54 protein-coding genes and 3 tRNA genes (1 of these 57 only partly in view) are annotated in these 56,906 nt (G+C 72.2%); 20 read left to right on the top strand and 37 right to left on the bottom strand.

What is annotated here, in order from left to right; translation table 11 throughout:
• Positions 1-641: the beginning of an ATP-dependent DNA helicase RecG gene (gene recG, locus OG811_RS17335; protein ID WP_406067083.1), read on the bottom strand. 1,558 nt of this gene lie to the left of the window's left edge; 641 of the gene's 2,199 nt are visible here — the first part of the coding sequence; it begins with the start codon at positions 639-641; its stop codon lies off the left edge, out of view.
• The gene (locus OG811_RS17330) at positions 638-2,251 is read right to left on the bottom strand and encodes a DAK2 domain-containing protein (RefSeq protein ID WP_406067082.1); all 1,614 of its coding nucleotides are present in this window, start codon (positions 2,249-2,251) and stop codon (positions 638-640) included. Before OG811_RS17330 ends, recG begins: the two co-directional genes overlap by 4 nt.
• 286 nt (positions 2,252-2,537) lie before the next feature.
• Here OG811_RS17330 and rpmB point away from each other — a divergent pair, with 286 nt between their 5' ends.
• Positions 2,538-2,729 carry a 50S ribosomal protein L28 gene (rpmB, locus tag OG811_RS17325; protein ID WP_007456456.1) on the top strand — a complete coding sequence of 64 codons (192 nt, stop codon included), beginning with the start codon at positions 2,538-2,540 and terminating at the stop codon, positions 2,727-2,729.
• A 125-nt stretch (positions 2,730-2,854) separates the two neighbouring features.
• Here the strand turns inward: rpmB and OG811_RS17320 are convergent, their stop codons facing one another.
• Both OG811_RS17320 and OG811_RS17315 read right to left on the bottom strand, forming a co-directional pair.
• Positions 2,855-3,316 carry a GNAT family N-acetyltransferase gene (locus OG811_RS17320; RefSeq protein ID WP_406067081.1) on the bottom strand — a complete coding sequence of 154 codons (462 nt, stop codon included), beginning with the start codon at positions 3,314-3,316 and terminating at the stop codon, positions 2,855-2,857.
• Between the two features lie 30 nt (positions 3,317-3,346).
• Complete coding sequence (locus OG811_RS17315) at positions 3,347-4,279, bottom strand: thiamine-phosphate kinase (protein WP_406075773.1); 933 nt, start codon at positions 4,277-4,279, stop codon at positions 3,347-3,349.
• Positions 4,280-4,432: 153 nt separating this feature from the next.
• Here OG811_RS17315 and OG811_RS17310 point away from each other — a divergent pair, with 153 nt between their 5' ends.
• Together OG811_RS17310 and OG811_RS17305 are read left to right on the top strand one after the other, a co-directional pair.
• Positions 4,433-4,666, top strand: coding sequence for an Lrp/AsnC ligand binding domain-containing protein (locus OG811_RS17310; RefSeq protein WP_110562464.1), 234 nt, complete (start codon positions 4,433-4,435; stop codon positions 4,664-4,666).
• Between the two features lie 9 nt (positions 4,667-4,675).
• Positions 4,676-5,338, top strand: coding sequence for a DUF3515 family protein (locus tag OG811_RS17305; RefSeq protein WP_406067080.1), 663 nt, complete (start codon positions 4,676-4,678; stop codon positions 5,336-5,338).
• A 44-nt stretch (positions 5,339-5,382) separates the two neighbouring features.
• Here OG811_RS17305 and OG811_RS17300 read toward each other — a convergent pair whose 3' ends face one another.
• Together OG811_RS17300 and OG811_RS17295 are read right to left on the bottom strand one after the other, a co-directional pair.
• Positions 5,383-6,483 carry a D-alanine--D-alanine ligase family protein gene (locus OG811_RS17300; protein ID WP_406067079.1) on the bottom strand — a complete coding sequence of 367 codons (1,101 nt, stop codon included), beginning with the start codon at positions 6,481-6,483 and terminating at the stop codon, positions 5,383-5,385.
• A gap of 195 nt (positions 6,484-6,678) precedes the next feature.
• Positions 6,679-6,897: a hypothetical protein gene (locus tag OG811_RS17295; protein WP_406067078.1), complete on the bottom strand. Its 219-nt coding sequence runs from the start codon at positions 6,895-6,897 to the stop codon at positions 6,679-6,681.
• A gap of 279 nt (positions 6,898-7,176) precedes the next feature.
• Here OG811_RS17295 and OG811_RS17290 point away from each other — a divergent pair, with 279 nt between their 5' ends.
• Together OG811_RS17290 and OG811_RS17285 are read left to right on the top strand one after the other, a co-directional pair.
• On the top strand, positions 7,177-8,022 hold the full coding sequence (locus OG811_RS17290) for a helix-turn-helix domain-containing protein (protein ID WP_406067077.1): 846 nt from the start codon (positions 7,177-7,179) through the stop codon (positions 8,020-8,022).
• A 5-nt stretch (positions 8,023-8,027) separates the two neighbouring features.
• Positions 8,028-8,228: a DUF397 domain-containing protein gene (locus OG811_RS17285; protein WP_406067076.1), complete on the top strand. Its 201-nt coding sequence runs from the start codon at positions 8,028-8,030 to the stop codon at positions 8,226-8,228.
• A 98-nt stretch (positions 8,229-8,326) separates the two neighbouring features.
• On the opposite strand, the gene OG811_RS17280 is transcribed toward OG811_RS17285, so the two are convergent.
• The 5 genes from OG811_RS17280 to OG811_RS17260 form a co-directional block, all read right to left on the bottom strand.
• On the bottom strand, positions 8,327-9,376 hold the full coding sequence (locus tag OG811_RS17280) for an ROK family protein (protein ID WP_406067075.1): 1,050 nt from the start codon (positions 9,374-9,376) through the stop codon (positions 8,327-8,329).
• Positions 9,377-9,623: 247 nt separating this feature from the next.
• Positions 9,624-10,412 (bottom strand): putative protein N(5)-glutamine methyltransferase, encoded by a 789-nt coding sequence (locus tag OG811_RS17275; RefSeq protein WP_406067074.1) that lies wholly within the window; start codon positions 10,410-10,412, stop codon positions 9,624-9,626.
• 11 nt (positions 10,413-10,423) lie between these two features.
• Entirely contained in the window at positions 10,424-11,542 is a 1,119-nt protein-coding gene (locus tag OG811_RS17270) for a cystathionine gamma-lyase (protein WP_406067073.1), read from the bottom strand.
• Positions 11,543-11,549: 7 nt separating this feature from the next.
• Positions 11,550-12,557: an NAD(P)H-dependent glycerol-3-phosphate dehydrogenase gene (locus OG811_RS17265; protein WP_406067072.1), complete on the bottom strand. Its 1,008-nt coding sequence runs from the start codon at positions 12,555-12,557 to the stop codon at positions 11,550-11,552.
• A gap of 67 nt (positions 12,558-12,624) precedes the next feature.
• Entirely contained in the window at positions 12,625-13,362 is a 738-nt protein-coding gene (locus tag OG811_RS17260) for a lysophospholipid acyltransferase family protein (protein ID WP_406067071.1), read from the bottom strand.
• A gap of 126 nt (positions 13,363-13,488) precedes the next feature.
• Between OG811_RS17260 and cofC the strand changes: the two genes are divergently transcribed.
• The 5 genes from cofC to OG811_RS17235 are packed head-to-tail and all read left to right on the top strand — an operon-like array spanning position 13,489 to position 19,206.
• A complete protein-coding gene (cofC, locus tag OG811_RS17255; protein ID WP_406067070.1) occupies positions 13,489-14,136 on the top strand; it encodes a 2-phospho-L-lactate guanylyltransferase in 648 nt (215 codons plus the stop codon).
• Positions 14,137-14,185: 49 nt separating this feature from the next.
• The gene (locus OG811_RS17250; protein WP_406067069.1) at positions 14,186-14,383 is read left to right on the top strand and encodes a cold-shock protein; all 198 of its coding nucleotides are present in this window, start codon (positions 14,186-14,188) and stop codon (positions 14,381-14,383) included.
• Positions 14,384-14,437: 54 nt separating this feature from the next.
• Complete coding sequence (locus tag OG811_RS17245) at positions 14,438-16,795, top strand: RNA degradosome polyphosphate kinase (RefSeq protein WP_406067068.1); 2,358 nt, start codon at positions 14,438-14,440, stop codon at positions 16,793-16,795.
• Between the two features lie 24 nt (positions 16,796-16,819).
• Positions 16,820-18,340, top strand: coding sequence for a CHAD domain-containing protein (locus OG811_RS17240; RefSeq protein WP_406067067.1), 1,521 nt, complete (start codon positions 16,820-16,822; stop codon positions 18,338-18,340).
• On the top strand, positions 18,328-19,206 hold the full coding sequence (locus OG811_RS17235) for an NUDIX domain-containing protein (RefSeq protein ID WP_406067066.1): 879 nt from the start codon (positions 18,328-18,330) through the stop codon (positions 19,204-19,206). The genes OG811_RS17240 and OG811_RS17235 overlap by 13 nt, the downstream gene beginning before the upstream one ends.
• 5 nt (positions 19,207-19,211) lie before the next feature.
• Here the strand turns inward: OG811_RS17235 and OG811_RS17230 are convergent, their stop codons facing one another.
• The 4 genes from OG811_RS17230 to leuC all read right to left on the bottom strand — a co-directional run bounded on the left by OG811_RS17230 (position 19,212) and on the right by leuC (position 24,208).
• Positions 19,212-21,161 carry an endonuclease/exonuclease/phosphatase family protein gene (locus tag OG811_RS17230; RefSeq protein WP_406067065.1) on the bottom strand — a complete coding sequence of 650 codons (1,950 nt, stop codon included), beginning with the start codon at positions 21,159-21,161 and terminating at the stop codon, positions 19,212-19,214.
• A 137-nt stretch (positions 21,162-21,298) separates the two neighbouring features.
• Complete coding sequence (locus OG811_RS17225) at positions 21,299-21,988, bottom strand: HU family DNA-binding protein (RefSeq protein ID WP_406067064.1); 690 nt, start codon at positions 21,986-21,988, stop codon at positions 21,299-21,301.
• A 172-nt stretch (positions 21,989-22,160) separates the two neighbouring features.
• Complete coding sequence (gene leuD, locus OG811_RS17220; protein ID WP_406067063.1) at positions 22,161-22,748, bottom strand: 3-isopropylmalate dehydratase small subunit; 588 nt, start codon at positions 22,746-22,748, stop codon at positions 22,161-22,163.
• Between the two features lie 14 nt (positions 22,749-22,762).
• The gene (gene leuC / locus OG811_RS17215) at positions 22,763-24,208 is read right to left on the bottom strand and encodes a 3-isopropylmalate dehydratase large subunit (RefSeq protein WP_406067062.1); all 1,446 of its coding nucleotides are present in this window, start codon (positions 24,206-24,208) and stop codon (positions 22,763-22,765) included.
• A gap of 49 nt (positions 24,209-24,257) precedes the next feature.
• Here leuC and OG811_RS17210 point away from each other — a divergent pair, with 49 nt between their 5' ends.
• The gene (locus tag OG811_RS17210; RefSeq protein ID WP_091393133.1) at positions 24,258-24,944 is read left to right on the top strand and encodes an IclR family transcriptional regulator; all 687 of its coding nucleotides are present in this window, start codon (positions 24,258-24,260) and stop codon (positions 24,942-24,944) included.
• 243 nt (positions 24,945-25,187) lie between these two features.
• Here OG811_RS17210 and OG811_RS17205 read toward each other — a convergent pair.
• The 4 genes from OG811_RS17205 to OG811_RS17190 all read right to left on the bottom strand — a co-directional run bounded on the left by OG811_RS17205 (position 25,188) and on the right by OG811_RS17190 (position 26,614).
• Positions 25,188-25,260 (bottom strand) — tRNA-Glu (locus OG811_RS17205).
• 163 nt (positions 25,261-25,423) lie between these two features.
• Positions 25,424-25,496: transfer RNA gene (locus tag OG811_RS17200), tRNA-Glu, on the bottom strand.
• A gap of 134 nt (positions 25,497-25,630) precedes the next feature.
• Positions 25,631-25,702: transfer RNA gene (locus OG811_RS17195), tRNA-Gln, on the bottom strand.
• A 108-nt stretch (positions 25,703-25,810) separates the two neighbouring features.
• Positions 25,811-26,614 carry a fumarylacetoacetate hydrolase family protein gene (locus OG811_RS17190; RefSeq protein WP_406067061.1) on the bottom strand — a complete coding sequence of 268 codons (804 nt, stop codon included), beginning with the start codon at positions 26,612-26,614 and terminating at the stop codon, positions 25,811-25,813.
• 172 nt (positions 26,615-26,786) lie between these two features.
• On the opposite strand from OG811_RS17190, the gene OG811_RS17185 reads away from it, so the two are divergent.
• Positions 26,787-28,286, top strand: a complete 1,500-nt coding sequence (locus tag OG811_RS17185; protein ID WP_406067060.1) for a hypothetical protein — start codon at positions 26,787-26,789, stop codon at positions 28,284-28,286.
• A gap of 35 nt (positions 28,287-28,321) precedes the next feature.
• Positions 28,322-29,188: a 3-methyladenine DNA glycosylase gene (locus OG811_RS17180; protein WP_406067059.1), complete on the top strand. Its 867-nt coding sequence runs from the start codon at positions 28,322-28,324 to the stop codon at positions 29,186-29,188.
• Positions 29,189-29,258: 70 nt separating this feature from the next.
• On the opposite strand, the gene arfB is transcribed toward OG811_RS17180, so the two are convergent.
• The 7 genes from arfB to OG811_RS17145 form a co-directional block, all read right to left on the bottom strand.
• Entirely contained in the window at positions 29,259-29,684 is a 426-nt protein-coding gene (gene arfB / locus OG811_RS17175; protein ID WP_406067058.1) for an alternative ribosome rescue aminoacyl-tRNA hydrolase ArfB, read from the bottom strand.
• 34 nt (positions 29,685-29,718) lie between these two features.
• The gene (locus OG811_RS17170; RefSeq protein WP_406067057.1) at positions 29,719-30,015 is read right to left on the bottom strand and encodes a hypothetical protein; all 297 of its coding nucleotides are present in this window, start codon (positions 30,013-30,015) and stop codon (positions 29,719-29,721) included.
• A 110-nt stretch (positions 30,016-30,125) separates the two neighbouring features.
• On the bottom strand, positions 30,126-30,980 hold the full coding sequence (locus OG811_RS17165; protein ID WP_406067056.1) for a S1C family serine protease: 855 nt from the start codon (positions 30,978-30,980) through the stop codon (positions 30,126-30,128).
• A 38-nt stretch (positions 30,981-31,018) separates the two neighbouring features.
• A complete protein-coding gene (locus tag OG811_RS17160; RefSeq protein ID WP_406067055.1) occupies positions 31,019-31,978 on the bottom strand; it encodes a VWA domain-containing protein in 960 nt (319 codons plus the stop codon).
• Positions 31,975-33,000 carry a DUF58 domain-containing protein gene (locus OG811_RS17155; RefSeq protein ID WP_406067054.1) on the bottom strand — a complete coding sequence of 342 codons (1,026 nt, stop codon included), beginning with the start codon at positions 32,998-33,000 and terminating at the stop codon, positions 31,975-31,977. Before OG811_RS17155 ends, OG811_RS17160 begins: the two co-directional genes overlap by 4 nt.
• Positions 32,997-34,046, bottom strand: a complete 1,050-nt coding sequence (locus tag OG811_RS17150; RefSeq protein ID WP_406067053.1) for an AAA family ATPase — start codon at positions 34,044-34,046, stop codon at positions 32,997-32,999. The genes OG811_RS17155 and OG811_RS17150 overlap by 4 nt, the downstream gene beginning before the upstream one ends.
• Positions 34,047-34,412: 366 nt before the next feature.
• Positions 34,413-34,916: a hypothetical protein gene (locus tag OG811_RS17145; RefSeq protein WP_406067052.1), complete on the bottom strand. Its 504-nt coding sequence runs from the start codon at positions 34,914-34,916 to the stop codon at positions 34,413-34,415.
• Between the two features lie 341 nt (positions 34,917-35,257).
• Here OG811_RS17145 and OG811_RS17140 point away from each other — a divergent pair, with 341 nt between their 5' ends.
• Positions 35,258-36,265 (top strand): endonuclease/exonuclease/phosphatase family protein, encoded by a 1,008-nt coding sequence (locus OG811_RS17140; RefSeq protein WP_406075772.1) that lies wholly within the window; start codon positions 35,258-35,260, stop codon positions 36,263-36,265.
• A 201-nt stretch (positions 36,266-36,466) separates the two neighbouring features.
• Here the strand turns inward: OG811_RS17140 and cimA are convergent, their stop codons facing one another.
• On the bottom strand, positions 36,467-38,050 hold the full coding sequence (gene cimA / locus OG811_RS17135; RefSeq protein WP_406067051.1) for a citramalate synthase: 1,584 nt from the start codon (positions 38,048-38,050) through the stop codon (positions 36,467-36,469).
• A gap of 190 nt (positions 38,051-38,240) precedes the next feature.
• Between cimA and OG811_RS17130 the strand changes: the two genes are divergently transcribed.
• From OG811_RS17130 to OG811_RS17120, 3 genes are all read left to right on the top strand, one after another.
• Entirely contained in the window at positions 38,241-38,408 is a 168-nt protein-coding gene (locus tag OG811_RS17130; RefSeq protein WP_406067050.1) for a hypothetical protein, read from the top strand.
• 143 nt (positions 38,409-38,551) lie between these two features.
• The gene (locus OG811_RS17125) at positions 38,552-39,010 is read left to right on the top strand and encodes a PRC-barrel domain containing protein (RefSeq protein WP_406067049.1); all 459 of its coding nucleotides are present in this window, start codon (positions 38,552-38,554) and stop codon (positions 39,008-39,010) included.
• A 55-nt stretch (positions 39,011-39,065) separates the two neighbouring features.
• Positions 39,066-39,806, top strand: coding sequence for a tyrosine-protein phosphatase (locus OG811_RS17120; protein ID WP_406067048.1), 741 nt, complete (start codon positions 39,066-39,068; stop codon positions 39,804-39,806).
• A 134-nt stretch (positions 39,807-39,940) separates the two neighbouring features.
• Here OG811_RS17120 and OG811_RS17115 read toward each other — a convergent pair whose 3' ends face one another.
• Both OG811_RS17115 and OG811_RS17110 read right to left on the bottom strand, forming a co-directional pair.
• Positions 39,941-41,038, bottom strand: a complete 1,098-nt coding sequence (locus OG811_RS17115; protein WP_406067047.1) for a branched-chain amino acid aminotransferase — start codon at positions 41,036-41,038, stop codon at positions 39,941-39,943.
• A gap of 164 nt (positions 41,039-41,202) precedes the next feature.
• Complete coding sequence (locus OG811_RS17110; RefSeq protein ID WP_406067046.1) at positions 41,203-42,234, bottom strand: 3-isopropylmalate dehydrogenase; 1,032 nt, start codon at positions 42,232-42,234, stop codon at positions 41,203-41,205.
• 224 nt (positions 42,235-42,458) lie between these two features.
• Between OG811_RS17110 and OG811_RS17105 the strand changes: the two genes are divergently transcribed.
• Both OG811_RS17105 and OG811_RS17100 read left to right on the top strand, forming a co-directional pair.
• The gene (locus tag OG811_RS17105; RefSeq protein WP_406067045.1) at positions 42,459-43,301 is read left to right on the top strand and encodes an FAD:protein FMN transferase; all 843 of its coding nucleotides are present in this window, start codon (positions 42,459-42,461) and stop codon (positions 43,299-43,301) included.
• Positions 43,302-43,676: 375 nt separating this feature from the next.
• Positions 43,677-44,033 (top strand): hypothetical protein, encoded by a 357-nt coding sequence (locus OG811_RS17100; protein ID WP_406067044.1) that lies wholly within the window; start codon positions 43,677-43,679, stop codon positions 44,031-44,033.
• Between the two features lie 86 nt (positions 44,034-44,119).
• On the opposite strand, the gene serA is transcribed toward OG811_RS17100, so the two are convergent.
• The 5 genes from serA to OG811_RS17075 form a co-directional block, all read right to left on the bottom strand.
• Positions 44,120-45,718 carry a phosphoglycerate dehydrogenase gene (gene serA, locus OG811_RS17095; RefSeq protein WP_406067043.1) on the bottom strand — a complete coding sequence of 533 codons (1,599 nt, stop codon included), beginning with the start codon at positions 45,716-45,718 and terminating at the stop codon, positions 44,120-44,122.
• Between the two features lie 339 nt (positions 45,719-46,057).
• Positions 46,058-47,071 (bottom strand): ketol-acid reductoisomerase, encoded by a 1,014-nt coding sequence (gene ilvC, locus OG811_RS17090; RefSeq protein ID WP_406067042.1) that lies wholly within the window; start codon positions 47,069-47,071, stop codon positions 46,058-46,060.
• A 92-nt stretch (positions 47,072-47,163) separates the two neighbouring features.
• Positions 47,164-47,679 carry an acetolactate synthase small subunit gene (gene ilvN / locus OG811_RS17085; RefSeq protein WP_406067041.1) on the bottom strand — a complete coding sequence of 172 codons (516 nt, stop codon included), beginning with the start codon at positions 47,677-47,679 and terminating at the stop codon, positions 47,164-47,166.
• Between the two features lie 58 nt (positions 47,680-47,737).
• Positions 47,738-49,627: an acetolactate synthase large subunit gene (locus tag OG811_RS17080; RefSeq protein ID WP_406067040.1), complete on the bottom strand. Its 1,890-nt coding sequence runs from the start codon at positions 49,625-49,627 to the stop codon at positions 47,738-47,740.
• Positions 49,628-49,814: 187 nt separating this feature from the next.
• Positions 49,815-52,169: a putative bifunctional diguanylate cyclase/phosphodiesterase gene (locus OG811_RS17075; RefSeq protein ID WP_406075770.1), complete on the bottom strand. Its 2,355-nt coding sequence runs from the start codon at positions 52,167-52,169 to the stop codon at positions 49,815-49,817.
• Positions 52,170-52,298: 129 nt separating this feature from the next.
• On the opposite strand from OG811_RS17075, the gene ilvD reads away from it, so the two are divergent.
• A complete protein-coding gene (gene ilvD / locus OG811_RS17070) occupies positions 52,299-54,146 on the top strand; it encodes a dihydroxy-acid dehydratase (RefSeq protein WP_406067039.1) in 1,848 nt (615 codons plus the stop codon).
• Between the two features lie 27 nt (positions 54,147-54,173).
• On the opposite strand, the gene OG811_RS17065 is transcribed toward ilvD, so the two are convergent.
• The 3 genes from OG811_RS17065 to OG811_RS17055 are packed head-to-tail and all read right to left on the bottom strand — an operon-like array spanning position 54,174 to position 56,739.
• Positions 54,174-56,156, bottom strand: coding sequence for a hypothetical protein (locus tag OG811_RS17065; protein ID WP_406067038.1), 1,983 nt, complete (start codon positions 56,154-56,156; stop codon positions 54,174-54,176).
• Between the two features lie 41 nt (positions 56,157-56,197).
• The gene (locus OG811_RS17060; RefSeq protein ID WP_406067037.1) at positions 56,198-56,449 is read right to left on the bottom strand and encodes a hypothetical protein; all 252 of its coding nucleotides are present in this window, start codon (positions 56,447-56,449) and stop codon (positions 56,198-56,200) included.
• Entirely contained in the window at positions 56,446-56,739 is a 294-nt protein-coding gene (locus OG811_RS17055) for a DivIVA domain-containing protein (protein WP_406075768.1), read from the bottom strand. The genes OG811_RS17060 and OG811_RS17055 overlap by 4 nt, the downstream gene beginning before the upstream one ends.
• Between the last annotated feature and the right edge of the window lie 167 nt (positions 56,740-56,906).

Genomic DNA, 56,906 nt, shown 5'->3' with positions numbered 1-56,906 from the left:
TGGATCTCCTTCAGGGCAGTGCCCAGCCCGACAAGTTTGCGGCTGGCCCGCACGCTGCTCGGCAGCGGATCGTCCGGCGGGGTGAACGTGTCCAGGACGACCCGCACGCAGCGCGCGATCACCCACGTCGGCACGGCCGCGGCGGCCGGGTAGACGGGGATCAGCGCCCCGGCGAACTCCTCGATCTCGTCGCTGACCGCCGCCTCGCCGTCACCGCCCTCGCCGAGCAGGACGTACTCCGGGCCGTTGAGCTGCCGTTTGCCCCGAAACTCGGTGACCTTGCCGGCGAACAGGCCCCACCGACCGGGACGCAGCTCCCGCTCGCGCCATGCCTGGTTGCCGAAGAAGGTCAACGTCAACATCCCGCCGGAGCTGTCGCCGACGGTCACCTCCAGCAGGTTGCCCCGCCGCTGGCGCATCGGGCGCACCGCAGTGCGCTGCACCTGGGCCAGCACGGTGACCTGCTCGCCGACGTCCAGCGAGCGGATGTCGGTGTGTTCGCCACGCTCGTCGTAGCGACGCGGGAAGTGGTAGACCAGGTCACCCGCGGTGTGCAGATCGAGGTGCGCGGCCAACGCCTTGGCCGTCTTGTCCCCGACCAGCTTCTTCAGCGGAGTGTCCACCGTGGCTGGTTCGCTCATTCGATCCCTACCAGGAGCGGATAAAACGGCTGACCGCCCGGGTACGCGTGCACCTCGACGAACGGCCAGCGCCTCACGACGTGCGCGCGGACGGCATCGGTGAGCCCGGCCGGAGCGTCCGCGCCGGCCAGCAGGGTGACCATCTCGCCACCGCCGCCGAGCATCCGGTCGACCACGGCGGCGCAGGTGTCGGTGAGGTCGGTGCCGATCAGGTGCACCTCGCCCTCGACCAGTGCCAGCACGTCGCCGGGACGACACGGGCCGGCCACGGTCAGCGCCTCCCGGCTGGCATGGCAGACCTCGGCGTAACGGCAGGCGCCAGCCGCCTCGGCCATCGCGATCACGTCGTCCTCGAAGCGGCGGTCGCCGTCGCGGACCGCGAGGGCGGCCAGCGCCTGCACGGGCGAGCGGGTGGGCACCACGCTCACCTTGATGCCGTGCCGATGGGCCTCGCGGGCCGCCGCGCTCGCCACCGCCTCGGTGTTGGCGTCGTTGGGCAGCACCACCACCCGGGCCGCACCGGTGCTGCGGACAGCGTCCAGCAGCTCACCGGTGGACGGGTTGCCCGGCACCACGGTGGCCCCTTCCGCGGCGAACAGCTCGGCGATGCCGCCGCCGGTGGCCACCACCACCGCGGCGCGGCCGTCCGCCACCGGGACGGGGAGCGGCTCCGGCTGGTCGGCGAAGCGGGTCACCGAGATCCGGTACGGGCGACCGGCGGCGACACCCGCCTCGACCGCCGCCCCGACGTCATTGACGTGCACGTGCACGTTCCAGGTGCCCTCCGGCTCACGCCCGTCGCCGACGACGACCAGCGAGTCCCCCAGTGCGTCCAGCGCCCGCCGCATCCCGGCCACCGCCTCGGCCTGGGCGTCGAGCAGGAACTGCACCTCGTACGCGTACTCGTCGGAGCCGGTCTCCCGTGCGACGCTGGCCGCCGGGCGGGCGGAGCGCGGCGTCGGCGCGGGCCGGGCGACGCTCTCCCCGGTAAGCACCTCGACCAGGGCGTCGAGCAGCACGCAGAGCCCTCGGCCGCCCGCGTCGACCACGCCCGCGCGGGCCAGCGCCGGCAGTTGCTCCGGGGTGCGGGCGAGCGCCTCGGCCGCGGCCCGGGCCGCGACGCGGGCCACCGCCGGCAGGTCGCCGCTGTCCGCCCGTTCGGCCGCGGCGGCGGCCGCCGCGACCACGGTGAGCAGGGTGCCCTCGACCGGTCGGGCAACCGCGGTGTACGCGGCTGCGGTGCCGGACCGCAGCGCGGCGGCGAACTCCCGGCCGTGCACCGCTGGCACCACGGCGACTTCGTCGGCGAAACCACGCAGGATCTGCGACAGGATCACCCCGGAGTTGCCCCGCGCGCCGAGCAGCGCGCCCTGGGCCATCAGCCGCAGCGCGTGCCCGTGCGCGGTCGGCCCACTGTCGGGGAGGGTGTCCAGATCCATCGCGAGGGCCTGCTGGGCCGAGGTGAGGGTGAGCACCAGGTTGGTGCCGGTGTCGCCGTCGGGCACCGGATAGACGTTGAGCTGGTCGATCTCGCCCTGGTGCCGCTTCAGCGCAGCCAACCCGCTCGCGCACCAGCGGCGGACCGCGGCGGCGTCGAGGGTGTCCAGCACGGCTGAAGCCTACTGGCGCGCACCGACGCCCGTTCGACTCGTCCGGCGTGTCCTTCCCGCCCCGGTCCGACGGTGCTCGTAGCGGGGACGGGCGCCTCCGGTAGCCTTGCCGCCGGGCCGGTCCACCGTCGGGCGGACAGGCCCACGACCAGGCGCGAGCCGGGGCACGGGCGACCGTCGGACCAGGCCGGTTGGCCGGGTCGGCGAGTCATCGGGTAACCTGACCAGGTTGCCCGGGCAGCACCTGCCGGCGACCCCATGAACGTATCAATCCCAGGAGTATCCCGTGGCTAGCGTGTGCGACGTCTGTGGCAAGGGACCGGGCTTCGGCCACAACGTGTCCCACTCGCACCGGCGGACCAACCGCCGCTGGAACCCGAACATCCAGTCGGTGCGTACCCCGGCCGGTGGCGGCAACACCAAGAAGTTGCAGGTCTGCACCTCGTGCATCAAGGCCGGCAAGGTCACCCGCGCCTGACGCGGTAGCACCGACCTTCTCGTACGGCTCAGCCGGCGGACCCTGAGGTTCGCCGGCTCTGTCGTGTCTGCGCGCCGAACGCCGCTGCCGCTTGATCGACACAAACCCCGGCGGAGACCCGCAGGTCAAAGGGTGCGGCCGAAGGAGACGCAGCCCTCCGCGTCCTTGTAGAAGCCGAAGTTCGGAATCCGCTCGTAACCGGCGGAGCTGTACATGGCGATCGCCTCGGGCTGCTTGTCGCCGCACTCCAGGACCATCCGCTTGCGGCCGTGCTCGCGGGCCGAGCGCTCGACGGCCGCCAGCACCGTGCGGGCCACGCCCCGACCACGTGCCGCCGGGGCCGTGTACATCCGCTTCAGCTCCGCGGTGTCGGCGCCATGGCTGCGCCAGCCACCGCAGCCGACCGGCTCGCCGGCCAGATAGGCGACGAGGAACGCGCCGTCGGGTGCCTCGAACTCGGTCGCGTCCACCGGGGTGTCGTCGCCGGAGCCGCCGTAACGGACGCCGAGGTCGGCCAGTGCGGCACGGATCAGCTGCTGCGCCACCGGTGCGTCGAACCGCACCATCCGGATCTCGATCTCACTCATCGGTATCCAGAATACGGCGGGCCCCGGACGTCACCGGAAGTGGTCCCAGCCGGTCGCGCCGTCGTAGGGCGCGCCGTCGACCGTCACGCCCACACCGTCCGTGACCAGGCCGATCGGCCGCCAGTCCGGTGGCAACACCACCGCCGGGGGGAAGGTCGCGGCCAGCGCGTGGTCGTCGCCACCGACCAGGATCCAGGTGTACGGGTCGACGCCGAGTGCCTGCGCCGCGTCGGCCATCTGCCGGGCCACCTCGAACGCGTTCCGGCGTACGTCGATCGCCACCCCGCTGGCCGCCGACACGTGCCCGAGGTCGGCGAGCAGCCCGTCCGACACGTCGATCATCGAGGTGGCGCCGAGCCGAGCGGCCTGCGGGCCGGCCTGGTACGGCACCTGCGGCCGCCGGTACGCCTCGACCAGCAGCCGAGGGGTGCGGAAGCCCCGGGTGAGCACCGTCAGCCCGGCTGCCGCGTACCCGGTGCGCCCGGCCAGGGCGAGCACGTCCCCGGGACGGGCACCCGAGCGCAGCACGGGCGGGCGGCCCTCCAGGTCGCCCAGCGCGGTGACCGCGACGGTCAGGGTGGGGCTGGCCGACATGTCCCCGCCGACGACGCTCGCGCCGACCGTCGCCGCCTCGGCGGAGAGCCCCTCGGCCAACTCCTCCGCCCAACCGGTGTCCAGGTCGGCCGGCATGCAGAGAGCGACAAGCAGGGCGGTCGGCGTGGCACCCATCGCCGCGATGTCCGCCAGGTTGGCCGCCGCCGCCCGGTGCCCAACGTCACGGGCCGAGGACCAGTCCCGCCGGAAGTGCCGCCCGTCGACCAGCACGTCGGTGGAGGCCGCCACCCGGCCGTCCGGCGCGGCCACCACCGCCGCGTCGTCGCCTGGGCCGAGCAGGGTCATCGGTCCGTACGACAGTCGGGCGGTGATCCTCCCGATCAGCCCGAACTCCCCGATCTCGGACACACTGGCGCCGCCGCCGGCGTTCCGCCCGTGCTGCCCGGCTCCGCCGTGCTCGCTCACTGCTGCTCCTTGACCACCGATAGGGATCCGACCTGCTCCGTAAGGTAGTTTCACCCTTCGGGCCGCTCCCGAGCGGCGACGGACGGAGGTCGATTCGTGGTACAGGCGTACATCCTCATCCAGACCGAGGTTGGCCGCGCGCGTGACGTGGCGGGTCTCATCGCGGACATCACCGGCGTGGTGCGCGTCGACGCCGTCACCGGGCCGTACGACGTGGTCGTCCTCACCGAGGCGAACACCGTCGACGAGCTGGGCAAACTCATCGTCAGCAAGGTGCAGATGGTGCCCGGCATCACTCGCACCCTCACGTGTTCGGTGGTGCGGTTGTAAGTGGACGAGATGACGACCTCCTCCGCTGCTCTGGACGACGACGGGACGCGCGAGCCGGCTGACGGTATCCGCGAACCGGCCGACCCAGCCGCCGCCGCGCCGGTCGGCCGGGACCGGACCATTCGCGGCGCCGCCCTGCTGGCCACGTTGATCGCGCTGCCGATCACGCTGCTGGTGGCCGTGCTGGCCTTCACCAAGCTCACCCCGGACGCACCGGCCGCCGTGCCGACACCCTCCGCGACCACCGCCCGCGTGCAGTCCACCGCCCCGGTGGAGATGGCCGCCCCGGCCCTGGCCGCCCGTCCGGCCACGGTCTGCCGGGCCCTGCTCTCCCAGCTGCCGGCGAGCATCCGCGACCTGGCCCAGCGGCCGGTCACCGCCGGCCCGGAGCAGAACGCCGCGTATGGCGACCCGGCGCTCACCGTGGCCTGCGGCGGCACCGAGCCGACCTTCCCCGCCACCGACGAGGTCTGGACGGTCAACCGGGTCTGCTGGCATCTGGCCGAGCAGGCCGACGGGGCCGTGCTCAGCACGGTCGACCGGGAGACGCTGATCACGGTGCGGGTTCCGCGCGCGTACGAGCAGGCGTTGCAGTGGGTGTCGACGATTTCCAGCACGATCGTGGCGACCGTGCCCTCCGGCGGCGCCATCCCGTCCGGCTGCCAGCGCTGAGCCGGCCCCGCGCCGACTGAGGTAGGCGGGCGGGGCCGGATGGCTCAGTGCAGGCCGACGCCGCGCCGCTGGGCGGTGCGGATCAGCCGGTTGACCAGCTTCGGATACTCCAGGCCGGAGGCCGCCCACATCCGCGGGAACATCGACGTCGGGGTGAACCCGGGCATCGTGTTGATCTCGTTGAGGTAGATGTCCAGCTCGGGGGTGACGAAGAAGTCGGCCCGGGCCAGGCCGGCGCAGTCCAGCGCGGTGAACGCGCGGATGGCGTACTCCTGCACCTGGCGGGTCACCTTCTCTGGCAGGTTGGCCGGAATGTCGTACTCGCAGGAGTCGTCGAGGTACTTCGCCTCGAAGTCGTAGAAGTCGTGGTCGGCGACGACCCGCACCTCGGCCAGCACGGACGCTTCGGGCGCGCCACCGGCTTCGCCCTCCAGCACGCCGCACTCGACCTCGCGGCCGATGATCGCGGACTCGATGATGACCTTCGGGTCGAACTGCCGGGCGGCAGCGACCGCGGCGTCCAGCTGCGCCCAGTCGCTGACCCTGCTGATGCCGAACGAGGATCCGGCCCGGGACGGCTTGACGAAGACCGGCAGGCCGAGCCGCTCCTTGTCCTGCTCGCTGAGCGTCATCCCGTTGCGCAGCACGGCGTACGAGCCGACCGGGATGCCCTCGATGGCACACAGCTTCTTGGTGAACTCCTTGTCCATGGCGGCGGCGGAGGCGAACACGTTCGCCCCGACGTAGGGGATGCCGGCCATCTCCAGCATTCCCTGGATGGTGCCGTCCTCGCCGTACGTGCCGTGCAGGACCGGGAAGACCACGTCCACGTCGGCCAGCACCCGGGGACCCTCGGTCGGGTCGAGCACCATCAGCCCGTTGCCGGTGGGGTCGGCGCGCAGCACGATGTCGTCGCCGGAGTCGGCGGTGATTTCCGGCAGCTCCCGGGCGTTGATCGCGAGCTGGGCGGGATCTCCACTGGTCAGCACCCACTGGCCGGCCCGGGTGATGCCGACGGGCACCACCTCGAACTCGTCCGGGTCGAGCGCGCCGAACACGCTGCCGGCGCTGACGCAGGAGATGCCGTGCTCCGGGCTGCGGCCGCCGAAGACGATTGCCACGCGGGTCTTGCCTGGGGTGGTCACTCCGGTCACCTCTTCGTACGCGACTGCGGCTGGTCGTGCTCGCCGGTGGCGCTCACCCGGTTGACCTTACTGTGCGTGGCGGTAGGGCGCGGCGATACCCGGCGAGCCACAGCGCGACACGGCAATCGGTCAACAGAGGATATACGGTGTGTGATCGGACTGTCGCCGTGCCATAGACCGGCGACCTGGGCCTGCTCAGTCGCGGGCGTGCCGTCGGCCGACCGCGATCACCTTCACCCGCTGTCGACCGGCCCGCACCATGCCCAGCGCCATGAACGCTCCGGCGATCCGGTCGGCGGCCTCCCGACTGCTGGCGCCGACCACCTGCCGGCGCCGCTCCGGCGCGGTCCGCTCGTTGCGGTCGATGCCCTCGACGGGACGCACGTCGGTGAGCACCACGAGGAAGCGGGTCATCGACGGCCGTCCGGGTGCACGGCGGCGGGGGGCTCCGGACCGGTTCGCACGTCGTCTCCTTCCGGCGGGCCGGGATGGCGGCGGCACGCGACGATCGGGTACGGGGGAGAAACCCGATCGCCGCGCGCCCCATCCCCTCCGGTCGCTCACCACCACCGTCGCCACGACAACCGGCGGTGAGGACGTGATGACAGATTGACACGTGTACAGCCGTGAATGCAACTCTCATCGACGTTCTCTCATGCAGACGTTCCCACGAATGTGTGCGACCATCGATGTATGGCCCCGAAGACCGCCCGTGCCCGCCGGCTCGGCATCGCCCTGCGCCAACACCGGGAAGCCGCCGGGCTGACGCTGGAGACCGCGGCGGATGAGATCAACAGCACCCGCAGCACCCTCTCCCGGTACGAGAACGCCCAGACCCTGATCACCCCGGCAACCGTGCGCGCCCTGCTCACGTCGTACGGGGTGGGTGCCGAGGAGGTGGCTGCGGCGGTGCAGCTCGCAAAGGACGCCCGCAAGCCGGGCTGGTGGGTGTCGTACTCCTACCTGCTGGATCCGCGCACCATCGACTTCATTGCCCTGGAGGCCGAGGCGACCGCAATCGCCAACTTCGAGCCCTCGGTGGTGCCCGGCCTGCTACAGACCGCCGACTACGTCCGTGGCGTGATGCGCGGCGGGCCGCACACCCTCGGGGACGACCTGGTGGAGCAACGGGTCAAGATCCGGCTCGACCGCCAACAGCGGCTCACCGGTGACCAGCCGCCCATCTTCGACGCGATCATCGACGAGGGCGCGCTGCTGCGCCCGGTCGGTGACAAATCGGTGATGGACGGGCAACTACGCCACCTGGTCAAGATGGCCGAACTGCCGAACATCGGCGTCCAGGTGATCCCGCTCTCCGCCGGCTACCACCGGGGCACCCGGGGTTCGCTGCACATCCTGGAGTTCGCCGACCCGGAGGACCCGATCATCGCCTCGGTGGAGACCGTCGCAGGTCAGATGATCCTCGACCGGGCCGGGGAAACGCGTACCTGCACCAAGATCATGGAGCATCTCCGAAGCGTGGCGCTCAGCCCGGCGGACAGCCGCGAGATGCTCCTGTCAGTCCTGAAGGGACGGTAGGACCGATGACACCGACGATCACAGCGGCCTTGGCCGCGGCGGCGTGGCGCAAGAGCAGCCGCAGCGGCGACGAGGGCGCCTGCGTGGAGGTGGCCGCGATCCCGCGGCTGGTGGCCGTCCGCGATTCCAAGGACCCGACCGGCCCGGCCCTGCTGTTCGCAACGGCCGCCTGGGCCGCTTTCGCCCAGGCACCACCCCGCCCCTGACCTGGCCGTCACACCGCTGGCCAGGCCGGGTTGCCGCCCGGCCGCACCGGCCCGCCGCGCCGCTGAACAGGGCGCGGCGGGCCGGGGCGGTATCAGGCTCAGGCGACCAGCGGGCGGGGCTCCGGGGCGGCGCGCAGCGCCTCCAGCGCGGCGATAGCCACGCCCCGGGCACCGGCCATGTCCCGTTCCGGCACCAGCGCGAAGGTGGCCACCGCCGCCTGCTCCTCCCGGAGCACGGTGTGCTCGCGGACCGTCGCCAGGAACCAGTCACGGAACTCCGGTGCCGCCTCCACCACCCCACCGCCGACGAAGTACGCGTGCGGGTCGGTGAAGTTCGCCGCCACGGTGAACAGCCGCCCCAGCGCCATCGCCTGCTGGGCGAAGAGGTCCCGCGCGAGGGCGTCCCCCCGTTCGCCGTACCCGCGAACCAGCTTGGCCGCCCGGGCAACCGGCTCGGCGGCGAGCGGGTGGTCGGGGAAACGGGTCAGCCAGTACGGCAGCAGGTTGCGTTCGATGCCGGTCAACGAGGCGACGCTCTCGACATCCCCGATGAAGCCGCAGGCGCAGGTGGGCTCCGGCTGCCCCGGGCCGAGCAGCCCGTTCAGCGGAATGTGCACGTGACCCAGCTCCCCGGCCATGCCGGCCGCGCCGGCAAGCACCCGGCCGCTCTCGACCACACCGCCACCGAGGCCGGTGCCGACGATCGCGGAGACCGACGATCGCTTCATCGCGTCGGTGCCGAAGTACGCGTGGTGGGCGTAGAGCGCGGCCGCGTTGCCGTCGTTGTGGTAGACCACCGGCAGGCCGAGCCGTCGCTCCAGCGCGCCCCGCACGTCGAAGCCCCGCCAGGCCGGCTGGGAGAAGTTGGTGGAGCCCCGCGACGAGATGACGCCGTCGGCGCTGGCCGGGCCGGGAGTGTCCAGCCCAACCGCCCGGACCAGGTCGCGCGGCACACCGGTCTGCGCCAGGGCCCCGTCCAGCGCCCGGGCCAGTGCCTCGATCGCCGCCTCCGGCCCGGACCGCACCTCGCTGGGGATCTCGAGCAGCCCGTCCACCAGGAACCGGCCGTCCACCGTCAGCACGGTGGCGTTGTTGCTGGTGCCGCCATTGTCCAACCCGACGACCACCGGCACCCCTGCGCTGCCCACCGAAAACCGCCTCCCGCCATCATGAGTGTGAGCCGAGGCTACGGCCAAGCCCTCTCCCCCCGCCATGCCCGGGAGGACCGGAACTCCAGGACCGCTGGGCCGACCTGACCCGGCGGCAGCGCCGTCAGGTCTCGTCCTTTGCTGCCAGCCCCATGGCCTCAGATGAAGGGCTGGCCGATGCGACGGGATGCGCAGCGTGGCTTTCCCGGGAACGCGGCGGCGGGCAGCGGGCCCGTGGCGAGCGGGCTCAGTCGGGGCGGCGGGCGACCACCGCGGTGCCGTCCAGGTCGTCGTCGTGCCGCACGCTCGGCACCAGCCCAGCCGCACTGAGCGCCGCGCAGAGCGCCTCTGCCTGCCCGACGCTGACCTCCACCACCAGGTGCCCGCCCGGTGCCAGCCAGTCGCCTGCGGTGGCGGCCACCCGACGCAGCACGGTAAGCCCGTCCGGCCCGCCGTCGAGCGCCACCGGGGCCTCGTGCAGCCGCGCCTCGGGGGGCATCAGCGCCACCGCGTCGGTCGGCACGTACGGGGCGTTGGCCATCACCAGGTCCAGCCGACCCCGCCACTGCCGGGGCAGCGGCGTGAAGAGGTCCCCCTCGTACACCTCGGCGTTCAACCCGGCGAGGTTGCGGCGCGCGCAGGCCACAGCCGCCGGGTCGATGTCGGCGGCCGCCAGCCAGCGCGGCGCGAGCCGGTGCGCCAGCGCGACCGTGGTGGCCCCGGAGCCGCAGCAGAGGTCGACCACGGCCGGCGCCGGGCCGGTCACCTCGGCCGCCGCCTCGACCAGCAGGGCGGTCCGGCCACGCGGCACGAAGACGCCGGCGTCGACGGCGATCCGCAGGCCGCAGAACTCCGCCCAGCCGAGCAGGTACTCCAGCGGTTCGCCGGCCACCCGGCGGTCGGTGAGGTCGGCCAACCTGTCCAGCGAGTCCGCAGCGGCCAACAGCAACTCGGCCTCGTCCTCGGCGTAGACGCAGCCGGCGGCACGCAGCCGACCCACGAGGGCGGCTCGGTCGGTGGGGAACGGTGATGCCATGGGTCTCCTCATCAGACCGGCCCGGCCGCGTCCAGGGCGGCGGCGATGTCGGCCAGCAGGTCGGCCGTGTCCTCTGCCCCGCACGAGAACCGGACGAAGCCGGGCGAGGTGTCGTCGCCCCACTGCGCCCGCCGGTCGGCGGTGGTGTGCAGGCCACCGAAGGAGGTGGCCGCCGCCACCAGTCGGGCGGCGTCGATGAAGCGGGCCACCCGGTCGGCGTCGCCCAGGTCGAACGAGAGCACCCCGGGCATCCGACGCATCTGCGCCGAGGCCACCGGGTACGCGGGGTCGTCCGGCCGCCCCGGCCAGCGCAGGCCGGTCACGTCCCGTCGACCGGCGAGCAGATCGGCGACGGCGGCGGCGTTCGCGCTCTGCCGGGCCAGCCGCAGGTCGAGGGTGGCCAGCGACCGGTGGGCCAGCCAGGCGTCGAACGCGCCCGGGACCGCCCCGGTGGTGGTACGCCAGGCCGTCACCGCCTCGATCAGCTCGGCGGACCGGCTGGCCAGGTAGCCCAGCAGCAGGTCGGAGTGGCCGGTGAGCGCCTTCGTGCCGGAGGCGACCACCAGATCGGCACCGAGGTCCAGCGGGCGCTGACCAAGCGGGGTGGCCGTGGTGTTGTCCACCGCGAGCAGTGTGCCGGCGGCGTGCGCCCTCTCGGCCAGGGCCGCCACGTCGACCACGTCCAGGCCCGGGTTGGCCGGCGTTTCCACCAGCACCAGCCGGACACCCGCAAGCGACGGGTACGGCCCGACGGTCGGCACGAAGAGCACCCGGACGCCGATGGCCTCCAGCACGTCGGTGGCGAACGCCCGAACCGGGAAGTATCCGTCGGCGGGCAGCACCACGGTGTCCCCCGGGCGCAGCAGGGTGAGCAGCAGGCCGGTGATGGCCGCCTGACCGGTGGCGAAGACCCGACAGTCACCGCCTTCCAACTCGCCCACGGCCGCCTCCAGCAGCCGCCGGGTCGGGTTGTCGGGGCGGCCGTAGCCGTTCGGCGAGCCAGCGGGGCCCTGCCACGGGTCGAGGTGGTACGGCGCGGCGAAGACCGGCCCGGGCAGGAACGGGTCCCCCGGTGCCGGCTCGGGCAGACCGGCGCGTACGCAGCGGGTGCCGTCTCCCAACTCGCTCATCGGAGCCTCACTCGTACGACTCGGGTTTGGCGGTGCGGCTCATCAGGGTTTCCACGGCGAGGCGCGGGTCCATCCCCTCGTGGCAGATCCGTTCGACGTGCTCGGTGATCGGCATCTCCACGCCGTGCGCCCGGGCCAGGTCGCGGATCGCCAGGCAGCTCTTCACGCCCTCGGCGGTCTGCCGGGTGGCGGCCTGGGCCTGCTCCAGCGTCTCACCCCGGCCCAGATGCTCCCCGAAGGTGCGGTTGCGGGCCAGCGGGGACGAGCAGGAGGCGACCAGGTCGCCCATGCCGGCGAGGCCGGCGAAGGTGATCGGGTCCGCGCCGAGCGCCACACCCAGCCGGGCCGTCTCGGCCAGCCCTCGGGTCATCAGCATGGCCCGGGTGTTGTCGCCGAAGCCCATCGCGGTGGCGATGCCGTACGACAGGGCGATCACGTTCTTGACGGCCCCGCCCAGCTCGCAGCCGATCACGTCGTCGTTGGTGTAGGGGCGCAGGTAGGGCGTCCGGATCGAGGACTGCACGAGCACGGTGCGGTGGCTGTCGGTCCCGGCGACCACGGTCGCGGCGGGCTGCTCGGCGGCGATCTCCGGGGCCAGGTTCGGACCGGACACGACGACCACCCGGTTCGCGGCGACCCCGGCGGTCTCCACGATGACCTCGCTCATCCGCTTGGTGGTGCCGAGCTCGATGCCCTTCATCAGCGACACCAGGGTGGAGTCCGGGTGCAGGTGCCCGGCCCATTCGGCGAGGTTGCCACGCAGGGTCTGCGACGGCACGGCCAGCACCACCACCTCGGCGCCGGTGATCGCCTCGGCGGCGTCGGCGGTGGCGGTGACACGGGCCGGCAGCAGCAGGTCGGGCAGGTACTCCGGGTTACGGCGCTCGACCCGGATGCTCTCGGCGACCGGCGCACGACGGGCCCACACCGTCACGTCCCGCCCCGCATCGGCGAGGATCTTGGCGAACGCGGTGCCCCAGGAACCGGCACCGAGCACCGCGACGTGCCCGCTCATGCCACCGCTCCGCTTCGCTTCGCGGCGGCCTGAGCGGCGCCGCTGCTGAGCCTGATGATTCGCTCGCTCATGCCAGGTCACCCTGCTGCTCGGGCCCGGCGGAGGACCGGTCCGGTCGCTCCCACAGCGGCGGCGGGGTGCCGCCACGGATCTCGGCGAGCATGTCCCGCAGCCGCAACATGATGGTGTCCGTCATCTCTTCGAGGGTGGCCCGGGTCGGCTGGGCGTCCGCCCACCGGCTCAGGTCGATCGGTTCCCCGGCGACAACGGTCACCGGAATCCGGGGGCGCAGGTTGACGCGGCTGGTCCGTGGGTCGAAGATCCGCTCCGGCCCCCACATCACCACCGGTACGACGGGGACGCCGGTGGCCAGGGCCAGCCGGGCGGCGCCGGTCTTGGCCTTCATCGGCCACAGCTCCGGTTGTCGGGTGATGGTGCCCTCCGGGTAGATCACCACGGCGCCACCCTGATCGAGCGCGGCGACCAGGGCGTCCAGTGAGCGGACCGCGTCGACGCTGCCCCGCTCGACCGGGATCTGTCGGCACCGGTGCAGGATCCAGCCGACCACCGGCACCCGGAACACGCTGGCCTTGCCCAGGTACTGCGGCCAGCGCCCGGAATCGTAGATGAAATGCGCGGAGACCAACGGATCGGCGTGCGACAGATGGTTCGCCACGATGATCACGCCGTCGTCGCGGCGGAGGTGCTCCTGGCCACGCCAGGTACGCCGGGTCCACACGGTCATCACGGGCTTGACCAGCCCCACGGCGAACCGTTGCCAGAACCCCAGCCTCCGCCGTGCCACTGTGCCTCCTCGTCGCGCCCACCCCGCCGCGAAACCCCGCCCGCGACACCCGCAGCGGAAATCATGCCTGCTCGCCCCCGGTACGGCCAGTGAGGGTCCCGGCGTCCGGCTGGCAGGATTGCCGACGTGAGTCAGCCGAGGTGGGCCGTGGTGGTGCCCGTGAAGCATCTGACCGCGGCCAAGAGCCGGCTGCGGGGCGCGCTGCCCGGCGTACCGCACGAGGAGCTGGCGCTGGCGCTGGCCGCCGACACGCTCCGCGCGGTGCTGGCCTGCCCCGCGGTCGCCGAGGCCCTGGTGGTCACCGACGACGCCCGGGTGGCGGCGGCGGCCCGGATCGCCGGCGCGCGGGTGCTCCCCGACGCGCCGGACGCCGGCCTGAACGCCGCGTTCCGGCACGGCGCGGCCGGGGCCATCGCCGCCTGGGTGGCCGGGCTCACCGCGGATCTGCCGGCGCTGCGCCCGGCCGAGCTGGCGGGCGCACTGCTCGCGGCGCAGAACGGCCGACCGGCGGTACGCCGGTTCGTGCCGGACGCGCCCGGCGGCGGCACGGTGCTGCTCACCGCCCCGCCGGGCGTACCGCTGGATCCCCGCTTCGGGGTGGGCTCGGCGGCCGCGCACGCGGCGAGTGGGGCACTGCCGCTCAGCGGCGACTGGCCCAGCCTGCGCCGGGACGTGGACACCGCCGCGGACCTGACCGCCGCGGCCCGGCTCGGGCTGGGGCCGCGCACCGCCGCGCTGGTCGCGGCCGGCCGCCCGGCCCGCTCCGCGGGCTGACCCCTCCCGCCCGCGTCGCAGGCAGACCCCCCGGGTGTACGTTGCCAACATGCAGGGCACGGTGGCCAGTTACGACGCGGCGACGCGCAGCGGTGTCCTGCTGCTCGACGACGGCACCGAGATGCGCTTCCCCGCCCGGGCCTTCGACGCCTCCGGGCTGCGGCTGCTCCGGCTCGGCCAGCGGGTTCGCATCGACACCGACCCCGACGGCGAGGTCGTCCGAGTGGCATTGCCGACGATGATCTGAGCCGGCGAACCCAAGTTCATTTTGCGTTTACCGGAATCGGGTGATTATGAGCAGGTGAGCACCCCTCGCGAACAACCCGCCCGCCCGCCGGCCACCGACCTCCGCAACGGCTCCCGCGTACGCGGCGCCGACGGCCGCTTTCGGCCCTCCCGCGCCGAGCGGGCCAGCGCCGCCCGCGCCGACACCCTCGCCGACGACCCGGGCACCGCCTCCTCCGGGCTGGACGAGGTCCTCGACTCCGAGCCGACCACCGACCCGGACGGCCCGGCCGCCGGTGACGTCCATCCGGTCCTGCCGAGCAACCTGCCCACCGACGCCCGGGACGAGGACGAGAAACCGCCGGCGCCTCCGCTGCCGGAGGACCGGTTCCTCAACCGGGAGCTCTCCTGGCTCGACTTCAACGCCCGGGTGCTCACCCTGGCCGAGGACCAGCGCACCCCCCTGCTGGAACGGGCCAAGTTCCTGGCGATCTTCGCCAGCAACCTCGACGAGTTCTACATGGTGCGGATCGCCGGGCTGAAGCGGCGACTTTCCGCCGGCCTGCCGGTACGCGGCGGGGACCGACTGCCTCTGCGTACCCAGCTGGCGCTGATCGCCGAGCGCACCACCGAACTGGGTGCGCGGCAAGCCGCCTGCTTCGTCGACGATGTGCTGCCCAAGCTGGCCGACGAGGGCATCCGCATACTGCGCTGGGGCGATCTGGGCGACCCCGAGCGGGAGCGGCTGCGCACCTATTTCCGGGAGCACATCTTTCCGGTGCTGACCCCGCTCGCGGTGGACCCGGCGCACCCGTTCCCGTACATCTCCGGGCGGTCGCTGAACCTGGCGGTGGCGGTTCGCGACCCCGACGGCGGTTCTGAGCTGTTCGCCCGGGTGAAGGTGCCCAACAACGTCCCCCGCTTCGTCCGGGTGGACCGGGACCAGCCGGGCGTGCGGATGCTGCCGGTGGAGGACCTGATCTCGGTGCACCTGGGCCAGTTGTTCAGCGGCATGCAGGTGGTCGAGTGCCACCTGTTCCGGGTCACCCGCAACGCCGAGGTGGAGGTCGACGAGGACCGCGACGAGGACCTGCTCCAGGCTCTGGAGCGGGAGCTGGCCCGGCGGCGGTTCGGCCCGCCGGTCCGCCTGGAGGTGGCCGCGTCCATCTCTGACCACATGCTGGAGCTGCTCGTCCGCGAGCTGGACATGAGCGACCAGGACGTGCAGCGGGTGCCCGGGCTGCTGGACCTCTCCGCTTTGTGGCAGGTCTACGGCGAGGCCGACCGGCCGGACCTCAAGGACCCGCCGTTCGTGCCGTCCACCCATCCCCGGCTCGCCGAGGGCGAGGTGCCGCGCAGCGTCTTCGCCACCCTGCGCGACGGGGACATCCTCGTGCACCATCCGTACCACTCGTTCGCCACCAGCGTGCAGCGCTTCATCGAGCAGGCCGCCGCCGATGAGAACGTGCTGGCCATCAAGCAGACCCTCTACCGCACCAGCGGCGACTCCCCGATCGTCGACGCGCTGGTCGACGCGGCCGCCGCCGGCAAGCAGGTGGTGGTGCTGGTGGAGGTGAAAGCCCGTTTCGACGAGGTGGCCAACATCGGCTGGGCCCGCACGCTGGAACGCGCCGGCTGCCACGTGGTGTACGGCCTGGTCGGCCTGAAGACGCACTGCAAGACCGCGCTGGTGGTCCGCCAGGAGGGCAACCAGATCCGCCGGTACTGCCACATCGGCACCGGCAACTACCACCCGAAGACCGCCCGGATGTACGAGGACTTCGGCATGCTCACCGCCGACCCGGAAATCGGCGCCGACCTCACCGACCTGTTCAACGTGCTCACCGGCTACAGCCGACAGACCGCGTTCCGGCGGTTGCTGGTCGCCCCGCAGGGCATCCGCAGCGGCCTCATCGAGCGGATCGAACGGGAGATCTCCCACGTCCGGCTGGGCATGCCCGGCCTGGTCCAGTTCAAAGTCAACTCACTTGTCGACGAGGGGGTGACCGACGCGCTGTACCGAGCCTCCCAGGCCGGTGTGCATGTCGACCTGCTCATCCGGGGCATGTGCACGCTGCGCCCCGGGGTGCCAGGGTTGTCGGAAAACATCCGGGTCCGCTCGATCCTCGGCCGTTTCCTGGAGCACTCCCGGGTCTTCCGGTTCGGCAACAACGGCGAGGCCGAGTTCTGGATGGGCTCGGCCGACCTGATGCACCGCAACCTCGACCGTCGGGTGGAGGCGCTGGTGCGGGTGAGCGACCCGGTCGCCCGCGCCGAGCTGGACCACATGCTGACCGCCGCGATGAGCCCCGACGTGGACGCGTTCGACCTGGCCGGTGACGGCAGCTGGACCCGGCGTACCGGCGGGGACGACACCGCCCGGACGCATCTGCAGGAACTGCTGCTGCACCGCGTCGGTGGCACGGCCAGCTGACCGATCAGCGCATAGGCTGAGCTGATGGTCGAGGAGGAGCAGAAGTACGAGGTGGACGACGCGTACGTGCTGCCGGACCTGACCGCCACCGCCCCGGCCGGAGGTCGGATCCGGGCGTTGCCACCGGCGACGCTGGTCGCCCGCTACCTCGACACCGTGGACCTGCGGCTGGCCCGCGCCGGTGCCTCGCTGCGCCACCGCCGGGGCGACGAGTTGCCCTGGACGGTGAAGCTGCCGACCGGGACGCCGGGCGTCCGGCACGAGATCTCCCGCCCTGGGCCGAAGGGGCAGCCTCCGCCGGAGCTGGTGGAGTTGGTCACCGTCCTGCACCGGGGGGCGCCGCTGGCCCCGGTGACGGTGATCCGGACGGTCCGGCACGCGTACGAGGTGTGCGACAAGGCCGGCTCGGTGCTCGCCGAGGTGGTGGACGACCGGGTGACCGTGCTCGACGACTCCGGCGCCACCACTGGCACGTTCCGCGAGCTGGAGGTGGAGCTCAAGGCCGGCGACCGGAAGCTGCTCGACCGGGTCGGCGCGGTGCTGCGCGAAGCGGGCGCCCAGGGCGGGTCGTTCACCCCGAAGCACGTACGGGCGCTGGGCGCGACGGCGCAGGCCGATCCGGACCTGGTTGCGCCCGCCGGGCTGACCGTCGAGCCGAGCGCCGGCGACGTGGTGACCGAGGCGGTCCGCAAGGAGATCCGCCGGCTACTGGCGCACGATCCGCTGGTCCGGCTGCGCGCCCCGGCCGCCGGTGGCCACACCGCCGTGCACCAGATGCGGGTGGCCTGCCGACGCCTCCGCAGCGATCTGCGCACTTTCAAGCCGCTGATCCGCAAGACCTGGTCCCGTCCGCTGCGCACCGAGCTGCGCTGGCTCGCCGGTGTCCTCGGCGCGGCCCGCGACGCCGAAGTGCTGCGCGAACGGCTGCGCCGCACCGCGAGCGCCGATCCGCTCAGCCCCCTCGACCAGGGCGCGGTGGACCGGCTGGACGAGGTGCTCGCCGAACGGCAACAGCTGGCGCTCACCGCCATCGACGAGGCGCTACGCTCCGCGCGCTACCTGGCCCTGGTGGACACTCTGGTGCTGGCCGCCCGCGCGCCCCGGCTCACCAGGGCGTCGGCTGCCCCCGCGGCGGAGGCGCTGCCCGCGCTGGTGGCCCGGCCCTGGGGGCGGCTGACCGGGCCGGACGGCGTCGACGGGCTCGACGCACAGGCGCCGGACGAACGCTGGCACGCCGTTCGTAACGAAGGCAAGCAGGCCCGGTACGCGGTCAACGCGGTGGCACCGACGGTCGGCGAGGGCGCACGCCGACTGTCCCGCGCCCTTGCCCGTGTGCAGGACGTGCTCGGCGAGCACCAGGACGCGGCCGTGGCAGCGGAAAGCTGGCTGGAAATCGCCGCCGAGCGGCCGGACGACCACGAGCTGGCGGTCACCGCCGGGCGGCTGGCCGAGCGGGACCGGGAGTCGGTACGCCGGATGCGGGAACTCTTCCCGGCCGCCTGGCACCGGGCCACCCGGCGGCGGCGGACCAGTTGGCTGCCGTGACCGGCATCCGGGCGGCGGGCGGGGTGGCCTGGCGGCCGTCCCCCGATGGCGTACGCGTCTGCCTGGTCCACCGCCCCCGCTACGGCGACTGGACGCTGCCGAAGGGCAAGCTGGAACCGGGCGAGCATGCGCTGGCCGCGGCGGTCCGCGAGGTGGCCGAGGAGGCCGACGTGCGGGGCGTGCCGCAGGTCCGGCTGCCGTCGGTGCGGTACCGCAGCGAGGGGCAGGCCAAACTGGTCGACTACTGGTCGATGCTCGCGGTGGCCAGCGGCGGTTTCCAACCGGACACCGAGGTGGACGACCTGCGCTGGCTCGCGGTGGACGACGCGATCCAGTTGGTCAGCTATCCCCACGACGCCGAGGTGCTGGCGGCGTTCGCCGCGCTGCCGTCGGTGACCGCGACGGTCGCGCTGGTCCGGCACGCGCACGCCGGCAAGCGGGCCACCTGGTCCGGCCCCGACGTCGGGCGACCCCTGGACGCCGAGGGGTGGGCCCAGGCGAGCACGCTGGCCGAACTGGTCGCCCTGATCCGGCCGGCCCGGCTGGTGTCGGCGTCACCGCGACGGTGCGTGCAGACCCTGGACCCGACCGCCGCGCTGCTCGACCTGCCGATCGAGATCTGCGGCGACCTGGACGAGCCGCAGCCCGGCCAGCAGAGCGACGAGCGGATCCTGGCCACCGCCGCCCGGCTGCTGGAGCTGGCCAACGCCGGTGGACAGGCGGCGGTGTGCGGCCAGGGCAAGGTGCTGCCGGGTGCCCTGGAGCGGCTGACCGGCCGCACCGACGCGGACTTCACCACCCCCAAGGGCGGCGGTTGGTTGCTCGCCTTCGCCGCCGACCGACTACTGGCCGCCGACCGCCTGTAGCGCTGTCAGCGGGGCGGAAGGGTCAGGGTCACCGCGACCGGCAGGTGGTCACTGGCCGTGCTGCGCGGCGCGACCGGGTCGCCGGGGGTCAGACCGGGCGAGACGAAGATGTGGTCGATCTGCTCGCGCGGGTCGTCGGCCGGGCTGGTCGCCAACGGCCGGGCCGCCGCCAACGCGTCGACCAGACCCGCGTTGATGAACTGCCCGAACGCCTCGTCGCCCGGCTCCGTGTTCAGATCACCGGCCACCACCAGGGGCCGGCCGGCCGCGTACCGCGTAGCGAAATCGGCGACCGCGCGGGCCTGGACCACCGGGCCCCGCCCCGGCGGAGGTTGCAGGTGGGTGCTGACCACGGCGGCACGGACGCCGGCACCGAGGTCCAGCGTGACGGCGAGCGCCTGCGCACCGGTGGGCGCACCGACGGCCGGCAGGGGGAGGGTCCGCGGATCGCTCACCGGCCAACGGCTGAGCACCGCGTCACCCCAGACGGGGTCGGCGGCCGGCCCGAAGACGTACGGCATACCGAGCCGGTCGGCCAGCAGGTCCAGAGTGTCGTGCCCACCGTTGAGCAGCCAGGCCCGGTCCACCTCGCTGAGCAGCACCACGTCGGGCCGTTGCCGGTCGACGGCCTCGGTGAGCCCGGGCAGGTCGAACCGACCGTCCAGCCCGAAGCCCATCCGGATGTTGTACGCCACCACGGTCAGCCGTTCCGGTGGGCCGTCCCGGTTGCTGGCCACCGGCACCTCGTCGGCGAGCACCGGTGCCAGCAGGGCCAGCGCGGTGACCGCGGCGGCGGCCCGTAGCGGCGGGAACGGCCCGGGGGCCCGGTCTACGACGGGACGGGCGACGAACGCCACGACGGCGACCAGCCCGGCCACCACCACGGGCACCGCCGCGTTGGGGTAGCCGAGGTCGTAGGCGGAGTAGTACCCGACCGCCCCCAGCGCGAAGACGAGCATGCCGGCGGCGACGGCGTACCCCCGGCGGGCCGCCAACCGCCGACCACCCGCCAGGTCGCCGGTGTCGCTGGCCGCGTCGGCGGCGTTCGCGGTGTCGCTGGCCGTGAGGCTGGCGTCGTCGGTCAGGGCGAGGCAGGCGCCGAGACCGACGGCGGCGAGCAGGATGGCCGGGAGGAGCAGGTCGCCCCGGTTGAGGGCGAACAGCACCGCGCCGGCCAGCAGTGCCACCGGCCCGTACGCTCGGCCCCACCGCCGGGGCGGGCGGGTCAACGCGGTGAACAGGAACGCGGCAACCGCCACCGGCACCGGCGCCAGGCCGAACAACGGCGAACGCGCCACCCCGTCGCCGGCGACCAGGTACGACATCCCGGTCCGGGCCAGCGCCGGGGAGAGCGCCACCAAACCGGTGAGCAGCAGCGCCGGCCCGGCCAGTAGCCAGGCTCGCGTGCCAGCGGGACCGGTAGGGGTGCCACCGGCGCCCGCCCGCCGGACGGACCGCGCCGTGCCGAGCAGGAACAGCGCCACCGCAACGGAGCTGAGCAGCCAGGCCACCCGGTCGCCCCGCCAGACCAGGTCGAAGGTGTCCAGCACCGCGTGCAAGGCCGCGTTGACCGCGAACCCCAACGCCAGCCCCGGGACCGGTCGGTCGGTGTCGGCGGCGACACCGACCAGCCAGACCAGCCCGGCGAGCAGCCCGGCGGTGGCCAGCCAGAGCTGCGCACGCCCGCCGGGCGCGGCGGTCAGCATGAGCCGGGCGACCGCGAGCGCAACAGCGGCGGCGACCGTGACCGGGCGGGCGCCGACCCGGCGGACCACTGCGGGTGCGCCCAGCGCGAGCACGAACCAGCCGAGGGCGAACGCGCCCATCAGCTCGGCCGGCGTGGACGCCGCCTGGCCGAAGATGGTGATGATGCCGGGCAGCCAGACCCGCAGCACGTCGATGAGGAGAATGACGCCCAGCGCGAGCGTCCCGGTGGTGAGCTGGCGGTAGCGCACCGGCGCCCCATTCCCGTCGGCGGGCCGGCGGAGGGGGCCGGCACGGCGATTCTGCGCGAGCGGGCCGACCGGGTCAACGGTTCCGTACGCCGAGAGGGCGCCCACCAACGGGTGGACGCCCTTCCGTAGAGGGTCGGTCAGCGCTTGCTGGCCGCCTTCTTGGCCGGAGCCTTCTTCGCCGGCGCCTTCTTGGCCGCCGTGCTCTTGCTCGCCGCCGCGGTGGTCTTCTTCGCCGCGGACGACTTGGTCGCCGCGGTGGTCTTCTTCGCCGCCGCGGTGCTCTTCTTGCTGGCGGCCGTCTTGGTCGCCGTGGTGCTCTTGCTCGCCTTGGCCGGGGCGGTCTTCTTGCTGGCGGCGGTCTTGGTCGCCTTGGCGGTCTTGGTCGCTGTGGCGGTCTTGGTCGCCTTGGCCGGGGCGGTCTTCTTGCCGGCCGCCTTGGCCGCCGCGGTTGCCTTGGCGCCCGCCGCCTTGGTGCCCGCCGCCTTGGTGCCCGCCGCCTTGGCCGTGGCGGTGGTGGCGGTCTTCTTCGACGCCACCGTGGCCTTCGGCACCTTGCCGCTGGCCACCATCTCCTTGAATCCGGCGCCGGGGCGGAAGGTCGGGACAGATGTCTTCTTGACCTTCACCGCCTCGCCGGTACGCGGGTTGCGCGCTGTTCGCGCGCCACGCACACGCTTTTCGAATGCTCCGAATCCGGTGATCGCCACCTTCTCGCCCTTGGTGACCGCCGCCTGGACCTCGGTGAGGACCGCCTCGAGGGCGGTCGTCGCCGTCTTCCGGTCCCCCAGGCGAACGGCGAGCGCCTCGATGAGCTCGGCCTTGTTCACGACTTCCTCCCGATTGTGCAACTGACTCGTCGCGAGCCATTCTGCGCGCACGTTATGCCCTGTGCTGCCGGGACACAAACATTCGGTAGAAAAAACCCCTTGTGTCGTAACGGATTCACCCCCACCGGTTGGACCGATGGGGGTGAAATCCGCTGCGCGGTGGGGCGTGCCGCTATGCCACGGAGGGCAGGAACGGCAGTCGGCGCGCCTCGTAGGAGTCGATGTCGGCGGCGTGCCGGAGGGTGAGTCCAATGTCGTCGAGGCCTTCCAGCAGGCGCCAACGGCTGAAGTCGTCCAGCGGGAACGACCAGCTGGCGTCCCCGGCCCGGAGCTGGCGGGCGGTCAGGTCGACGGTCACCGGGGTGGTCGGATCCGCCTCGACGAGGTCCCACAACTCTTCGACGGCTTTCAATTCCAACTCGACCGGCAGCAGACCTTCCTTGAGGGCATTGCCGCGGAAGATGTCACCGAAGCGCGGAGCCACCACCGCGCGGAAGCCCCAGTCCCGCAGTGCCCAGACAGCGTGCTCCCGGGAGGAGCCGGTGCCGAACTCCGGGCCGGCGATGAGGATCGACGCACCGGAATAGGTTTCATCGTTGAGCACGAATGTCGGATCTTCCCGCCAGGCACTGAACAGCCCGTCGGCGAAACCCGTCCGGGTCACCCGCTTGAGGTACACGGCCGGGATGATCTGATCGGTGTCCACGTTGGACCGCCGAAGCGGCACGGCGGTGCCGGTGTGGGTGGTGAACTTGTCCATCTCCTCGGTCCCTTCTACAGGTCGGCGGGGGCGGCCAACCGGCCGACCACGGCGGTGGCGGCGGCGACCGGCGGGGAAACCAGGTGGGTACGCCCACCCCGGCCCTGACGGCCCTCGAAGTTGCGGTTCGAGGTGGAGGCGGATCGCTGGCCCGGCTTCAGCGTGTCGGGGTTCATCCCCAGACACATGGAGCAGCCGGCGAACCGCCATTCGGCCCCGGCGTCCGCGAAAACCTTGTCCAGCCCCTCGGCCTCGGCGGCTTCCCGCACGGCGGCGGAACCGGGAACCACGAGCATCCGGACGCCGTCGGCCACCTGGTGGCCACGCAGCACGTCGGCGGCAGCCCGCAGGTCCTCCAGTCGGCCGTTGGTGCAGGAGCCCACGAAGACCACGTCGATGGGCAGCTCCCGCAGCGGGGTGCCGGGGCGCAGATCCATGTACTCCAGAGCGCGGCGGGCGGCGGCGCGCTCCGAGTCGGTGGTGAACTCCTCCGGGTCCGGCACCGGCGCGCTCAGCGGCGCTCCCTGGCCGGGGTTGGTGCCCCAGGTGACGAACGGGGTGATCCGGCTGGCGTCCAGGGTCACCTCGGCGTCGAAACGCGCGCCCTCGTCGGTGGGCAGCGTCCGCCACCACGCCAGCGCCGCGTCCCAGTCCGCGCCCTGCGGCGCGTTCGGTCGACCCTTGAGGTACGCGAAGGTGGTCTCGTCCGGCGCGATCATGCCGGCTTTGGCACCCCACTCGATGGACATGTTGGCGATGGTCATCCGCCCCTCCATGGAGAGGGCCTGGATCGCCTCGCCGCGGTACTCGACGATGTGCCCGCGACCCCCGCCGGTGCCGACCTGGGTGATCAGAGCGAGCACCAGGTCCTTGGCGGTGACGCCGGGAGCGAGGCGGCCGGTGACGTTCACGGCCATCGTCTTCGGCCGGCTCTGCGGCAGCGTCTGGGTGGCGAGTACGTGTTCCACCTCACTGGTGCCGATGCCGAAGGCGAGCGCACCGAACGCGCCGTGGGTGGCGGTGTGCGAGTCGCCGCAGACGATCGTCATGCCCGGCTGGGTGAGGCCGAGCTGCGGGCCGATCACGTGCACGATGCCCTGGTTGTCGTCGCCGAGTGGGTGCAGCCGCACCCCGAACTCGGCGCAGTTGCGGCGCAGCGTCTCGATCTGCGTACGCGACGTGGGGTCCGCGATGGTGAGCAGGTCACCACGGCGGAGACGGAACGCCGGGTCGGCGTACCCGGTCGGGGTGTTGTGGTCCTCGGTCGCGAGGGTCAGGTCGGTACGACGCACCGGGCGCCCGGCGAGCCGCAGCCCGTCGAATGCCTGCGGGCTGGTCACCTCGTGCAGCAGGTGCAGGTCGATGAAGAGCAGATCCGGCTCACCAGGGGCGGACCGTACGACGTGCGCGTCCCAGACCTTCTCGGCCAGGGTCCTCGGCTCAGGAGTGACTCCCACCATCTGGACATCCTAAATTCTGGGAGGTAAGTTTCGGCTTGTGGGACACAGTATGAGCGGTGTCGGCGTTCTCGACAAGGCGGTGGTCATCCTGGCCGCCTGCGTCGACGGCGCCAGCCTGGCCGAACTCGTTGAACGCACCAAGCTGCCCCGAGCCACCGCGCATCGGCTGGCACAGGCTCTGGAGATCCACCGGATGCTGGTACGGGACACCCAGGGCAGATGGCGCCCCGGCCCCCGCCTGGGCGAGCTGGCCAACGCCGCACCGGACGTTCTGCTGACCGCCGCCGAGCCGCTGCTGGCCGCGCTGCGCGATGCCACCGGTGAGAGCGCACAGCTCTACCTGCGCCGCGCCGACGAGCGGATCTGCGTGGCGGCGGCAGAGCGCGCCAGCGGCCTACGGGACACCGTTCCGGTCGGCTCGGTGCTGCCGATGACCGCCGGCTCCTCGGCCCAGATCCTGCTCGCCTGGGAGCCGCCGGAGGCGGTGATGCCGCTGCTGCCGCGCAGCAAGTTCACCGGCCGCACCCTGGCCGAGGTGCGCCGCCGTGGGTGGGCGCAGAGCGTCGCCGAGCGGGAGGCCGGTGTGGCGAGCGTCTCCGCCCCGATCCGCGACCGCACCGGCCGTGTGATCGCCTCGGTCAGCATCTCCGGCCCGATCGAGCGCCTGGGCCGCCGCCCCGGCGAACGCCACGCCATGGCCGTAGTAAGAGCCGGCCAACGCCTCTCCGGCCTCTAACTACCCCCCCCCCCCCCCGGCCCCCTCCCCCTCCCCTCCCCCGCCCCTCCGCCGCGTCGATCTAGGGCAGATGGTCGTTAGATGATCTCCGATCGCTGCAATCTGCCCTAGATCGACGCGGCATTTGCACCGCGCGAGCCCGGCAGGAGGGGCGCGCAGGCGGGCGGGAGGGGCGCGCGGGAGGGCGGAGGGGAGGGGACGGATAAAGGCTCGTCTCGCGGAGCGAGACGAGCCTTTGGTTTGTAGCCCCGACCGGATTCGAACCGGCGCTACCGCCTTGAGAGGGCGGCGTCCTGGGCCACTAGACGACGGGGCCAGAACTATTTCCGTTCACCGCCCTCGCGGGTGGTGCGGCTGTAGTCTAGCGGCACGGTCGGTTGGGGTGAGCGCGGGGTACGGGGCCGCGGCAGCGCGGCGGTAGGGAAGAAACAGACAACGAAACAGCCCGCCTCACCAGGTGAGACGGGCTGTGCACAATGTAGCCCCGACCGGATTCGAACCGGCGCTACCGCCTTGAGAGGGCGGCGTCCTGGGCCACTAGACGACGGGGCCAGAACTACTTCTTGCTCCCCCACCCTGGCGGGCGGAGGAGCTGCACTCTACCAGAGACCACCCTCCGCCCCCGAGGGGGCGGAGTCGAACTCCGTCAGAATCCAGCGTCTGGAATTCTCGCGAATCCAGCAGCGCTGGGGTACCAGGACTCGAACCTAGACTAACTGAACCAGAATCAGTCGGGCTGCCAATTACCCCATACCCCATTGGCCCCTTGCGGTGCCGGGAGTGAACTTTACCCTCCCGGTGCCGACAGGCCAAATCCGATCCCCCCGAACCGCCGGTGAGCTGCGGAAACAGGGGCATCAGAGGGATCAGGCGACGGGAACCACCGGGTTGGTGAGCTCGCCGATGCCCTCGATCCGCACGGTGACCGTATCCCCCTCGACGAGCGGGCTAACCCCTGCGGGAGTGCCGGTGAGAACGACGTCGCCGGGCAGCAGTGTCATCACGTGCGAGATGTACGACACCAGGCCCACCACGTCGAAGACCATGTCCTTCGTCCGGCCGAGTTGGCGTACCTCCATCTCCTCTGGATTGCGACCCACCTCACATCGGATCTCCAGGTCGGAGACGTCCAGACCGGTGGTGATCCACGGGCCGATCGGGCAGAACGAATCGAAGCCCTTGGCCCGGGCCCACTGCCCGTCCGACCGCTGGAGGTCCCGAGCGGTGACGTCGTTGGCGCAGGTGTAGCCGAAGATGGCGCGTTCGGCGGCGGCGCGGTCGGCGCGGCGCGCGCCCGGCGCCCCGATCACGACCGCCAGCTCCGCCTCGTGCTCGACCTGCTTGGAGAAGATCGGCAGTCGGATGGCGTCGCGGGGGCCGATCACCGAGGTGGACGGCTTGAGGAAGAGCAGCGGCTCCTTGGGCACCTCGTTGCCGAGCTCGGCGGCGTGGTCGGCGTAGTTGCGACCGACGCAGACGACCTTGCTGGGCAGGATCGGCGAGAGCAGGCGAACGTCGGAGAGGGCCCAACGGGCCCCGCTGAAGGACAGTTTGCCGAACGGGTGACCCTCGATCTCGGCGATGGTCAGGCCCTGCGGCCCGGCCTCCGGTTCGCCTTCGACGGCACCGAACGACATTCCCTTGGCATGGGCAAAACGAGCGATACGCACCCGGCCAATCTAGTCCCGCCGACACCCCCACCGGTCAGGACCGGCCGTCTGGTGTGCTCAACCCGTCAGCGCGGCACCCTATCGGGGCTGGGGGTGACCGGGGCAAGCTTCCCGACTTCGTACCCGCACGGAGGCAGGTCGCACCTAGCGTCGGCTCCGGAGGTTCGTTCGTATGCCTGCATCGACACGACACCACAGAGCCCTCGCAGTGTTTGTGCACTGCCTCGGTATCCTCGCCGCCGTGCCGGCCCTGCCGGCGGCGGCCCCGGAGGCGGCGGCCGCGCCACGAACACCGGCCGCCACAAGACCATCGGTCGCCACACGACCACCACCGGCGGTCACGCCACCACCGGGCGCGACTCCACCAACGGCTGCCACGCCACCAACGGTTGCGGCGACACAATCGGCCGCCGCGATGCCCGGGGTCCCGATGGCCCCGCTGGTCAAGGCCACGCAGCCACCGGTTGCGGTGGTCGCGCGGGTGGCCCAGCCCACCCCGCCCTCGGCGCCACCGGCGGTGGCACCACCGTCGCGGCCACCGGCGTCGGCACCCCCGCAACAGGTCACGGTGGCGGTCGCCCCGGAAAGCAGCCCGGCACCGAAGTACCGGATCCAGGTGCGCAACGTGGGCAACGCACCGGTCGACACCACCGTGCGCCAGGAGCTGCCACCCGGCTCGTCGCCGACCGCGATCAGCGCCGGCGGCCGGTCCACTCGGGCCGGCGGGTCCACCACCGAGGTGACCTGGCGACTGCGGCTGCCGGCACACAGCACCACCACGCTGGGCACCGCGCTCGCCGCGACCGCGCCCGGCCAACCGCTGACCGCGCCCGCGTGCGCGTTCACCAGTGACGGCACCCGGCCGTACGACTGCGCCACGGCCACCTGGAAGGCCGCGCCGGCACCGACACCGGCGGCCAAGGTCACCGAGGCGCCGCCCTGGCGCCGGTACCCGGTGCTGCTCGCCGGCCTGGGGGGCCTGCTGCTCATCAGCGCCGCCCTGGTGTGGGTGTGGCGTCGTCGGCGCGGTCGTCGGGTGACGGCTGCCGCACTGGCCAGCAGCGGCGGCGGGACGATCTATCCACGCCCGGCAGCCCCGCGCCCGGCGAGGCGTCGGCGTACCCCGCCGGTCTGGTTGTTGGTGGGTGCGGCCGTGGTGGTGCTGGCCGGCGTCGTCGGCACCGCGGGATGGACGGCGACCCGGCGGGTCTCGGCGATCGACACGCAGAAGCAGCCCACCAGCGGCGCGTGGATGGGCACCGCGGTCACCGGGCCGGTGGGCGTGCCGCTGCGTGAGTCGGCGTTCGAGTTCACCGTCTACCGGATGTCCTGCGGCGCGCCCGGCACCGCCGGGAGCGCTGATGGCGGTGCCGCATTCGCGAACGGCCGACGCTGTCAGGCCACCGTGGGTGTGCGCAACGTCACCGGCGACCATCAGCCCTGGCACGGCCAGATGCAACGCGCGTACCTGCCCGGCGGGCGCTGGGTGAGCACCGACGAGCCGGCCACGCGAGCGGCCAACCTGGGTCGGGACGTCTTCGCCGACCCGATGGCAGCGGGCACCCGGATGGTGCTCCCGCTGGTCTTCACCGTCGACGGACGGGACCCGCCCCAGCAGCTGGAGCTGCGCAGCGGTGTGTTCTCGGCCGGTGTTCGGGTGCACATGCCCTGACCGGCGGGGTGGGCGGCGGTCGTACCCTGGGGTGCGTGACCGCCGCCCTCGCCCCTGCCGTGCTCGACGTGGCCCAGTGGCAGGCCCGCCGGCGGGCCCACGAGGAGCGGGTGGACGTCTGGTTGACCCCGCACCTGGCCCGCCGACGGCGCGGTGAGCGGCATCCGGTGGCCGACTTCCTGTTCACCTACTACTCGCACCGCCCGGCCCAGCTACGACGCTGGCATCCGGGGGCCGGGGTCGAGCTGCGCGACGCCGACCCGGCCGAGTTCGGCCGGGACTACCGCGCCACCGCCGCCGGGGTCACCCTCGACACCGATGCGGTACGCGCGCGGCGCGGCGAATCGATCGCCTGGATCCGCTCCCTGCTCGCGGCCACCGGTGGACGGGCGCCCCACTTCGGCTGCTTCGGGATGCACGAGTGGGCGATGGTCTACCGACAGACCCGTGCGGAGCTGCGGCACAACGCCTGGCCGCTGCGGCTGACCCCGGAGCGGACCGCCGAGGTCGTCGAGGAGCGGGGCGTACGGTGCAGCCATTTCGACGCGTTCCGGTTCTTCACACCGCCGGCCCGGCCGTTGAACCTGCTCACCCCGACTCGGGAGTCGCAGCACGCACTCGAACAGCCGGGCTGCCTACACGCCAACATGGATCTGTACAAGTGGGCGTACAAGCTGTCCCCGCTGGTCACCTCGGAACTGGTGGCCGACACGTTCGACCTGGCCCGGGAGATCCGCACGCTGGACATGCAAGCCAGCCCGTACGACCTGGCGGCACTCGGCTATCCGCCGGTGCGGGTGGAGACTCCGGAGGGTCGGGCGGAGTACGCGGCGGCGCAGCGCGCGTTCGCCGACCGGGCCGCTGTGCTGCGCGACCGGCTGCTCGCCGCCGTCCCGGCCTGAGCCGGGCCTTGCCGGGCTCGACGATGTCGCGGTGTCGCGTCGGCCCCGTGGTGTGGCGGTCGGTCAGGCCCTAGTCGTCGTCGACGCGGCGGTCCCGCTTGCGCTGGGACTGGCGCTTCTTCTCGGCCAGCCGGCGTTCCTTGGCACCACGGGACGGGCGGGTCGCTCGGCGGGTCGGCGGTGGAGGTGCGGCGGCCTCCCGCAGCAGTGCGGTCATCCGTTCGCGGGCCGCCTCCCGATTGGCCAGCTGGGCCCGGTGCTCGCTGGCGGCGATCGTCAGCACCCCGTCGACCAGGCGGTTGGCCAGCCGGGCCAGCGCCCGCGATCGCAGCCACTCGGGCACGGCCGGCGAGTTGGCCAGGTCGTAGCTCAGCTCGACCCGGGAGTCCGCGGTGTTCACACCCTGCCCACCCGGCCCCGACGAGCGGGAGAAGCGCTCCCGCAGCTCCCCGGCGGGGACGACCCACCGGTCGGTCACCCGCAGTCCGTCGTCCACGCCCCGAGGCTAACCCGCGGCGGCCCGCCGGGGGTCATCGGTGCGGGGGCTCACTCTGCGTCGGGGACTGGCTGGGCGCCGGTCCGGCGCTCTCCTCGTCGGAGCCGACCGCCGCGTACGCCACCGCGCCGAAGAGCAGCAGCGCGATCACCCCGGCTTTCACGGTGACCCCACGGATCAGCGACCAGGCGCCTCGACGGGCGCCCGGCACCGATTTCTTGACGGTCTGGTAATCGTTCCACCCGCGTCGTGCCCGGGCATACGCCGACCCCACTGCACATCCGATGATCAGGCCCACCAGCAGGAGGACCGTGAGAAGAGGACGCTCCACCTCCGCCAGTATCCATACCGAGCGTAATATTTCCATGGCCCGATGCTGGCGGGCCGGATATCTGACAGTGGCAGCGTTGTCACTGCCCCCTGCCAGGCTGTTCGAGCAGCTCAGCCACCCTTGCCGATGATTGTGTCGGCGGTCTGCTGCACCTGGTCGATCGGGATGGCGAACCCGATGCCGATCGAACCGTTTCCGTCGATGGTGGCGATGGCGGTGTTCACCCCGACCACCTCCCCCCGGGCGTTGACCAGTGGCCCACCCGAGTTGCCGGGGTTGATGGACGCGTCGGTCTGCACCGCACTGTGCCGGTTGTTGCCCAGCCGCACCTGGCGGTCCAACGCGCTGACGATGCCCGCGGTGACCGTCCCGGCCAGACCGAGCGGTGAGCCCACCGCGAGCACCGGCTCACCGACCCGGGTCGCGCCCGGCTTGGCCATCGGCAACGGGGCGAGACCGGCCGATGCCGGCACCTTCAGCACCGCCAGGTCGCTGCGCGGTTCCCGTCCGACCACCTCGGCGGCGAACCGCCGGCCGTCGGGCAGCTCCACGGTCACCGGCCCGCCACCCCCCTTGGCCAGGATGTGATCGTTGGTGATCAGGTGCTGCTGGTCGTCCACGGCGAAGCCCGAGCCGGTCGCGGAGCCGCCGCTTCCGCCACCGGCCAGCACCGACACCACCCCGGGTACGGTCCGCGCGGCCGCGGTGACCAGCTCGGCCGGCACCGGGGCGGCGGACGCCGCAGCCGGGCCCGGAGCCCCGTCCCGGCCGGCCACAACGCCACCGGCGACGCCACCCGAGACGGTGGAGAGCGCCACCACCGCAAGCGCGGCGAGCAGCCGTCGGGGCCGTCGCCCGCCCGGGTCCCGCTCGGGCGTGTCCCACCACCCGCGCCCGTCCGGGTCGAGTTCCGGTGAGATGAACCAGGGCCCGCGCGGTTCGCCCAGTCCGGTCTGCACTGCCATGCGTACTCCTCACGGTCGACGTCGGTTGTGTGCGGCGGTCAGGGCAGCCGGGAGAACCAGCGCATCGAGCCGGCGGCGGCGCCCATCGCGAACACCAGGCCAAGGCCGATGAACCGGGCCGAGATGTCCTGCCGCTCGGTGCGGTAGCCGACCGAGCTGCCGATGTCGTCGTAGACCGCGCGCAGCTCGTCGTTGGTGCTGGCCTCGTGGAACATCCCGCCGGTTTCCTCGGCGACCGCCTTGAGGGTCTGCCCGTCGACCGGCACCTGGATGGGCCGTCCACCGCGGTCCACGAACCCGGACGGTGTTCCGAAGGAGATGGCGTGCACCGGCACCTCCGCCTTCACCGCCTCCGCCGCCGCTTCCATCGGGTCCATCCCGGAGGTGTTGGCACCGTCGGAGAGCAGGATGATCCGGGCCGGCGGCGTTTCCTTCGCGGCCTCGCTGTCCAGGCTTTTGATCGCGCCGAGTGAGGTGTTGATGGCCTCGCCGATCGCGGTGCCCTGCACGCCGGTGATTCCCTCGGCGAGCCGGCCGATCCCCTCGTCGAGGGCGTCCCGGTCGGTGCCCGGCGGCACCAGCACGGCGGCACTGCCGGCGAATGCGACGAGACCGACGTTGAACTCGTCGGGCAGGCCCTTGACGAAGCGCCGAGCCGCCTGCTTCGCCGCGCTCAACCGGTCCGGTTCCACGTCGGTGGCGAGCATCGACGTGGACACGTCCACCGCCACCATCACCGTGGCACGTTCCCGGGGCACCCGAACCTCGGCGCTGGGGCGGGCGAAACCGACCACGAGCAGCGCCAGCATGGCCAGGAAGAGCCCGGCGGGTACGTGTCGACGCCAGGCGGGCCGCTCCGGCGCCACCCGGTCCAGGAGCCGCAGGTTGGTGAAGCGGACCGCGTACCGGCTGCGTCCGCGCTGCATGACCAGGTACGCGACGACCAGGACGAGCACGCCGAGCAGCAGCCAGAGTCGCAGTGGCGACTGCCAGATCACGCGGCACCTCCCCGTGGGTGACCGACCGGCGCGGCGGCCAGCCGACGTTGGGCGTGTACGTGCCGAACGATGTCCGCGCTCCAGTCCCGGTCGGTGCGCAGCGCCAGGTGGGTGGCTCCGCTGCGGCGCAACGCCTGGTGGACCTGATCGCGCTGGGCGGCGGCGGCCTCGGCGTACCGCTCGCGCAGCCGACGGTCCGATGTGCACACCTCGCGGCGTCGGCCGGTCTCCGGGTCGACGAGCGTGATCAGGCCGACGTCCGGCAGCTCCAGCTCACGCGGGTCGGTCACCTCGATCGTCAGCACCTGGTGCCGGCCGGCCAGCCGACGCAGGGTCCGCTCCCAGGGCGCCGGCTGGCCGGGATCGTCGGGTAGGCCGTCGAGGAAGTCGGAGACCACCACGACCAACCCGCGCCGGTTGGCGATCCGGTGCAGCGCGTCGAGCCCGTCCGCCAGGTCCGGCGGCGCGGCCGTCGGCACGTGCCCCGGCCGACCGTCGGGCGCGGTCGCACGCGGGGCGGCGAGCAGCGTGCGGAGCAGAGCAAGCAGATGGGTACGCCCGCTGCGGGCCGGAAAGCGGCGTACCCCGTCGGCCCGCAGCACCTGGGCGCCCAGACGGTTGCCGACGCCCGCGGTCAGGAAGCCGACCGCCGCGACCGCAGCCACCGCCAGTTCCCGCTTGTCCAACTCGGCGGTGCCGAACTCCATGCTGGCGCTGCCGTCGACCAGCAGCCAGGTGGTCAGTTCCCGGTCGGCGTCGACCTGACGGACGTGCGGTACGGCGGTGCGGGCCGTCACCGCCCAGTCCATCCGCCGGACCTCGTCCTCGCCCGGCCGGTACTCGCGGCTGCCGGCGGGTTCACTGCCCGGTCCGGGCAGCAGGCCGCGGTACTGGCCGTGCAGCAGGCCGTTCAGTCGGCGCGTGACGGTCAACTCCAGGCGGCGCAGCCGCTGGTCCGGCGCCAGCTCGGCCAGGCCGGGGTCGGCGGGCGCGGCGGCCGGCGCGACGTTCACCCGTCTCATGCCGCCGCCAGATCCGGCGCCTGTAGTGGGTGTCCGCTGGCCAACCGGGGAGGTGGCACCGCCTCGACGAGCCGTCGGACCACGCTCTCGGCTGACACCCCGTCGGCCACCGCGTCGAAGGAGAGCACCAGCCGGTGGGCGAGGACGTCGACGGCCAGATCGCGGATGTCCTCGGGCAGCACGTACTCCCGCCCGCGCAGCAGGGCCTGCGCCCGGGCTGCCGCGACCAGGCCCAGGGTGGCCCGCGGGCTGGCCCCGTACGCCAACAGCGGGGCGATCTCCGGCAGCCCGAACCGGCCCGGGTCACGGGTGGCGAGGATCAGCCGCACCACGTACTCGGCCAACGCGTGGTGGACGAAGACTTTCTCGGCGTGGACCTGGAGGTCCCGCAGCCGTTGTGCGTCGAGCACCCGGCGCGGGCTCGGCCGGTCGGTGCTCATCCGGTAGAGGATGGCCAGTTCGTCGGCGTCGCTGGGGTAGCCGACCACCACCTTCATCAGGAACCGGTCGCGCTGCGCCTCCGGGAGCTGGTAGACCCCCTCGGACTCGATCGGGTTCTGGGTGGCCAGCACCAGGAACGGCTGCGGGACCGGCCAGCTGCGCCCGCCGATCGAGACCTGCCGTTCGGCCATCGCCTCCAGCAGCGCCGACTGGACCTTCGCCGGGGCACGGTTGATTTCGTCAGCGAGCACCAGGTTGGCCATGATCGGGCCCAGCTCGATGTCGAAGGTCTCCTTCGAGGCCCGGTAGATCCGGGTGCCGACGATGTCGGAGGGCACCAGGTCCGGGGTGAACTGGATTCGCGAGAAGGTGCCGCCGACCACGGTGGCGAGGGTCTGCGCGGCCAGTGTCTTGGCCACGCCGGGGACACCCTCCAGAAGGCAGTGCCCGTTGGCGATCAAAGCGGTGAGCAGGCGTTCGACGAGGCGGTCCTGCCCAACGATCACGCGTTTGACCTCGAAGAGGGTCTGTTCCAGCTCGACGCCGGTCGGCTCGGGATCGACCGAGCTGGGCATGCTGGCCAGGGTGTCCGAGATGTCCGTCACGGTGCTTGCTTCCCGGGCAGGTGCCCGGCAAACGTCGGATTGTGCGGCCCGAACCGGCCCGCAGCAGCCCGAATGGGGATGAGCCGCGCGGAAGTGTGACGACCGGCGCGAGCCCGTCGAGGCAAGCACAACCGTCCCGCGACGGCCAACGGCGACCACGACCGGCACGACGCGACCGAGGACGTTGATCGACTCGGTGTCACGGAAACCGGGGTGTTCACATGCCCAGGACATCCCGACTTCCAGGAAGCCGAGTGGATCAAGACCGGAGCACGCTGGCCGAGGTTCGGCCAGAGTCCCGGGCGGCGACAGCCGGACCGGCGTCGGCCCCCGCGCACGAGGCGCGGGGGCCGGACGTCGAGCCGGTCAGGGGAGGTGGACGACCAGGTGGAAGCCCAGGTCGGCCGGGGTGCCGGCCGAGTTGCGGGTCTGGACGAAGACCGCGTTCGGCGTGCTCAGCCGGGGCGCCACCGAGATCTCGCCGGCCGGCGGGACACAGCAGGAGTCACCGCGGCCGACGGTGGCCACGTAGACACCGGTCGTGACGTTCTGACCGAACTGGACCTCGTACTGGCCGACACCGTACTTGATCACGGTGCCGACGCCACGCGCCTTGATGCCGTTGGCGTTGACGGCGACGATGCTGGTGCTGGCGACGAGCGTCGAGTTGGCCTTCAGCGCGGCCTTCGCCATGCGTGCCGACTCGGCCGTGACCGGCGGCTGGGCGTTCGTGCCGCGGACCACAGGCTGGACGGCCTCCTGCGGCGCCTTCGCCGACGGCTGTGCGACGGCGATGCCCCCACCCGCCAGGCTGAGCGCCAGAACGGCGAACGAAATCGCTGCCACCTTGCGTCGGAATGATGTTTTCATGACAGGTCCCCCTTGTGTGACCGTGCGGAATTCGGCCGACCCGCGGGGCGGGACGGATGACTGCCTATAAATAGATGGACGACGACAATGAGACCGGAAGAAGCATTCCCACGCGCACCTGGTGAGGTTGATTTCTTAACAATCTAGATCCGGCCTGAGCTGGGCTTACTGCTCAGAGTTGCGTCGTTTAGGCAGGTGGAAACGTAGCATCGGAGAAAGCCGAGCGTCAATAGTTGATCTCGCTTTGGCGGCCTGTCGGTCAGCCGTCAGATAATTGTGAAATGTGAGCGCATCGCCATTCATAAAATGGCGCGACGAACTCCGCTAAGCTGATCGCTGTGATCGTCGACGCGCCGCCCGCGCCTGCGCCGCCCGCTCCGACCGGACGCCGCACCGCCCGGCTCGGCACGGTGCTCTGCTGGTTGGTGGTCGTCCCAGCGGCCGCCTGGGCCGCCGTCCGGCAGGCCAGCCTGGACCGGGGGCCGCTGGTGCAGGCGCTCGCCTTCACGCCGTACGTCGCGGGCTTCAGCGTGCTGGCCCTGGCCCTCACACTCGCCCTGCGGCGCTGGCGGCCGGCGGCGGTCGCGGCCCTGGCGGCGGTGGCGCTGCTCGGCGCCGTCGCACCCCGGGCGCTGGCCGCCTCGCAGCCGGCGACCGCCGGGCCGACCGTGCGGCTGCTCACCGCCAACCTGCTCGCCGGCTCCGGCGACGCGCGGACGTTGGTCGAGCTGGTCCGGCGGTACGAGGTGGACGTGCTCACCGTGCAGGAGTTCACGCCGGACGCGCAGGCCGCCCTGGATCAGCTCGGCCTCGACCGGCTGCTGCCGCACCGGCAGCTGAACGCAGAGATCGGCACACCCGGCTCGGGGCTCTACTCGCGGTGGCCGGTCACCGACGTCGGCGTCCGGCGCAACCTCAACGGGTGGGGCTTCACCCAGGCGTACGGGACGGTAGCCGTCCCCGGCGGGCCTCCGGTCCGTGTCGAGTCGGCCCACCCCTCGGCGCCGTATGCGCTGGACCAGGTCGGCGCCTGGCGTACCGACCTGGCCGCCCAACCACCGGCCACCCCGAACGGTAGCCTGCAGATCCTCGCCGGAGACTTCAACGCCACCCTCGACCACAGCCCTCTGCGTGCCCTGCTGCGCACCGGTTACGTCGACGCCGCCGACGCCACCGGCAAGGGCTTGACCGGCACCTGGGGTCCGTATGACGGCGACCTCATCCCACCGGTCACCATCGACCACGTACTGGTCGACCGGCGCATCGCGGCCCGCTCGGTAAGGGTGTTCGCCCTACCCGGCAGCGACCACCGTCCCGTCCTAGCCACCCTAACCCTCCCCACCCCGTAACCCACCGCTCCCTCTCCCTCTCCCTCCCCTCTCCCCCTCCCCCATCCCCGCCGTCTTGCACTTACTGTCCCGGCATAAGGGGTGAAGGCCGTATACCGAGGGCGCAAAGTGCAAGATCGCGAAGGCGGGGGCGGGGTTGGTCCTTGCTGCTTCGCTTCGCGAAGCGGCCCTAGACGGCGAGGAAGTCGGTCTACTTCCTAGTTAGACGGGGGTGGGGGCCAGGCCGTAGGTGAGGGCGTCGACCAGGGCGTGCCAGCTGGCTTCGACCACGTTGGGATGCACGCCCACGGTGGTCCAGTCCCGGCCGACGCCGTCGGCGGTCTCCAGCAGCACCCGGGTCACCGCGCCGGTGCCGTGGCTGCCCTCCAGGATGCGCACCTTGTAGTCGGCCAGCTCGAAGTCGCGCAGCTGGGGGTAGTGCCGGGCCAGCCCCACCCGCAGCGCCTCGTCGAGCGCGTTGACCGGGCCGTTGCCCTCGGCGGTGGCGATCACCCGCTCACCGCGAACCCGGATCTTGACGGTCGCCTCGGAGACCACCGCGCCGTCCTCGCGGTGCTCGACCAACACCCGGTACGACTCCAGAGTGAACGGTCGGGCCGGGCCACCCTCTGGCAGTTCGGAGCGGACCAGCAGCTCGAAGGAGGCGTCGGCGGCCTCGAAGGACCAGCCGCCCGCCTCCAACTCCTTGACCCGCTTGGTGACCCGGGTCAGCGCCTCCGGACTGCCGGCCAGGTCCAGACCGAGCTCGCGGCTCTTGAGCTCGACGCTGGCCCGGCCGGCCATCTCGGTGATCAGGATCCGCATGTCGTTGCCCACCACCGACGGGTCCACGTGGTTGTAGAGCAACGGGTCAACCTTGATCGCACTCGCGTGCAGCCCTGCCTTGTGAGCGAAGGCGGCGGCCCCGGCGTACGCCTGGTGGGTGTCGGGGGCGATGTTGGCGATCTCGGCGATGGCGTGCGAGACCCGCACCATCTGCGCCAGGCAGCCCTCCGGTAGGACGGGCATGCCCAGCTTGAGTTGAAGGTTGGCGACGACCGCGAAGATGTCGGCGTTGCCCGGGCGTTCGCCGTACCCGTTGGCGGTGCCCTGGACGTGGCGGACGCCCGCCTCCACGGCGGCGATCGTGTTGGCCACCGCGCAGGCGGTGTCGTTCTGGGCGTGCATGCCGAGCAGCCCGGCGTCGATCCCCAGCCTGTCGGTCAGATCGACGATCACGGCGCCCACCTGGGACGGCAGCATGCCCCCGTTGGTGTCGCAGAGCACCATCCGCTCAGCGCCGGCGGCCAACGCGGTCTGCACCACGGTCGCGCCGTACGCGGGGTCGTGCCGATAGCCGTCGAAGAAGTGCTCGCCGTCGACGAAGACCCGTCGGCCCTCCCCGACGAGGTGGCTGACGGTGTCGTGGATCATCGCGAGGTTCTCCGCGCCGGTGGTGCGCAGCGCGCGCTCGACGTGCCGGGTGTCGGCCTTGGCGACCAGCGCCACCGCCGGGGTCTGCGCGTCCAGCAGGGCGCGCACCTGGGGGTCGTCGGCGACCGCGACACCGGCCTTGCGGGTGGAGCCGAACGCCACCAGTACGGCGTGCCGCAGGTCCAGTTCGGTTCGCGCCCGGCGGAAGAACTCGGTGTCCTTGGGCACCGCACCCGGCCAGCCGCCCTCGATGAAGCCGACGCCGAACTCGTCGAGCAGCCGGGCCACCGCCAGCTTGTCGACCACCGAGTAGGTGAGCCCCTCGCGCTGAGCGCCGTCGCGCAACGTCGTGTCGTAGACCTGGAACGTCATCAGGATCCTTTCTCGGAGCAACAAAAAGACCTCCCGCGGATGCGGGAGGTCTGCGCGCTCGGCGGAGGGGCCGGCGCGCTAGGTCACAATAATCAGGGCGGTGCTGGTCACGATCGCCACTCTTTCACCCTTCCCCGGAATTTGGGAGGAACAATCCACATACCGGGACGGTAACAGAGGGTGCCTCGCCGTGTCGGCTGTCGGCGATCACCGGCCCCGGAGTGTGCTGGAGTCGCGCGAGAAGGCGCTGCACGGCAGCGGCTTCACCCGGGAGCAGATGCACGAGGCCCTGCGGGTCTCCGCCGTGGTGCACGCCGCGGCGGTCACCCTGGACGCCGAGGCCGCCGCACTGGCCTGAGCCCCGTACGCCCCGACGGGCCCATGCCGCAGCTCGCGGCGTCGGCCCGCCGCCGTTTCCGGCCCCCGACCGCCGGGTAGCACCTGCGGGGACGACGCACCCACCGACGCCGAGACGATCGGCGACAGTCAGGAGTGAACGGCATGGACAGGATCGATCCGCACGCCACCCACGCCGGGCCGGACCCGCTGCGCGGCGGTGACCAGGGCACCGTGCCCGGCGGTGCGCCCGCCGGCATGTTCGACCCCTGGCGCTACCGGGACCACGCCGGGGTGGCCGACGCTGACCTGGTCGGCTACAAGGTCGAGGCCACCGACGGTGGAATCGGCAAGATCGACAGCGCCAGCCACGAGGTGGACAGCAGCTACCTGGTCGTGGACACCGGCCCGTGGATCTTCGGCAAGAAGGTGATGCTGCCGGCCGGCACCGTCAACCTTGTCGACCACGACCAGCGAACCGTTTCCGTCGACCGGACCCGGGACCAGATCAAGGCCGCCCCCGAGTACGACGAGACCAGCCACAGCGACCCGAGCTACCGGGATCAGCTGGGCGGCTACTACGACGAGACGTACGGCGCGCTCCCGCCCGGCACGGCACGGTGACTGTTCGGCCCGACGGCCGGTGGGGCCTGGCCCCGCCGGCCGTTACCGTGTCAGCGTGGACGCCATCGACGACAACCGCCAGCTCTCGCTGCCCGCCACCTTCAACTTCCGCGACGTCGGTGGCTACCTCGGTCACGGCGACCGTTCCGTACGCCATGGCCGGCTCTACCGCTCCGACTCGCTGCACCGCCTCACCGAGCAGGACCAGGATGCGTTCGCCGCAATCGGGATCCGCACCGTCATCGACCTGCGCCGCCCCACGGAGGTGGAGCGGGACGGTCGGGTGCCGGCGTACCAGGGGCTGACCTACCGGCACATCCACCCGGAGCACGACGACTGGTCGGGTACCCCGCACGAGGAGGGCACCAGCCTGGCCCGATACCTCGCGGACCGTTACGCCGACCTGGCACAGACCGGCACCGCCGGGCTGGCCGAGGCGGTCGGGCTGATCGCCGACTCCGCCAACGCCCCGGTGGTGGTGCACTGCGTCGCCGGCAAGGACCGCACCGGCATCGTCTGCGCGCTGACCCTCTCCGCGCTCGGCGTCGACGACGCGGACATCGTCGCGGACTACGCGCTGAGCAGCGAGGCGTCGGCCCGGTTCAGTGCCTGGCTGGTCGCCACCACCGTGGGCGTGGTGGACGTGCCGGCACCGTTCCTGGCCTCACCCGCCGAAGCGATGCAGATCTTCCTCGCCGAGCTACGCGAGGGCCACGGCTCGATCGAGGCGTACCTACGCCACGCCGGAGTAACGGACGAGCAACTCGCCGCCCTCCGCAACCACCTACTCACCTAACCTGTCTCACCTGACCTCCGCCTCACCTAACCTCGTCGATCTAGGGCATATCGCTGCCAGTAGATCTCCATCCACGACGATATGCCCTAGATCGACGGCGAGGGGGGTGGGAGGGAGGGAGGGGTGGGTGGGGGTTAGAGGACTTGGTGGACCCAGTTTTGTGGGTCGGGCGCCTTGCCACGTTGGATGTCGACCAACTGTTGGCGCAGTGCCATGGTGACCCGGCCGGGCTCGCCGCCGCCGATCAGAAACTCGCCGTCCGGGAACTTGACGCCGCCGATCGGGGTGACCACCGCGGCGGTGCCGCAGGCGAACACCTCGCGCAGGCGACCGCTGGCAGCGTCGGCCTGCCAGTCGGCGAAGGTGACCGGCCGCTCCTCGACCTGGTGCCCGGCGGCCCCGGCCAGCGTGAGGATGGCGTCGCGGGTGATGCCCGGCAGGATCGTGCCGGTCAGCGGCGGGGTGACCACCGTATCGTCGTCGTAGACGAAGAAGACGTTCATGCCGCCCAACTCGTCGACGAACCGGCGCTCCACCGCGTCCAGGAAGACGACCTGGTCGCAGCCGGCCTTGATGGCCTCCGCCTGGGCGGCCAGCGACGCGGCGTAGTTGCCGCCGCACTTGGCCGCGCCGGTGCCGCCGGGCGCGGCCCGGGTGTAGTCCGGAGAGACCCAGACGGTGACCGGCTTGACCCCACCGGTGAAGTACGCCCCGACCGGTGAGGCGATCACCATGTAGAGGTACTCGTTGGCCGGGCGGACGCCGAGGAAGACCTCATTGGCGAACATGAACGGCCGCAGGTAGAGGCTGCCGTCCTCGCCAGCGGGAATCCACTCCCGGTCGATCTCGATGAGCTTGTGCAGCGAGTCGATGAACACCTCGGGCGCCAGCACCGGCATCGCCATCCGCTGCGCCGACGTGGCGAAGCGGGCAGCGTTGGCGTCCGGCCGGAACATCGTCACGCCGCCGTCGGCAGTCCCGTATGCCTTCAGCCCTTCGAAGATCTCCTGCGCGTAGTGCAGCACCGCGCTGGCCGGGTCCATCGGGATCGGGGCGCGTGCCTCGACCCGGGCGTCGTACCAACCCTTGCCGTCGGCGTAGCGGACGGTGATCATGTGGTCGGTGAAGACGCGGCCGAACCCGGGGTTGGCCAGCAGGGCGGCCCGATCGGCGGCGGATACCGGCGCGGGATTCGGACGGATCTCGAAGTCGAGCTTGTCACCACCGCTCATCGCGCTGACCTCCCTGCGGGACAACGGCATGCGGGACCGCACACCGACATGGCTGTGCCCAGAAACTTACCCCGAACGGTCGTTCAGCGGGTAGCGCCGGTCGGCCGCGACAAGTCGCCGGGCCAGGCCGACACGGGGCCAGGCACCGGTCGGGTCGGGGGCAGTCAGGCTACGGCGTGGGCGGCGAGCCGGTCGCCGACCTCTTCGGTACGCAGCGTTACGCCTGGAGTCCGGCTGGCCAGCTCGGCGGCGACCGCCGCGTTGACCCGGGCCGCGGACTCGGCGTGCCCGAGCTGCTCCAGCAGCAGCGCCGCGGAGAGCACCGCGGCGACCGGGTCGGCGATGCCCTGCCCGGCAATGTCCGGCGCCGAACCGTGCACCGGCTCGAACATCGACGGGTACGCGCCCTCGGGGTTGATGCAGCCACTGGCCGCCAACCCGATCCCGCCGGTGACGGCGGCGGCGATGTCGGTGAGGATGTCGCCGAAGAGGTTGTCGGTGACCACCACGTCGTAGCGCTGCGGCTGGGTGACCAGGAACATGGCCGCCGCGTCGACGTGCTGGTACTCGGTGGCGATGTCCGGGTGCTCGGCGGCGACCGCGTCGAAGGTGCGCGCCCAGAGCGAACCGGCGTGGGTGAGCACGTTGGTCTTGTGCACCAGGGTGACCTTGCGCCGCTCGCGGCGGCCGGCGCGGGCGAACGCGTCGCGGATCACCCGTTCCACGCCGTGCCGGGTGTTCAGGCTCTCCTCGGTGGCGACCTCGGCGGGGGTGTCCCGGTGCAGCGAACCACCGGCCCCGGCGTAGAGACCTTCGGTGCCCTCGCGCACCACCACGAGGTCGACCTCGCCCGGCTTCACGTTGCCCAGCGGGCCGGCGACCCCGGGCCAGAGCCGGGACGGGCGCAGGTTGACGTACTGGTCGAAGGCGAACCGAAGCTTGAGCAGCAGTCCACGCTCGAGCACACCCGGCGGGACCGTCGGGTCACCGACCGCGCCGAGCAGGATCGCGTCGTGCCCGGCCAGCTCGGCCAGCACCGAGTCGGGCAGCACCTCTCCGGTACGGTGCCAGCGGGCGGCGCCGAGGTCGTACTCGGTGGCCTGCACGTCGGGCAGCACCGCGTCGAGGACCTTGCGGGCCTGCGCGACCACCTCGGGCCCGATGCCGTCCCCGGCCACCATTGCGATCCGCGCCACGACCGCACTCCTCTGTTCAACGGTTCCGTCCGGGCAACGGTACGTCGCCGTCCCGTCTCCCGGTACGCGGCTTCCGATATTTGGGAAACGCGGATGCACAGCATCCTCTCAGCTGAGACTCATGGGGCGGTCATCTCCGCTGCCTACCGTGGTGGTCAGTGGGTCAGGGGGCCCGCTGACCGGGGTCGCGACGACGCGACGCCAAGCGCGAGGGGGCAGATGCTGTGCGCATCGACGAGCAGCCGCGGACCCGCTGGCCGGACCCGTCCGCGTTTCGCAACCGCCGGCCGGACCTTCGACTCGGCAGCCGCCGCCACCGAATCGACCCGGCCGCCGCCACCGAGGGCCGGATCGCGGTGCAGCACACCGTACACACCGCGACCGCCGAGTACACCCTCCTGCTCAACGCACCCGAGTGGCTCGGGCGCCGGGGCGTGGGCGAGGCACTGCGGGACAGCGTCGCGGAGCTGCGAGCCATCGACCTCACCTACGGCCCCAACCGGCCGGAGAGCCTCGTCTCCCGGCTGCGTCGGGGCGAGATCAGCCCCGACTCGTACCCGCCGCTCGCCGACCTGGTGGACCGCTGCGCGGCCATGCGCGCCGCTACCGACGGGTGGTTCGACGCCTGGGCGGTGCCCGGCGGCTTCGACCCGGGTGGTCTGCTCGGCGGCTGGGCGGTGGAACGCGCCGCCGAGAGGCTTCGTGCCGCCGGCATCCACGACTACGCCGTGCTCACCGGCGCCGACCTCGTCGTCCGTGGCCACGCGCCACACGGTGGACCTTGGCGGGTCGCGGTGCACCACCCGACCGCACCGGAGCGTGCGCCGATGGTGCTGGAGATGACCGCTGGCGCGGTCGGCACCTCCGGGGTGACCGGGCGGCAGGGGCACGTGGTGGACCCGCACACCGGCGAGCCGGCCGACCACCTCGTCGCCGCCACCGTCGTGGGCCCCGACCTCACGATCGCGGACGGTTACGCCACCGCGCTGTACGCCGCCGGACCCACCGGCCTGGCCTGGTTCCGGGGCAACTCCGACTATCGCGCGCTCTTCGCACACCGGCGCTGAGCGGAACGTCAACGCACCGAGCCCGTCGGCCGACCGAGGGCGGCCGAGGGGCGAATCGCCGCGGGAGACGGTCGGGCATGCGATCGGCCCCCACAGTCTCGGCAACGACCGTGGGGGCCGGTCAGCGACGAGTGCGCGTGGCTCGCACAACCGAGGGGTGCGGACCGGTCGGGCCGGACGTCGACCGCGCCACCCGAAGACGGGCCGGCGCCTCGAACTCGGCCAGTGACCGCAGTGCGTACGCTAGCGAATCGACGCAACTCTACGCAAGAGTCTCCACAGCGGACCGTTGTCACCGGAGAATGCGAAAATCAGCGGTTGACCGGTGGCGAGGCAGTTTCGACATGGTGAACGACGGATGGCACGCTATCCGCCGTGAGTTTCGATCTGAGCGTGTGGGCCCTGGAGGACGGGGCGACGCCCGAGGACGTGCGGACAGCGGTCAACGGTTGCCGGCAGGGGCGACACGTGGACCGTTACCCGGACCCGCGGGTGGTCAGCTTTTACCGGGCGATCACTGCCTCCTATCCGGACCGTCACCCCGGCCTGGACAGCCCGTGGGCGGTGGCGCCACTGCACGCCGCCCACGACCATGTCGAGCTGAACCTGCACCCGACCTGCGCGGACCAGGTGCTGCTGGACATCGAGCGGCTGGCCGGCGAGCACGGGCTGATGCTCTTCGACCCGCAGGACGGCTCGGTCTACCCACCCCCGGCCCGACTGCCCGGCTGACCCGACCAGGCTCGGGTCAACCCCCACCCCCGGGGTACGACAAGGGGCCCAGCGGATCGCCGGGCCCCCATGGTGCTTGCCGTTGACTACTCGTCGCGCAGGTCTGCGGCGCTGGCCGCCGTGGCGCCGATCGAGTCGGCGGCCGAGGTGAGCAGGTCGGCGCCGAGCGCCTGGTCGACGGTGAGCGTCATCAGCGTCTCGCCGCCCGCCTCACGCCGAGCCACCTGCATGGCGGCGATGTTGATGCCCGACTCGCCGAGCAGGGTGCCAACCGTGCCGACGACGCCGGGCCGGTCGGCGTAGCGCAGGAAGAGCAGGATGCCCTCGGCGCCGATCTCCACATCGAAGCCGTCCACCTCGGTCAGCTTGAGAACGTCCCGAGCGCCGGAGTGGGTGACCGTGCCGGAGACGCTGACCGTGCGGCCGTCCGGCAGCGCGCCGCGCACCGTGACCAGGGTGGGCTGCTCGGCCGTCTCGGCCACGGTGGCCAGGGTGACCTCGACGCCACGCTCGGCGGCCAGGTGCGGAGCGTTGACGTAGGTGACCTGTTCCTCGACCACCGAGCTGAACAGGCCCTTGGTGGCGGCGAGCTTGAGCACCGACACGTCGTGGCTGACGATCTCGCCGCGTACCTCGACCGTGACGCTGGCGGCGATCCCGCCGGCGACCGCGGTGAACGCCCGGCCGAGCTTCTCCGCCAGCGGCAGCAGCGGCCGGACGTCCTCGGCGACCACACCGCCGGCCTGCACGTTGACCGCGTCCGGGACGAACTCGCCCTGCAACGCGAGCTTGACGCTCCTGGCCACGGCGAGACCGGCCTTGTCCTGCGCCTCGTGGGTGGAGGCACCCAGGTGCGGGGTGGCCACCACGTTGTCGAAGGCGAACAGCGGGGACGAGGTGCACGGCTCCTTGCTGTACACGTCGACACCGGCGCCGGCGACCCGACCCTCGGCGATCGCGTTCGCGAGCGCCTGCTCGTCGACCAGCCCACCACGGGCGGCGTTGACGATGCGAACGCCGGGCTTGACGATCGCCAGCTCCTTCTCACCGATCAGGCCCACCGTCTCCGGCGTCTTGGGCAGGTGGATGGAGATGAAGTCGCTCTCCCGCAGCAGCTCTTCGAGCCCTACCAGGCGGACGCCGAGCTGCGCCGCACGAGCCGGCTGGATGTACGGGTCGTACGCGATCAGCCGGGTGCCGAACGCGGCGATGCGAGACGCGAAGAGCACCCCGATCCGACCGAGCCCGACCACGCCGACGGTTTTGCCCTGCACCTCGACGCCGGTGTACTTCGACCGCTTCCACTCCCCCGCCTTCAGCGCGGAACTGGCGCTCGCGGTGTTGCGGGCAACGGCGAGCAGCAGCGCGACGGCCTGCTCGGCGGCGGAGACGATGTTGGAGGTGGGCGCGTTGACGACCATCACGCCCCGCGCGGTGGCGGCCGGCACCTCGACGTTGTCCAGCCCGACGCCAGCCCGAGCGATGACCTTGAGTCGCGGCGCGGCGGCGACCGCCTCGGCGTCGATCTGGGTCGCGCTGCGCACGATGACGGCGTCAGCCTCGGAGAGCGCCGAGAGCAGGGCCGGACGGTCGGTGCCGTCGACGTGACGGACGTCGAAGTCGTGGGCGAGCACCTCGATGGCGGCGGGGGCGAGTTCTTCGGCGATCAGTACGACAGGATTCATCGGTCCTCGTAGAGGTCGTGTATGCGATCGGCCCGGCCGACGGGGCGCCGCACTGCGCCCCGCGCTGATCCGTGCCGTGGCCGTCAGGTGCCGGCTGCGCACCTACCCGCGATCGTAGGGGCCTCGTTGGTCGGCGTGTTCCGGTCTGCGGGGTGAGTGCCCTCACACGCGGGGTGGGACGGCGGACATCGGCCGTTCACCGGACCGAAACGGTCGCGGCAGGATCCGCCCGGGAGCAGCGGGCGCATCGACAGGTGGCATGCCCGACGGCCCGGGCGCGGCGCTGGGGAGAGCGCCGGCCCGGGCCGTCGGGAAATGTCGTCCGGTTGGGCCGGGCGGTCAGGCGGTCTCGGTGATCGGGCGGTCGACCCAGCTCATCATGCCGCGCAGCTTCTTGCCGGTCTCCTCGATCGGGTGCGCCGCGCCCTCGGCCTGCCACTTGGTGAAGTTGGGCCGACCGGCCTCGTCCTCGGCGACCCACTCGCGGGCGAACTCGCCGGACTGGATCTCGCCCAGGATCTTGCGCATCTCGTCCTTGACCCGGGAGTCGATGATGCGCGGGCCACGGGAGAGGTCGCCGTACTCGGCGGTGTCGGAGATGCTGTAGCGCATCTTTGCGATGCCGCCCTCGTACATGAGGTCGACGATCAGCTTCAGCTCGTGCAGGCACTCGAAGTAGGCGACCTCCGGGGCGTAGCCCGCCTCGGTGAGCACCTCGAAACCGGTCTGCACCAGCGCCGCGGCACCGCCGCAGAGCACCGCCTGCTCGCCGAAGAGGTCAGTCTCGGTCTCTTCGGTGAAGGTGGTCTTGATCGCGCCGGCACGGGTGCCACCGATCCCCTTGGCGTACGCGAGGGCGAGCGCGAGCGCGTTGCCGCTGGCGTCCTGCTCGACGGCGACGAGGCAGGGCACGCCCTTGCCGTCGGCGTACTGGCGGCGGACCAGGTGGCCGGGGCCCTTCGGCGCGACCATCGCCACGTCCACCTCGGCCGGCGGCTTGATCAGGCCGTACCGGATGTTGAAGCCGTGGCCGAAGAAGATCGCCTTGCCCGGGGCGAGATGCGGGGCGATCGACTCGGTGTAGAGGGCGCGCTGGGCGGTGTCCGGTGCGAGCACCATGATCACATCGGCCTCGGCGGCGGCCTGCGCCGGCGTGAGCACCCGCAGGCCCTGCTCCTCGGCCTTGGGACGGCTCTTCGAGCCCTCCGGCAGACCGATCACCACGTCGACGCCGGAGTCACGCAGCGACAGCGCGTGGGCGTGGCCCTGGCTGCCGTAGCCGATCACCGCGACCTTCTTGGCCTGGATCAGGCCGAGGTCGGCATCGTCGTCGTAGTACACCTCAACGCTCATGAGAACTTCCCTTTCGTACGACGGCCCGGGCGGCCCGTCGTGGTCTGTATTGATGGGTTCGGGGACGGCCCGCCAGGGCCGACCGGCAGCGGTCAGGCGGCCCGTAGCGCGGGACCGGCGGTGATCGAACGCGAGCCGCGCCCGATCGCCACCAGCCCGGACTGGACCATTTCCTTGATGCCGAAGGATTCGAGATCGCGCAGCAGCGCGTCGAGCTTGTCCGGGGTGCCGGTGGCCTCGATGGTCAGCGTGTCCGGTGCGACGTCGATCACCCGGGCGCGGAACAGGTTGACGGTCTCCAGCACCTGCGACCGCGCGGACCGGTCGGCGCGAACCTTCACCAGCAGCAACTCCCGGGCAACCGAGACCTGCGGATCCAGCTCAACGATCTTGAGCACGTTGACCAGCTTGTTCAGCTGCTTGGTGACCTGCTCCAACGGGGACGACTCGGCGTTGACCACGATGGTGATCCGGGAGACGTCCGGGTTCTCGGTCTCGCCCACGGCGAGGCTGTCAATGTTGAACCCACGCCGGGAGAACAGGCCCGAGACCCGGGCGAGTACGCCGGGCTTGTTCTCCACGAGCACGGACAGAGTGTGCATCGTCACTGTGCCTCCATTGTCATGCCCTCATTGCCATCGCTGCGCCCGGTGCGTTCGGTCATGACTAGATGTCGTCCTCGTCGAAGTCCGGGCGGACGTCGCGGGCGAACATGATCTCGTCGTTGCTGGTGCCGGCGGCGACCATCGGCCAGACCATCGCGTCCTTGCCGACCACGAAGTCGATCACCACCGGAGCGTCGTTGATCTCCATGGCGGCGGCGATGGTCTTGTCCACGTCGTCCGCGTTCTCGCAGCGCAGCCCGACGCAGCCCAGCGCCTCGGCGAGCTTGACGAAATCGGGAATGCGGTGCTTGTGGGTGCCGAGCTCGGTGTTGGAGTAACGCTCGTTGTAGAACAGCGTCTGCCACTGCCGGACCATGCCGAGATTGCCGTTGTTGATAACGGCGATCTTGACGGGGATGCCCTCCAGAGCGCAGGTGGCCAGCTCCTGGTTGGTCATCTGGAAGCAGCCGTCACCGTCCACCGCCCAGACCACCGTGTCCGGCTTGCCGACCTTGGCGCCCATCGCCGCCGGCACCGCGTAGCCCATCGTGCCGAGGCCGCCGGAGTTCAACCAGGTGCTCGGCTTCTCGAAGGAGATGAACTGGGACGCCCACATCTGGTGCTGGCCCACCCCGGCCACGAAGATCGCGTCGGGGCCGACGATCTCGCCAAGGCGCTTGATCACGTACTGCGGGGAGAGCGTGCCGTCACCCGACTCGTCGTAGCCCAGCGGGTAACGGTTGCGCAGGTCATCCAGCTGGGTCCACCAGTCGGCCAGGTCGGCCGTGCGCCCCGCCGACCGCTCGACGGTCACCGCCGCGAGCAGCTCGTCGATGACGTGCTTGGCGTCTCCGACGATCGGCACATCGACGTGCCGGTTCTTGCCGATCTCGGCGGGGTCGATGTCCGCGTGCACCACTGTCGCGTCCGGGGCGAACGAGTCCAACTTGCCGGTGACGCGGTCGTCGAACCGCGCGCCCAAGGCGACGATCAGATCCGCCTTCTGCAGGCCGTAGACCGCAGCGACCGTGCCGTGCATGCCGGGCATCCCCAGATGCTGCTGGTGCGAGTCGGGGAACGCCCCGAGCGCCATCAGCGTGGTGACGACCGGGATGCCGGTCAGCTCGGCCAGCCGGCGCAGCCCGTCGGTGGCCCCGGCCTTGAGCACCCCGCCACCCACGTAGAGCACCGGCCGGCGCGCGGCGGCCATCAGCCGCGCCGCCTCCCGGATCTGCTTGCCGTGCGGGTGCAGGGTGGGCCGGTAGCCGGGCAGGTCCAGGGTGGGCGGCCAGGCGAAGGTGGTCGGTGCCTGGAGCACGTCCTTGGGGATGTCGACCAGGACCGGGCCGGGTCGCCCACTGCTGGCCAGGTGGAACGCCTCGGCCAGCACCCGCGGGATCTCCTCGGCGGTCTGGACGAGGAAGTTGTGCTTGGTGATCGGCAGGGTGATGCCCTGAATGTCCGCCTCCTGGAAGGCGTCGGTGCCGATCGACGGGCGGGCCACCTGGCCGGTGATCGCCACGATCGCCACCGAGTCCATGTACGCGTCGGCGATCGGGGTGACGAGGTTCGTCGCGCCCGGGCCGGAGGTGGCCATGCAGACGCCGACCTTGCCGGTGGCCTGCGCGTACCCGGTCGCCGCGTGCCCCGCGCCCTGCTCGTGCCGCACCAGGATGTGCCGGACGGTGGAGTCGTAGAGCGGGTCGTACGCCGGCAGGATCGCACCGCCCGGGATGCCGAAGACGACGTCGACGTCGAGCGCCTCGAGGGACCGCACAAGCGAGCCGGCCCCGGAGATCTGGGCCGGAGCGGAGGGCCGTACCGCCGGGGTGGCCGTGGTGGCCGTGGCCGCGCTACGCGCGGCGGTGGGGTCGACGTCGACGGCCGGGTCGGCGGCCGCGCGGGCTCGGCGGGCGGTGTGGGCGAGGGTCTCGGGCGTGGGTTTCGTCATGGCGGTTCTGGCCTTCGGCTGGAGTGGCTAATGGCTAGTCAAGCGGTGCGACACGGGCGGGCCCGCCTCGCCAGGTTCCGATGGCAATAAAAACGGCCCTCGTGCAGATGCACGGGGCCAGCGCACTCTCGATGAGGGAGAGCGCGCTCAGGTAAGTACTCGCAGCGACCGGTTCGACGACATGCGGCTAAGCCTGACGCATCTCACGCGATGAGTCAACTGATCCCACATGTTGGTTGGCGGAGGTCGGCGCGTCGGCCCGCGACGCGCCATCGGCAGGCGGGTTGAGCTGCCCGGATCCGCCCGGAACCCGGCGCGGCGTGGGCAGCGGAGCAGGCCGCGCACCTGGTGAGGTGGCCGCCTCCAGCATCGCCTCCAGGTGCTCGGCCGGCACCCCCCAGCCGAAGAGCGCGCCCTGGCCGAACCGGCAGCCGGCGGCCACCACCGCGGCCAGCTCGGTCGGGGTCGTCACCCCCTCGGCGATCACCTCAAGCCCCAACTGGTGGCCCAGTCGCATCACGATGTCGACCATCGGCGCGAACGCCGGGCCGTCCTGACCGACCGGGTGGACCGGCTCGTGCTCGGCGACCAGGCTGTGGTCGATCTTCAGAATGTCGATCGGCAGCCGGCGCAACTGCCCCAGCGACGAGTAGCCGGCCCCGAAGTCGTCCAGCGCGATCCGGACACCGGTCAACCGCAGGGCGGTCAGCCGTCGGATCAGCTCGTCCAGGTCGGTGGCGACCGCGTGCTCGGTGACCTCCAGCACCAGCCGCTGCGGCGGCACGTGGTGGGCGCGCAGCGCCTCGGCGACCTGGACCACGTACGCCGGGGCGTGCAGCTCGCGCGGTGAGACGTTTACCGACACCCACACGTCGTGCCCGTCCGCCAGCCAACGGGAGAGCTGGTAGCAGGCCTGATGCAGCACCCAGGCGCCGAGCGAGGCGATCATGCCGCACTCCTCGGCGAGCGGGATGAACTCATCCGGACGGACGTTGCCCAGCTCGGGGTGATGCCAGCGGAGCAGGGCCTCGGCGCCCACCGGCCGCACCGACGGCAGCGACGCCACCGGCTGGAACGCCAACCGCAGCTCGTCGCGGTCGATGGCACCGCGCAGCTCGTGCTCCAGCGTCGTACGCCGACGCAACAGCTGGTCGTACTCGGCGTCGTACCGTTCGATCCGGTTCTTGCCGCGCTGCTTGGCGTAGCGCAGGGCCAGGTCGGCGTGACGCAGCAGCAGCTCCACGTCCGGCTCGCCGGCCCACCCGGCCACCCCGATGCTCACCGACAGGAAGACCGGGCCCTCCTGCTGGTCGTACGGCCGGTTGAGCACCCCGAGCAACCGTTCGGCGACGCGGTCCGCCTCGACCGGCCGGCCCTGCATGAGTACGGCGAACTCGTCGCCGCCCAACCGGGCGGCCACGTCGCCGGGGCGTAGGTTGCCCCGCAGCCGCCGGCCCACCTCGGCCAGCACGGCGTCGCCCACGTCGTGGCCGCGCATGTCGTTGACGTTCTTGAAGCCGTCCAGGTCGAGACCGAGCAGCACACACGGGGTGCCCGCCGCGGCGCTCTGCTGCAGCGTGCGGAGCAGCCCGCGCCGGTTGGCCAACGACGTCAGCGGATCGGTGTGTGCCAGCTCACGGAAGTGCGCCTCCCGTTCGGCCAGGCGGTCCGCGTACCCCCGGACGTCGCGGAGGGTGAGGTATTGCCGTGCCACCAGGGCGAAGCCCTCCACGCTGCCGGCCACGATGCCCGCTGCGGTGAACCGGCCGTCCTGGGCGAGGTGGTACATCGCCGAGGCGGCCATCGCCAGCATCGGGGCGATCGCGTACTCGCCGTCGCGACCGATCAGGTCCAGCTCGACCTGGCCTGGCCGGTCGGCCCGGTGCACCGCGAGCGCAACGGTCAGCAGGCCAGCGGCGAGCACCGCCGCACCGGTCAGCGCCATGGTCGGCCCGGCCTGGCAGAGCCCGGCGCTGAGACCCAGGCCACCGCAGGTCACCGCACTGATGCCGGCGCCCAGCGCGGCGAGCCGTCGACGTGGAGCGGCGGCCCGGAAGACGACGATCACGGCGAGCCCGGCACCGAGCGCGGCGCTCACCGTGGCCAGCAGGATCGCGGGGCAGGCCACCGGGGTCGCGGCACCGAGCAGCCGGGTGGGTTCGGAGAAGAGCACCCAGCCGACGAACCACAGCGCGGCCGCCATGACCAACCCGTCCAGGGCGAGCCGGGCCGTCCCCGCCGCGGTGGCGGCCACCCCGGGCAGCCGGAGCAGACCGGCGGCGAAGGCCAGCCCGCTCACCGCCGTGCCGATCGCCACCACGGTCGCCCAACTCGTACGCTGCCCCTGCAGGTGGGCCCAGTGGTCGTGCGCGCCGAGTGCGGCGACCACCCCTCCCAGCAGGCTGAGCAGAGCACCCCCGGCGGCTGCGGCGAGCAGCAGGTGCGCCGGCCGGCGCGGCCCCGTGCGCCGCCGGGCGACCACGGTCAGCAGCACGGCGGCCACCGCGGCGACGAGCCCGCTGAGCGCCGCGACAGCGACCATGCCCGGGGGGAGATGCACGCTCCCAAGAGTGCCGGATGTACGCGCGCCGTGGGGGGCTGGGTGTGCATCTGTTGGGACACGGCGTATACCCGGGCGGGTTCGCGCGGCGACGGTGTCATGCTGGTACGTATGCCTGAGCTGCGGTCGAGGACCTCCACACACGGTCGGACGATGGCCGGCGCCCGGGCCCTCTGGCGGGCCACCGGGATGACCGACGACGATTTCGGCAAGCCGATTGTCGCCATCGCCAACAGTTTCACCCAGTTCGTGCCGGGTCACGTACACCTCAAGGACATGGGTGGTCTGGTCGCCGACGCGGTCGCCGAGGCCGGCGGGGTGGGTCGGGAGTTCAACACCATCGCGGTCGACGACGGCATCGCGATGGGCCACGGCGGCATGCTCTACTCGCTGCCCAGCCGGGAGTTGATCGCCGACGCGGTGGAGTACATGGTCAACGCGCACTGCGCGGACGCCCTGGTCTGCATCTCGAACTGCGACAAGATCACCCCCGGGATGCTGCTGGCCGCGTTGCGGCTCAACATCCCGACCGTCTTCGTCTCCGGTGGCCCCATGGAGGCCGGCAAGACGATGGCGATCGAGGGCGTCGTGCACAGCAAGATCGACCTGATCGACGCGATGATCGCCTCCTCGAACGAGGCGGTCACCGACGAGCAGCTCGGTGAGATCGAACGCTCCGCCTGCCCGACCTGCGGCTCGTGCTCCGGCATGTTCACCGCCAACTCGATGAACTGCCTCACCGAGGCGATCGGGCTGGCGCTGCCCGGCAACGGTTCGACGCTGGCCACCCACGCCGCGCGCCGGTCCCTCTTCGTCGAGGCCGGCCGCACCGTCGTGGAGATCTCCAAGCGGTGGTACGACGGCGACGACGGCTCGGTGCTGCCCCGCACGGTCGCCTCCAAGGCCGCCTTCGAGAACGCGGTCGCCCTGGACGTGGCGATGGGCGGCTCCACCAACACGGTGCTGCACCTGCTCGCCGCAGCCCGCGAGGCGGAGATGGACTTCGGCGTCGCCGACATCGACGCGATCTCCCGGCGGGTGCCGTGCCTGGCCAAGGTCGCGCCGAACTCGCCGAACTACCACATGGAGGACGTGCACCGGGCCGGCGGAATCCCGGCGATCCTCGGCGAACTGGACCGGGGCGGGCAGCTCAACCGGGACGTGCACGCCGTGCACTCCCCCTCGCTGGCGCAGTGGCTGACCGACTGGGACGTGCGCGGCGGATCCCCGACACCGACGGCGGTCGAGCTGTTCCACGCCGCCCCGGGCGGGGTGCGCACCACCGAGCCGTTCTCCACCACCAACCGGTGGTCGTCGCTGGACACCGACGCGGCGGGCGGCTGCATCCGGGACCGCGAGCACGCCTACTCCGCCGACGGCGGGCTGGCCATCCTGCACGGCAACCTGGCACCGGACGGCAGCGTGGTGAAGACCGCCGGCGTGCCGGACGACTGCCTGACCTTCCGTGGGCCGGCGAAGGTCTACGAGTCGCAGGACGACGCGGTGACCGCGATCCTCGCCAAGCAGGTGGTCGCCGGGGACGTGGTGGTGATCCGGTACGAGGGGCCCAAGGGCGGCCCCGGCATGCAGGAGATGCTCTACCCCACGTCGTTCCTCAAGGGGCGTGGGCTGGGCCGCTCCTGTGCGCTGCTCACCGACGGCCGCTTCTCCGGCGGCACCTCCGGGCTCTCCATCGGGCACGTCTCCCCCGAGGCGGCCTCCGGTGGGCTGATCGCCCTGGTCCGGGACGGCGACGAGATCGTCATCGACATCCCCGGCCGCACCATCGAGCTGAACGTGCCGTCCGACGAGCTGGAGGCGCGTCGGGTGGCCGAGGAGAAGCGCGACAAGCCGTACACCCCGACCGACCGGCAACGCCCGGTGTCGGCGGCGCTGCGCGCGTACGCCTCGATGGCCACCTCAGCCAGCGACGGCGCCTACCGCCGCGTCCCGGAGTAGAACGCCCGCCCGCCCGCGCCCCGCAGATCAAGATCGGAGATCGCGCAGGTCGGGGGCTTCGGCGAGGAGGCGTACGCCGTCGTCGTCGTGTCGATGCACGGCGCAGCCGGTGCGGTTGAAGCGCACGGTTACCGCCTGCCCGGCGTGCTGGGCGGCGAGGCGTAGCAGGTCCGCCACCGGGTCGGCGACGAGGTCGCGTGGCCCCGACCAGGGCACCGGGATGGGCGCCTCCGGGTCGGTCGGGGCGGCCCCGGCGACTTCGTCGGTCAGGCATTCCACGCACCAGGCGAGGGCGGCGGCCAGGCTCGGCCGGTAGGGCAGGTCATCGGGGCGGACGGGCGCGTCACACGGCTTCACCTCGACCGACCAGCGCAGGCCGTCGGCCAGCATCGGGTCAGCGGTGTGGTGCCGCAGGTCGCACACGCCCACCACGAGGGCCAGGTCGAGGCCGAGGGCGAGGCGCAGCAGCTCGGGCAGCGGCGGCGCGTCGGGAGGCGCCGCCACCACGATCAGGCGGCCGGCTGCCGTGCCCCGCCCGGCGCTGCGCACGTGCTCCCCCACCGGGTCGGCACCGGCCCAGGGCAGGGTGACGTAGCCGTCGCGCAGGTCCTTGCCGATCTGGTGCCCACCGTCGGCGTCGGCGAGGTCCTCGGGTCGCGCGCCGAGGACGGCCGCCCAGGAGCCGAGCCGGTAGCGGTCGGGGAGTTGGACCACGGGCCGACCGTTGGGCTGGGTGGCGACCAGTGGGGCGACTTCGGGCGTGCCGGCCTGCCAGGTCAGGTGCACCACCCGGTGCCGCAGGTCGGTGACGGTGACCAACAGGGTCCGGTGCAGACGATTCGTGTCACCGCAGGTGAAGCAGCGCAGCGCCGACGGGCGCAGGCCCGCACCGCTGCAGTGCGGGCAGTCGGAGTCGGCGGGACGTCCGCCGAGCCGGCAGTCGCAGGCGCGCAGCCGAGTGCCGGGTCGGCAGTCCGGGCAGGGCCGCCAGTCGACGGGCTCACCCAGCCAGGGCGGGTCGGGCGGCTCGCAGCCGCGGGTCAGTGGCACCCGCACCCGGCGGACCACCTGGCCGGTGGGCTGTTCCGCGAGGATCTCCACCGGCTCGCCGGCGCGCAGGGTGGTGTGCCACCACCGGCCGTCCCGCCACAGAGCCTGCGCGCCAGGCAGTTCGTCGCCGCTGGCCGGGTCGACGCAGTCGGCGAGGACGCGGCGTTCGAGCTGGTCGACGTCCACGGCCGGTACGACGGGTGGGCGCGGCGAGTCGGGGCGCAGCAGCCGGGCGGGGGCGGCCAGGCCGCGCTCGGCGAGGCTGGTGAGCGCGTCGGCCACGTCGGTGCGGGCCAGCGCGTCAGGCAGGCCCCGGCACCAGCCGGGCAAGCCGGATGGCACCGGGGAGCCGGGCGACTCGTACCGGATGACCCAACCGAACCCCGCGCCCTGCCGGCGGGCCTCGACGACCAGGTCGAGCAGCAGCAGGTCGGCCAGCGCGCAGAGCCGGGCCAGCCGGGCGGCCGGGTCGACCGTGGGCGCGGCGTCGGATCGGCCCAGCACCAGCCGCCAGGGGGCGTGATCGGCCCGCAGGATGGTGTGGGCCTCCAGCTCGCGCCGTTGCGCTGCGGGCAGGTCGGGTCGCCACTGCTTCGACAGCCACAGCGACGGCTCGTCGGCGTCGGCCACGACCGCGCCGACGCTGGCGGCGAGTTCGCGTACCCGGGAAGCAAGGTCGACCACCCAGTGGCCCGCCGGGTCACGGTGGGGGTCGAGGCCGCCGGGAACGACCTGGTGGGACACGACCGCGCCGGTGTCCAGGTTGGCGACGGTGACCACGAGCTGCGCCCGCCGCCGGCCGAGACGGTGGCAGCGATAGCAGGGGTACGCGACGCTGCCCGCGCCCCGACACTGCTCGCAGCGCCGGTACGCCTCCCGGCGCGGCCCGAGCGTGTCGGCATCGGCGAGGAACCGGTCGCCGTAGGTGGTGCACTGGCACGGGTCCAGCGTGAAGGTCATCCCGTCACAGTCGGGACAGGTGACGACGGCCGGCGCGGCGGTCACCGACACCGCCGAGCCGCGCAGTCACCGGCGTGCTCCACGCGCCGCACACACCGCAGGCCACCATCGAGCGGCAGGTCGCAGAAGACCCGATGGCGTACGCCCTGGGCGTCCTCGGCGGACACGGTGGTCTCGCCCGCGTCCACCTCGGACAGGAAGCTCAGGGAGCGGGCCAGGGTGCCGGCGAACTGCTGGGCGGCCGGCAGGTCGGCGGCGGTGAACGGCAGGTGCGCCACCCAGCGAAGGCTCATCGGCGGGCCGCCAGCTCGGCGCGGGCGCGCTGGGACTGCCAGCTCTTCAGCGCGTCCTTGATCCGCTGGGTCTCCCGTTGGCTGCTGCCCAGCGCCGCGTAGACCCCGGCCAGATCGTCGGCGACCCGGTCGAGGAACTCGGCGACCTCCACGGCGTCCACCCCGCGCCGGCCGCGCCGGGTGAACCGGCGCTCGCGGACCTGCCAGGGCCTCAGTGGTACGTAGTTGGCGGCCCGGTAGGACGCCGGCCGGGGTGGCTCGGCCCGGAGATATCGGAGAAACGCGCGCACGAAGCAGCACCACCCTTCCTCGGTGACGGATTCGGTCGACAATTGACAGATGATGGGAATTGCAGGGTCATCGCCTTTGTCGGACCCATCTTGTAAGGTCAGGGGCACTATCGCAATGAATGTCGACTCACACTGTTCCATTATTTGTGGGCACATTTCCGTGTTGC

It is taken from the genome of Micromonospora sp. NBC_01638 (genome assembly GCF_045209745.1).
Classification (GTDB): domain Bacteria; phylum Actinomycetota; class Actinomycetes; order Mycobacteriales; family Micromonosporaceae; genus Micromonospora.
Note: the sequence above shows the minus strand (reverse complement) of the source record. Positions and strands in the feature narration are given on the sequence as shown.

Bases quoted from the DNA above. Each gene is read 5' to 3' on its own strand.
- OG811_RS17320 (WP_406067081.1), bottom strand. From the start codon at position 3,316: ATGAGTGAGATCGAGATCCGGATGGTGCGGTTCGACGCACCGGTGGCG.
- OG811_RS17305 (WP_406067080.1), top strand. From the start codon at position 4,676: ATGACGACCTCCTCCGCTGCTCTGGACGACGACGGGACGCGCGAGCCG.
- OG811_RS17295 (WP_406067078.1), bottom strand. From the start codon at position 6,897: ATGACCCGCTTCCTCGTGGTGCTCACCGACGTGCGTCCCGTCGAGGGC.
- OG811_RS17290 (WP_406067077.1), top strand. From the start codon at position 7,177: ATGGCCCCGAAGACCGCCCGTGCCCGCCGGCTCGGCATCGCCCTGCGC.
- OG811_RS17285 (WP_406067076.1), top strand. From the start codon at position 8,028: ATGACACCGACGATCACAGCGGCCTTGGCCGCGGCGGCGTGGCGCAAG.
- OG811_RS17275 (WP_406067074.1), bottom strand. From the start codon at position 10,412: ATGGCATCACCGTTCCCCACCGACCGAGCCGCCCTCGTGGGTCGGCTG.
- OG811_RS17270 (WP_406067073.1), bottom strand. From the start codon at position 11,542: ATGAGCGAGTTGGGAGACGGCACCCGCTGCGTACGCGCCGGTCTGCCC.
- OG811_RS17265 (WP_406067072.1), bottom strand. From the start codon at position 12,557: ATGAGCGGGCACGTCGCGGTGCTCGGTGCCGGTTCCTGGGGCACCGCG.
- OG811_RS17250 (WP_406067069.1), top strand. From the start codon at position 14,186: ATGCAGGGCACGGTGGCCAGTTACGACGCGGCGACGCGCAGCGGTGTC.
- OG811_RS17240 (WP_406067067.1), top strand. From the start codon at position 16,820: ATGGTCGAGGAGGAGCAGAAGTACGAGGTGGACGACGCGTACGTGCTG.
- leuD (WP_406067063.1), bottom strand. From the start codon at position 22,748: ATGGACAAGTTCACCACCCACACCGGCACCGCCGTGCCGCTTCGGCGG.
- leuC (WP_406067062.1), bottom strand. From the start codon at position 24,208: ATGGTGGGAGTCACTCCTGAGCCGAGGACCCTGGCCGAGAAGGTCTGG.
- OG811_RS17210 (WP_091393133.1), top strand. From the start codon at position 24,258: ATGAGCGGTGTCGGCGTTCTCGACAAGGCGGTGGTCATCCTGGCCGCC.
- OG811_RS17185 (WP_406067060.1), top strand. From the start codon at position 26,787: ATGCCTGCATCGACACGACACCACAGAGCCCTCGCAGTGTTTGTGCAC.
- OG811_RS17165 (WP_406067056.1), bottom strand. From the start codon at position 30,980: ATGGCAGTGCAGACCGGACTGGGCGAACCGCGCGGGCCCTGGTTCATC.
- OG811_RS17155 (WP_406067054.1), bottom strand. From the start codon at position 33,000: ATGAGACGGGTGAACGTCGCGCCGGCCGCCGCGCCCGCCGACCCCGGC.
- OG811_RS17145 (WP_406067052.1), bottom strand. From the start codon at position 34,916: ATGAAAACATCATTCCGACGCAAGGTGGCAGCGATTTCGTTCGCCGTT.
- cimA (WP_406067051.1), bottom strand. From the start codon at position 38,050: ATGACGTTCCAGGTCTACGACACGACGTTGCGCGACGGCGCTCAGCGC.
- OG811_RS17125 (WP_406067049.1), top strand. From the start codon at position 38,552: ATGGACAGGATCGATCCGCACGCCACCCACGCCGGGCCGGACCCGCTG.
- OG811_RS17115 (WP_406067047.1), bottom strand. From the start codon at position 41,038: ATGAGCGGTGGTGACAAGCTCGACTTCGAGATCCGTCCGAATCCCGCG.
- serA (WP_406067043.1), bottom strand. From the start codon at position 45,718: ATGAATCCTGTCGTACTGATCGCCGAAGAACTCGCCCCCGCCGCCATC.
- ilvC (WP_406067042.1), bottom strand. From the start codon at position 47,071: ATGAGCGTTGAGGTGTACTACGACGACGATGCCGACCTCGGCCTGATC.
- OG811_RS17080 (WP_406067040.1), bottom strand. From the start codon at position 49,627: ATGACGAAACCCACGCCCGAGACCCTCGCCCACACCGCCCGCCGAGCC.
- OG811_RS17075 (WP_406075770.1), bottom strand. From the start codon at position 52,169: ATGGTCGCTGTCGCGGCGCTCAGCGGGCTCGTCGCCGCGGTGGCCGCC.
- ilvD (WP_406067039.1), top strand. From the start codon at position 52,299: ATGCCTGAGCTGCGGTCGAGGACCTCCACACACGGTCGGACGATGGCC.
- OG811_RS17065 (WP_406067038.1), bottom strand. From the start codon at position 56,156: ATGACCTTCACGCTGGACCCGTGCCAGTGCACCACCTACGGCGACCGG.
- OG811_RS17060 (WP_406067037.1), bottom strand. From the start codon at position 56,449: ATGAGCCTTCGCTGGGTGGCGCACCTGCCGTTCACCGCCGCCGACCTG.